Source organism: Larkinella sp. C7, assembly GCF_006149005.1.
Classification (GTDB): domain Bacteria; phylum Bacteroidota; class Bacteroidia; order Cytophagales; family Spirosomataceae; genus Larkinella.
In genome coordinates this window covers 1-57,671 of the sequence record NZ_VBSL01000020.1, presented here as the reverse complement: position 1 = coordinate 57,671, position 57,671 = coordinate 1, and the positions used below count along the sequence as shown (strand labels likewise).

Sequence of the window (57,671 nt, the reverse complement as noted above, 5' to 3'; positions counted from 1 at the left end):
CTACGAAGGCCGGGTTACGTTGAAGGAGTTATCGATGTTTTTAAAATAGTTGTTTCGCGGAGTTGAGCGGAGTAAAAAGAGTTAAGCAGAGAAATTTATAATAGACTTCGCTTAACTCTGTTCTTCTCTGCTCAACTCCGCGAAACAAGTCCCTCAATTATGCTCACAAAACGCATCATTCCCTGCCTCGACATCAAAGACGGGCGGACGGTGAAAGGAACCAATTTCGTCAACCTGCGCGACGCGGGCGACCCGGTGGAACTGGGCGCGATCTACGCCCGTGAAGGGGCCGACGAACTGGTTTTTCTGGATATTACGGCCACGGTCGATGAACGGAAAACACTGATCGAGCTGGTTCGGAAGGTGGCGCATACCGTCAACATTCCGTTTACGGTCGGGGGCGGTATTTCATCCATTGCCGACGTTTCGGCCCTGCTCAACGCCGGAGCCGACAAAATTTCGATCAACTCGTCGGCGGTTCGGAATCCGGATCTGGTCGATGAACTGGCGCAGGAGTTTGGCAGTCAGTGTATTGTGGTCGCCATTGACACCCGGTTTGTGGATGGGGAGCACATTGTGCATACGCACGGTGGTCGCCGGCCGACAGAACTGCGAACCCTGGCCTGGGCGAAGGAAATCGAAAACCGGGGTGCGGGCGAAATCCTGCTGACGTCGATGGACACTGACGGAACCAAAGCCGGTTTTGCCATTGAGCTGACGGCCCGGATTTCGGGCGCGGCCAACATTCCCGTCATTGCGTCGGGTGGAGCCGGATCGATGGCGCATTTTGTGGATGTGTTCACAACCGGCAAAGCCGATGCGGGCTTGGCCGCCAGTATTTTTCACTTCAAAGAAATCGAAATACCGGCTTTGAAACGGTTTTTGAGCCAGCAGGGAATTCCGATGCGAACGACAGCTTAAGGTTAGAATTACTAAAATTATGAACATTGACTTTTCAAAAAATACCGACGGCCTGATTCCCGCCGTCATTCAGGACGCCGAAACCGGGAAAGTACTGATGCTGGGCTACATGAACGCGGAAGCCTACGAAAAAACCGTACAGGAAAATATCGTGACGTTTTTTAGCCGCAGCAAGCAACGCCTGTGGACCAAAGGCGAAACGTCCAGTAACTTCCTGCACGTCAAAGAGATGCTGGTCGATTGTGACGGAGATACGCTGCTCATCAAAGTGCATCCCGCCGGACCCACCTGCCACACCGGTGCCGATACGTGTTTTGATGAAGTGAATCAGGGAAAAGGATTGTTTCTCAATTATTTACAGGGAATTATCCGGCATCGGAAGCAAAATCCGACGGAAAAATCATACACGGCATCGCTCTTCAAGAAAGGCGTTAATAAAATTGCCCAGAAAGTGGGCGAGGAGGCCGTGGAGCTGGTGATCGAAGCCAAAGATGATAACGTCGACCTGTTCAAAGGCGAAGCCGCCGACCTGCTGTATCACTATTTAATCCTGCTCGAACAGAAAAATATTGACCTGGACGAGGTAATTGCGGTATTACAGCAGCGACATACCCAATAATTTGGCAAACAATGGTTAAAAGTTTACGGTTTGAAGATTGGAGTTGCTTATTTTTTCATACAACTTTAGACGTCAAACTTTAATCTTTAAACGCACTATGGGTCTTATCATACGTATTCTGATCAGCGCCGTCGCTGTAATTGTGGCCAGTTATGTCATTCCTGGGGTCGGTGTCGACGGTTTCGGCACGGCTTTGATTGTCGCCATTGTACTGGGTTTGCTCAATGCCTTTTTGAAGCCCATTCTGGTTTTTCTGACCATTCCCATCACGATCATCACGCTGGGGCTGTTTTATCTGGTCATCAACGTGTTGATGGTATACCTGACAGATTATCTGGTGGGCGGTTTTCAGGTCAGTGGATTCATCGCTGCGTTGCTGTTCAGTATTCTGGTATCCGTCGTAACCTGGCTGATCGATTCGATTGTCAGCTAATCCATCATTTCTGTGCTGAAAAAGTCAGGCTTTCGGGTCTGACTTTTTTGTTGTGAGACCGACAACTCATAACTTTTCTGAACCAGACCAGTTGTTAGGATGAATCATTAGATTTGCACCCCCATGAAAAAACTACTCTCAATACTCCTTGTAATACAGGTTATTAGTATCCATCAGACCCGGGCGCAGTGCGATCCGGCCACGCCCCAGCAAACTGCCGCCTACGAAAAGGTGGTGAAAGAATTGCAGAACCAGTTCCGTAAAAATCCGCCAGCGGGCAACTGGCAGGTGTTCGACGAACGGCATTCGCTCGGCAAACTGGAATTGAGCGACGAATACGGCAAGATTTTCCGCATCTGCGGGGATCGCTACGACCTATCTTTCCTGAAGGCATCGGCCGCCGACCAGCAAAAAGCCCGGGCCGACAGCGCCAAAGCCATCGGCGACACGATTACGCAGCAACAGCGTTCCTTTGTGATGAGCACGGATTCCATTTACAAAGAATCGGACCCGAACCGGACCACCGATCTGGCCCAATCGACGGTGGATATCAACGTTGAAATGAATGCCGGGAATTACCGGGTCGAAGAGCCCATCAGCAACCGATTTGCGGCTTCCTACAAAACCATTCCCGTCGACGGCGCTCCATTGGCCCTCCAGATCATCCTGAAACCCAATGATGCGGGCATTGCCGCCCGGCCCGAAACCGTGGTGTTGCTCGGCAACTGGAAAAATAACCTTCAGAAAAACCCGCGCGGAGACAAGCTCTACCACTATTCCTACAAAAAAGGCGGTACGCTGATCGAAAATATGATCGTAACGATCAAGGCGCCCCTCGACGTGGCCAGCGAAATTGTGAAGAAAATCGACTGGCGGGCGCTCAGCAACACCCTGACCAAATAGTTGCCCGAAAAAGTAACGCGAAATCCCGTTTCACAATCGTATTTTTGTGGAATGAAAAGCATCGTCGTCTACTGCGGGTCGAACCCCGGATCGAATCCTGTCTATAAAGAAGTCGCCCGGGAATTGGGCGAGAAATTTGCGGAACGCGAAATCCGGCTCATTTACGGTGGCGGCAACATGGGCCTGATGGGCGCGGTTGCCGATGCCGTGATGACGAATGGCGGGCAGGTGACGGGCGTTATTCCCAACTTTCTGGCCGCGCTGGAAGTCGCTCACGAGACCTTGACCGAATTACACTTCGTTGAAACAATGCATGAGCGGAAGTTCAAAATGGTGCAATTTGCCAAAGGGGTGATTGCGCTGCCTGGCGGGTATGGCACGTTCGACGAACTCTTCGAAATTCTGGCCTGGCGCCAGCTCCGGCTTTACGAAGGCCCCATTGGGATTCTGAATGTCAACGGTTTTTACGATCTGCTCCTTCAACAAATGGACCGCATGGTAAGTGATGGTTTCCTGAAAGCCGAAAATCGGGAATTACTTATCGTATCGGAATCAATCGACGAGTTGCTGGCAAAAATTGAAGAATTCTGGGAACAGGCGATTTAAATATCGTAGTCGGTCGGCCCGGAGAATTGAACCAGCAGGAAAAAAGTGAAAGCTGCAATGAGTAACCAGCCTATTACCAGCCCCTTAATTAAGTAAATAAAGCCAAACACCAGGCCCGTTACACACAACACCACATTGATCAGTAACCGCAATAGTTCGCGCGGGGACGACACCGTAGGAAATGGCGTATGTTTCTTTTTTCTTCTTTTAAAGGGATTCATCTCGGTAAATATAACTAAGAATATAAAGGTGAAAAAAATAGTTAATATAAACTGGATTTAGGAAGCCATTTTTATAAATATTCGTAGCAAAAAGCAGGCCGATAAATGAATTTGGCATTTGATTTGACTTACAAATACGGTAAACTAATCCAGATTGGTTCTTCGTTCTACTTATATTAACTTCTACACCGTAGTCAATGAAATTTTGGGAACTTACGCTGACGGGGCTTTTGGGTATCACCACACCGATGGCTGTTGCGCAGCAGAATCCAGCCGCAAAGGCAGAAAGTCTGGGGAATCAGGTCAATTCGGAATACAATGAGGTCAATCCGGTCATTTCTCCCGACGGACGGACGTTATTTTTTGCCCGAATCAGCCACCCCCAAAATACGCACGGCAACAAAGGCAGTCAGGACATCTGGTATTCCGAACTGGGACAGGGCAATACCTGGGGGCCGGCCAAGCGGATGGCTCCGCCACTCAACAAGGATGAGTATAATTGCGCATACAGCATCACGCCCGACGGAAACACAATGCTCATCAAGGGGGCTTATACGAACGGCACGTATGAAACGCGCGGTTTTTCGACCAGCAAACGAACCGCCACAGGCTGGTCGGCTCCGCAAAAACTGAACATCCCCGGCTACGAGAAAATCAGTAAAGGACAGTACGATTGCGGGTATCTTTCGGCTGATGGCAAAGTGCTGGTAATGGCGTTTAGTGAAAAGAAAAACAGCAAGGAAGATGATGTTTACGTCAGTTTGCGGCAGAAAGACGGTTCCTGGAGTAAACCGATGAACCTCGGTCCCGAAATCAATACCGACGGCACCGAAACCACGCCGTTTCTGGCGGCCGACGGAGCCACTCTGTATTTCTCCAGCGACCGGCCCGGCGGTTCGGGCAGCAATGATATTTATGTAGCCAAGCGCGTCGACAAAACCTGGAAACATTGGTCGAAACCAGTCAATCTGGGCCCGGCCATCAATACCGACGGATATGATGCCTACTATTCGGTGGCGGCTTCGGGCGAATACGCCTACATGACGAGTTTCAAAAACACGCTGGGTAAAGGCGATATTGTTCGGATCAAACTCATCGATACTGCCAATCCGAACGACAAAACCGCCCCACCCGCGACCAGTCCTGATCCGGTGGCGCTGGTGAGCGGAAAAATAATTGACCAGAAAACTGGTAAACCCATTGAAGCCCGGGTGATTTACCAGACGTTGCCCGACGGACTCGAAGCGGGGGAAGCGACATCTGACCCGGTTACGGGCGAGTATAAAATCGTGTTGCCCTACGGCAAACAGTACAGCATGAGGGCCGTTGCGCCCAATTTTATTTCTGAAGGCGGCAACATCGATCTGAGAGAAACGAAAGGTTTTCAGGAAATAAAAGGCAAAGAGTTGACCCTGATTCCGATTGAAGTGGGTCGCGCCGTGCGGCTCAACAACATTTTCTTCGACGTCGGCAAAGCTGTGCTGCGCGACGAGTCGTTCCCGGAACTGGATCGGATGGTAGCAACCTTCAACGAAAATCCGAAGATGATCATCGAAGTCGGTGGGCATACCGACAACACGGGTTCCAACGAAATCAACCTGAAACTCTCCCAGGATCGCGCAGATGCCGTTCGTGAGTACTTCATTGGCAAAGGCATTGAACCCGACCGCGTCGCCAGCAAAGGTTACGGCGAAGCCAAACCCGTGGCCAGCAACGACACCGACGAGGGCCGACAAACCAACCGCCGGGTGGAGTTTGTGATCAAGAAGAAATAAGAGGCTCTTTCGCAGAGTTGAGCAGAGGGCATCAGAGTTAAGCAGAGTTTTATTAAAAATTTCTCTGCTTAACTCTGATTTTCTAGGCTCAACTCCGCGAAATAACTTTTAATTACAACTTACCCGGATACCCCGGATGCGCTTTCACTTTCCGGATTTGCCGCAGATGGCGGTCGACGTGGCCCCACTGGTAAATATAAACCTGGTGCATGTTGCGGGGTGAATTACCGGCTGCCGTGAATTCGAAATGAGCCCGCATGTCGGTTTTGGTCGTATCAGCATATCCAATTGCCTGATCGCGAAGCCGTTTGAAAAAAGTCAGGTTGTCTTTTCCCCGAATAAAACCCGTCGGTTTGGCGATGTCCGGCGCTTTGTGCGGGGTGTCTTCCATAATGAAATTAGTGTAATAGCTGTCGGGTCGGCTGATTTGGTTCAGTTCGGGCTGCGGTTTGCTGCGGGCTCCGATGCTGATTTCCCGCGCCCAGATAATTTCCCAGAGCGCCAGGTGCTCCACCACCTCGGCAATCGACCAGCGTTCGGGGGTTTCGTGAAAATGCCATTGGGCGTCGGTCAGGTTTTCCGTTTCCCGAATCAGTTCATCGCGGGTTCGTTTCAGGTTCTCCACCGTATACTTCTGGTCGGCTGCGGTCCAGAGTCGGGATTGCGCCTGCGCTGAAACCGTTGCCAGGAAAAAGAGGAATGAAATCATTTGTTTCATGGTGTGAATGTATGTTTTGGTTGACGGAGCAAAATTACGGCCCGTTGAAACGGCGATATTGTAAAATTGCGACATTGTTCGGCAGAAAAAAGACCGGCTTTGGAAAGCATTCCCCGGTCTAACCGTTCAGTCAAAACCTCCTGATTGATTGGTGGATACGATTTTAAAAGCCGTATACTTACCAGCCTTTATCCATCAAATCCTTAACCAAAAAGAGACATGGGACTTGCAGCACAGTTCGAATCCATTGTTGAGCGGCAGCTTAATGTACATGCCGCCTGGGTGCCGATTACGACACCGTATAAGCTCGGTGATTATGGCCTGATTTCAGACGGGGTATTTCAGAAATTAGGCAATATTCAGGATGATTTCGATGTCACTTTCACGGAGGGAACCGGGCCGGAAGCCACCCTGAGTTTTGTGTCGGATAACACCACCGTGGTCGATGCCAGCACCGGAGCCGCCATCAACCTGAATCCGCAGGGCGAACTTCAAGCGAATGTTACCTACAAATTTCACCAGGACAAATCTTTTCTGGTTAAAGCGCCCATCATCACGGTCTCGGTGATCGAAAACGTGAATCAGGTTGCAAAGCAGCTCAAAAAAGCCGATGACTGGCGGAACAAGTTCAAAGTTGTGTTCCAGGTTTTCGTTGCGCAAAATCCCCTCATTCTGTCGACCGTCGAAGGCGGAACGGAAGTGACGATAGGCGCGGAAGGCAGTGCGTTAAAAACTTTCAATGTCGGAAGCGCATCGGCCGGTTTTAGTATGAAAACAACGAAGGAACTGGGGCTGAACATCAGCGGTAAAACCGGCGTCATCGCGCTCGGACTATTCAAACTGAACTTCTTCAGCGGCAATACCGAATTCATGAGTGTCGGCGACGAAGGGAAGGTGGAGAACCTGAATGGGACCATTTTAACGGACGATCTCTGACCGGCGGGCAAACCGAACGTATAATCTGGCGGTGGGCAGTGGATAAATAATCGAAATGCCGATTTATTTATCCACTGCCCACTGCCAGATTTGGATGCACCCGTCTTGACGCCCTATCTTCACGTTCCCATTTAGGGGGAAACGGAAACACGCGAACGGCCTTTTTGTAGCCTGAAAACCTGCATGGTGTATGATTTTGATTGTTGATGACAGGCCGGAAAATATTTTACCTTTAAAGAAAATTCTTGAGCTGCACAGCTTTTCGGTCGATTCGGCCGAATCGGGTGAGGAAGCCCTGAAAAAAGTATTGAAAACCAACTATGCCGTTATCATTCTGGACGTTCAAATGCCCGGCATGGATGGGTTTGAAGTGGCCAACGCCATTGCCGGTTTCAGCAAAGCGAGAGATACCTCCATTATCTTTCTTTCGGCGGTCAATACCGAGAAAAAATTCATTACCAAAGGTTATACCTCCGGCGGTGTCGATTATTTAACCAAACCGGTTGATCCGGATATTCTGGTTTTAAAAGTAAAAACCCTGCATCGGCTGTATAAACAGCAGCAGGAGTTAAAAGAAACCCACACGTCTTTACAGAAGGAAATCGAAGTCCGAAAGCAGGCGCAGGAAGAAATTGCCGGGCGCATGCAGGAACTGCAATCCGTTCTGGCTTCGCTGCCGCAAATGGCGTTCACGATTGCACCGGATGGCCGGATTGAATACGTCAACGAGCACTGGTTTCAGTATTCCGTCGATTCAACGACGTTTCCGCAAACCCATGCCGACGATGACGTTTGGGAGGAGTGGGGAAATTATCTTAAAAACGGGATTGAGTTTACGCGTGAAATTCGCCTGAAAGAGTTGACAACGGGCGAGTATCGCTACCATCTGCTGCGCATCTTACCCATCAAAAAGCAGGGTGTACCGGTGCGCTGGGTTGGCACGTTTACGGATATTCACCCGCAGAAACTGGCCGCGGATCTGCTCGAGCAAAAAGTAGAAGCGCGAACGAAAGAACTGCTGATTAAAAACCTGGAACTGGAAAGAAGCAACCACGAATTGCAGCAATTTACGTGGGTCGTTTCGCATGATTTAAAAGAACCGCTCCGGAAAATACAGATTCTGAACGATCTGATTAAAGAAAAATATTTAACCGGAAATGTTGAAGCAACTTCCTACCTCGACCGCTCCATTAATTCGTCGGCGCGGATGTCTACATTGATCAATGATTTGCTGGCCTATTCCCAATTGTCGACGCCCGCCCTGTTTCAACCGACGGATCTGAACAGTTTACTGCAAGAAATCCTGGCCGATTTTGAGGACGTCATCAGCCGGAGCAAAGCTGTGATTACGGTCGATCCGCTGCCGGTACTGGATACCATTCCGGGGCGGATTCGGCAAGTTTTTCAAAATCTGATCAGCAATGCGCTGAAGTTTTCCAAAAAAGAAACCGCTCCGGTCATTCACATTCGGGCGGAATTGATCGAAGAAAAAGAAATTGATAGTAAACCGTCACCTGATGGTCGTTTTTGCCGCATTGTGGTGATTGACAATGGAATAGGGTTTGATGAAAAATTTATGGATCGCATCTTCGTGATTTTTCAGCGATTAACCGACCGGGCCAGCTACGAGGGAACCGGTATTGGCCTGGCCATTGCCAAAAAAAATATGGATAAACACAATGGCCTGATTACCGCCCGAAGCCGGGTTAATGAAGGAAGTCAGTTTATTCTGATTCTGCCCGTCCATCAGGTCAACGAATAAAAGTATTCGTCAACGATAAGCGATTTTCAAGAGCATACCTATGCCGCAAACCCTATCCAACTCCGTCATCCGACAATTAAAAATTGTCTTTTCCATCTCCATATTCTTGCTGTTGATCAGCCTGGTGGCTTCATTTTACAGCACCCAGAAGTTGATCAGCAATTCCAAACTAGTCAACCATACCAACCAGATCCTGATTGAGTCCGAGAACATTATCTCGTATATGAAGGACGCAGAAACGGGTCAGCGGGGCTACCTGCTAACCCGTGACCCTACGTTTTTAATGCCCTATAACGGCGCCTACGGAAAAGTCGAAGCTAGTCATAAAACCGTGACGGATTTAACCTTTGACAACCCGGCGCAACAAAAAAATCTGGTGGAGGTGAAAGCCTTATACGATGCAAAATTTGACCAGATGCGTCGGATTATCGAGATGACCCGCCGGGTCAGAGGATTCGCCAGTGACACCGTTGCGCGTCATACGGAAATGATTCGGGGGAAAAAAATAATGGATGATCTTCGCGCCCTCGTCAATCGGATCAAAACGGATGAAAACAGCCTGCTCAACGAGCGTCTGGAGCAGCAGCAAATTTACATTACCTATACGCCCTACTTACTCGTCGTGGCGGCTTTGGTCTCCATCCTGATTACGGCCAGTGCATATATCCGCATAAAAAGGGATCTGGATACCCGCATTGCCCAACAGATCAAGGCTGAAGAAAAATACCGGGAAACCGCCGAACGGATTTCCGTCATGGAAGACATCACCTCCGACATTGCCGAGGGGAATTATGGGGCCCGGAGTCAGGATAACCAGGACGATGAGCTGGGCCAAATTGCCAAAGCACTCAATACGATGGCCGAGTCGCTGGAAACGACGTTTACGGATTTAAAAAATAGAAACTGGCTGCAGGCCGGAACGGTTCAGTTAAATGAAGCCATTCGGGGCGAGCGCGATCTGGAAAAACTGGCGAACAACCTGATTGCCACGCTGACGAGTTACATCAACGCGCCCATTGGCACGGTTTATATTATTGATGATGATTCCAGCTTCAAACTGGCCGGAACGTTTGCGGCAACGCAGGCACCGGCTAGCGTCAGGATTGGCGAAGGGCTGATCGGCGAGGTGATCAAAAGCCGAAAACCGGTGGTTATTCACGACCTGCCTCCGCAGTATATCAGCGTCAATTCATCGCTGGGAAACACGCCCCCCGTCGCCCTGGTCATCGTTCCGCTGGTGTATGCCTACCGCTGTATCGGCGTGATCGAGATCGGACTGTTGAAAAAACCGGATCCGCTGGAGGTCGAGTTTCTGAAAGCCAATCTGGAAACCATCGCCATTGGGGTGAATGCCGCACTGGATTACGCGAAATTGCAGAACTTCCTGGAAGAAACGCAGGCCCAGTCGGAGGAGTTGCAGGCCCAGCACAATGAACTGGAAAACGTCAACGCAGAGCTGGAAGCGCAATCGTTGAAACTCCAGGCGTCGGAAGAGGAATTGCGGGTGCAGCAGGAAGAATTGCAGCAAACCAACGCCGAACTCGAAGAACGGAGTTTTCTGCTGGAAGAAAAGAATGAAGAAATCCAGCGGAAAGCTGAAGAACTGGAGCTGACGACGCGGTATAAGTCGGAGTTTCTGGCCAATATGTCGCACGAACTCCGCACACCCCTCAACTCGATTTTGCTCCTGAGCCGGTTATTAGCCGAGAACAACGAGGAAAACCTGTCGGATGATCAGATCGACTACGCCAAAGTGATTCAATCGTCCGGCAACGGTTTGCTGGGCCTGATTGACGAAATTCTGGATCTTTCCAAGATCGAAGCCGGTCAGATGAAACTCGAATACCTGGACGTATCGCTGCCCGAAATAACCGACGAACTCCAGGCGCTTTTTGCTCCGTTGGCGAAAGAAAAGGGGCTGGACTTTACCATTACCGTCGAGAAATCCGTGCCTTCGGTCATTGAAACCGATAAAATGCGGCTGGGGCAGATTCTGAAAAACCTGATTTCCAATGCGCTCAAGTTTACCTCGAAAGGTGGTGTTACACTGACTGTAAAACGATTGACGCCGACGGATTCGACGCTCAGTTTTGTGGTGAAGGACACCGGGATTGGGATTCCGCCCGAAAAACAGCAGCTAATTTTTGAAGCCTTTCAGCAAGCCGACGGGTCCACCAAGCGAAAGTACGGCGGAACCGGTTTGGGCCTGTCCATCAGCCGCGAACTGGCGAAACTGCTGGGTGGCGAAATTGTACTTGCCAGCAAAGTAAATGAGGGAAGCGAATTCACTGTAAACATTCCGGTATCAGCTAAACCGTCGGATGCGATTTCGGGAAATCCGGCTCCGTATGTAACCCGCAGCCCGGAGCCGACATCCGTCAAAGAGGTCGAACCGGCGAACAAATACCTCAGCACCACGATTCCGGAAAGCATTCCCGACGATCGCAACGCCATTACGGAGCGGGATAAAACCATTCTGATTGTGGAAGACGACACGAACTTTGCCAAATCGCTGCTCGACTACGCCCGCCGGAAAGGCTATAAAGGCATCGTGGCTGTTCGGGGGGACGAAGGGCTGAAACTGGCGGGCATCTACAAACCGCTCGGTATTTTGCTGGATATTCAGTTGCCCATCATGAGCGGCTGGCAGGTAATGGATGCGCTGAAAGCCGATCCGCAAACCCGGCACATTCCGGTGCACATCATGTCGTCGCACAAATTAAAAAACGAAAGCTTGCTGAAAGGAGCCGTCGATTTTGTGGATAAACCGGTGGCGTTTGAGCAAATGCACGAAGTATTTAAAAAGATTGAATACGTATTGAACCGGACGAGCAAAAAGGTTTTGATTATTGAAGACAATCCACGACACGCCAAGGCTCTGGCCTATTTTCTGGAGACCTTTAACATTCATTCGGAATTAAGGAGCAACGTGTCGGAAGGAGTCGACGCCCTGCAGATCGATGAAATCGACTGCGTGATTCTGGACATGGGTATTCCGGATGTAAAAGCGTACGAAACGCTGGAAGAAGCCAAGAAAAATCCGGGTCTTGAAAATCTGCCGATCATCATTTTTACCGGTAAAAGTTTGTCGCTGGCCGAGGAACTGAAAATCAAAAAATACGCCGACTCCATTATTATAAAAACCGCCCATTCGTATCAGCGCATGTTGGATGAAGTGTCGCTTTTTCTGCATCTGGTGGAAGACACGAAAAAAACCGATTCGATACACAGCGACTATAAAAAACTGGGGGCTTTGAGCCAGGTTCTGGCCAACAAAACCGTACTGATTGCCGACGATGACGTCCGGAATATCTTCTCACTCTCGAAGGCACTGGAGAACTATAAAATGAATGTCATCACGGCGCTGGACGGGAAAGAAGCGTTTCAGAAATTGCAGGAAAATCCGGCGATCGATGTCGTTTTGCTGGATATGATGATGCCCCAAATGGACGGTTACGAAACCGCTAAAAAAATCCGGGAGAACTACCAGTGGAAGAACCTGCCGGTTATTGCCGTAACGGCCAAGGCCATGACCGGCGACCGCGAAAAGTGCATTCAGGCGGGCGCATCCGATTACATCACCAAGCCGGTGGACATCGATCAACTGATGTCTTTGTTGCGGGTCTGGCTCTATGAACGTTCCTGAAGGGGGCTTTTCACGGGATGAATAGAATTCAATAAAAAGGAGATCATGGGTAAAAAAAGGGTATTGATTATTGACGACGATTCACGAAATATTTTTGCCCTGAGCGCTACGTTACGGGCGAAAGCCTTCGATTGCATTTCGAGTACGAATGCACAAGATGCCCTCGACCTTCTGAAAACCGATGAAGAGGTGGACGTGATTCTGATCGATATGATGATGCCGGAAATGGACGGTTATGAAGCCATTCCACGCATCAAAAACATCGAAAAGAGAGCCAAAACCCCCATTTTTGCGGTGACGGCGCAGGCTATGGTCGGCGACCGGGAAAAATGCCTGCGGGCCGGGGCGACGGAGTATATTTCGAAACCGGTGGATGTCGATCGGCTGTTGCAACTGCTGTCACGTGTTTAATCACTGGAGGATGATTGAGGAGGCTGACATTGATCTGGTGTTGAATGATCTGTTTGAAGTATACGGTTATGACTTCACCAACTACGCGCGGGCATCGTTGAAACGCCGGATTAGCCGGTTATTTCTGTTGGATAAATTCCCCAGCTTTGCCGAGTTTCGATACCGCCTGAAGTCCGATCCGGGTTACCTGAAACGGGTGATCGAAGGATTGACGGTAACGGTTACCGAAATGTTCCGGGACCCGCTGTTTTATAAAGCATTGCGAACGGAAATCATACCGACCCTGGCGGCCAAACCGTTCATCCGGATCTGGCATGCGGGTTGTTCGACCGGAGAAGAAGTGTTTTCGATGGCGATTGTATTGAAAGAAGCCAATTTGCTCCACAAATCCCTGCTGTATGCGACGGATTTAAACCCGCAGGTTCTTGAAAAAGCACGCCGAGGGGTTTTTCCGTTGGTTCAAATGAAACAGTACTCGGAAAATTACATCGAGTCGGGGGGGCAAAATGACTTTTCGGCGTATTATACGGCGCAATACGGGCAGGTTAAATTTGATGAATCATTAGCCGAGAAAATGATCTTTTCGACGCACAATTTAGTCTCCGACCGGTCTTTCAATGAGTTCGATCTTATTCTGTGTCGCAACGTATTGATCTACTTTGACAAACAGTTGCAGGAGCGAACCTTAAACCTGTTCGACGAAAGCATCGGAACGCTGGGTTATCTGGCGTTAGGTTCGAAAGAAACGTTGAATTTCTCATCAATTAAAGCAAAATACCGGCAGTTGAATAAAGAAAAAATATGGCGGAAAATAGGCTGACCACCTCTTTTAAAGCCGTCGTTATCGGCGGTTCGGCCGGCAGCATCGAAGTATTATTAAAATTACTGCCGGCTTTATCTTCACCCTTGCCAGTGGCCCTGATGATTGTCCTGCATCGCAAAAATTCGACAGATTCGTCGCTGGCCGATCTATTGTCCTCCAAAACGATGATTCCGCTTCACGAAGTCGAAGACAAAGATCCGGTAATTACCGGGGCTATCTACCTGGCACCGGCGGATTATCATCTTTTGATTGAAAAAGACGAAGTGTTTTCGCTCGATGATTCCGAGAAGGTAAACTATAGCCGTCCCTCGCTGGACGTGACGTTTGAATCGGCCGCCGATGTCTATGGTTCTTCGCTGGTTGGAATTCTGCTCTCAGGCGCCAACGCCGATGGAACCGCCGGTTTGAATCTCATTAAAACGAGGGGAGGGTTCCTCATTGCCCAGAAACCGGAAACCGCTCAGGCCGCTTTTATGCCCCAGCATGCCATCCTGAATGCCCCCATCGACCGGGTGTTGGACGTCGATGAAATGGCGGTTTTCATCAATTCGCTCAACCGGCCTAACTAAGCAAAAAACGGTTTTATTGTTCTTCCACATTGCCCGCTCCCAATTCCTGAAACAACGTTTGCCAATACTGTGTCACGGCCGGATTATTTTCTTTCACCGACGCATTCGGCGCAAACGGCAGAATCATCGACACTTCCGGACTGCCAATCGTGTAGCGTTTCAATTGTTCGGCATCGGCTTTGGCCCAGCTATCTGCCTGCGCATTGTCTTTGGGGGGCGTTTTGTGAAAATTCCGGCGACCGGCACTGTATACGCTCTCGACCATGTCACTGAGGTAATACACTTTGACGGTGGCACCGCTCTCGTTGGCTTTGGCAATTACGGGCAAGCTGGCCCAGATGTCGGTTTCCTTGTTCGACGACGACGCGTTCGGTGCGGCCAGTTGCTGCAAAACGCGCTGACGGATGGCGGCTTTTTCGCGGCCCAGCGACAAATCGAAGCTGGTTTGGGCGGCTTCGCGGTCGGTGGCGTTGGCACTGCTGATGTCTTCCATTTCGGAGCGGGCGGTCACCGACAAGGCGCGGGCTTTCGACGTGTTTTCGTGGATGAAATAGACGTCGAGTTTATCGCCCTTGTTGCGGATATTTTGCTCGATAATCTCGTTGACCGCGCCCTGGTATTTCTGGGAAACAAAGGCTTTGTTGGCATTCACGCTGACGGACTTGTCGAGGAAAATCAGCGTATAAAGCGGTTCGGCTTTCGCCGTGGTGGGGTCCGCTTCCTTGCTGTTGTCGGACGAGCAGGCTGCGAGTGTGAGGAGCAACAGGCAGCTAAAAAGAAAATTTTTCATAAGAGCTTAACAGTCATCCGATTTCCGGGGCCAAATCGGCGGGCCGGTGAAGGATCGGAAAATGGTTTTTTGTAAAACGTCGCCTACGGTGAGTTGTTTGCCTTTGGGGTACCTGATCCGGAATAATTTGTACTTTATCTTTCAATATTTATCTGAAACACAGCTTTTTCCGGTTGACGGCGAAAACCGTGTTTCCGAAAATCAAATGTACCAACAAACTCTGTATCTTGCTTACTCTGCTGATTCATCAACCCCATCCTTACGGTATGAACCGCCTTTTTACCCGACTGTTCACGTTCGTCGTCGTCCTCGTTTCCCTTTCCCGCCTACAGGCCCAGGTCACCAATGCACCCGCCCGCAACGAAGGCGATGGCCCTCACAAACGACTCATCATCCGGGGCGTTACGCTCATCAACAGCACCGGTGCGCCCCCAATGGGTCCGGTCGACATTGTGGTGGAGAAAAACCGTATCACCCAGATCCGGCAGGTCGGCTATCCCGGTGTTCCGATCGACGCGGCCCGACGTCCGCAGGCTGGTGCCGGTGATAAAGAACTGAATTGCGAAGGCATGTACCTGATGCCCGGTTTTGTCGATATGCACGGCCACATTGGCGGCAAGGCGCAGGGAACGCCCTCCGAATACGTTTTCAAGCTGTGGCTGGGTCACGGCATCACCACCATTCGCGACCCGTCGGCGGGCAACGGCCTCGACTGGGTGCTCGACCACCGGGGGAAAAGCGAACGCAACGAAATTACGGCCCCGCGTATCAAAGCCTATACCTCGTTTGGCCTGGGAGCCAAAGAAATCATTTCGACGCCGGAACAGGCCCGCGCCTGGGTGCGCGAGAACGCTAAAAAAGGAGCCGATGGCATCAAATTTTTTGGGGCCGAACCGGAAGTATTCAAGGCGGCTCTGGAAGAAAACAAAAAACTGGGCCTGCGCTCGGCCTGCCACCACGCCCAGCTGGAAGTGGCCCGGATGAACGCGCTGGCGACGGCCAAAGCCGGTCTGACGTCGATGGAACACTGGTATGGGTTGCCCGAAGCGCTGTTTGAAGACAAGACCATCCAGACCTATCCGGCGGATTACAATTACAACAACGAGCAAAACCGCTTCGAAGAAGCTGGCAAGCTCTGGCAGCAAGCTGCCAAACCCGGAACTGAAAAATGGAACAAGGTGATGGACGAACTGATTGCCCTCGATTTCACCATCGACCCAACGTTCAACATTTATGAAGCCAACCGCGAATTGATGCTGGCCCGTCGGGCCGAGTGGCACGACGAGTATACGCTCCCGGCTCTCTGGCGGTTTTACGGCCCCAGCCGGATTTCGCACGGTTCTTACTGGCACAACTGGGGAACGGAGCAGGAAGTAACCTGGAAACGCAACTACCAGCTCTGGATGGCGTTTATAAACGAATACAAAAACCGGGGTGGCCGCGTCACGGCAGGTTCCGATTCCGGGTTCATTTACCAGCTCTACGGTTTTGCCTACATCCGCGAACTGGAACTGTTGCGCGAAGCCGGTTTTCACCCGCTCGAAGTGATCCGGGCGGCCACGCTGAAAGGCGCCGAAGCACTCGGGATGGCCGATCAGATTGGTTCCGTGGAAGTCGGCAAGCTGGCTGATTTTGTAATTACCGAAGAAAACCCACTGGCCAACCTGAAGGTTCTGTACGGCACCGGTGCCATTCACCTGAACGACAAAAATGAAGTGACGCGGGTTGGTGGGGTGAAATACACGGTAAAGGACGGCATTGTCTACGACGCCAAGCAACTGCTGGCTGATGTGAAGAAGATCGTTGCCGACGCCAAACTGAAAGAAAACTTCGAAATCACGCAGCCCGGTGTGGCTCCAAAAGCCGGCAAACTGTCGGGCGGAAAACCGCAGGAGTGAGTCGGCAATTGGGGTCGTGTCTCCATTTGAATTTTATGTCCAGCCAGAACCAGGGCGGTCGCTTGGTATCTGGCTGGTTTTTAATTCTTAGTGGCCCGAAGATAGTTTCATCAGAACGAGTCCGGCCACAATCAACCCTGCGGCTACGATGCGCGTAACGCTCACCTGTTCATCCAGAAAGGCTATTCCAAGAATGAATGCACCAACGGCTCCAATGCCTGTCCAGATGGTATAGGCCGTTCCCAATGGTAACGTTCGCATCGCCAAGGCCAACAAACCAAAACTGGCAATCATGGCAACGATGGTAAGAATGGATGGCGTAAGGCGGGTAAAACCGTCCGACTGTTTCATGGAGTAAGCCCAAACGACCTCCAACAGCCCAGCGAAAACTAAATAAATCCAGGACATCTTTTAGACCTTTGTTTATAAACCGGGCCGTCCCGAATCCGTTTCCCACGATGGTGAGGTCGTCCTCTCTATCTTAAAAGTACCCCTTAAAAGACACCACAAAGGTAATGCTTTTTAACCAGAGTGGGGTGGGGATACTTCCCTGCAATCATCATAAAGGCGTTTGGGCGCACCCGGCATCGTTTTATTTCGCCCTGGCGAATACTTCCCGCAGTGTTCCTTTCCAGCCTTCCTGCTGGTAGGTATCGCCTTGTTTCGTCACCTTAAATTCGTTTTTCACGCCTTTCTGGCTCACATCCCAGGAGAAAAATTCATTGGTTTCGGTCAAAACCTTCCCATCATACTGGTACGTTCCGGCGCCTGCCCCATTAAACTGACCGGTTCTGGGATTATAATAGGCATACACGACCAGCGGATAACTAAAGATTTTTACCACCTGAATGCCTTTGTAGGGGCCTTCACCCAGCCGGGTTTTGCCCCAGGTGCCTTCCTGCATGAGCCAAACGCCTTCCAGCCCGTTATTTTTCAGGGATTCTTTGGGCGTGATTCGCTCGTCGATTTCACTGACTTCGTAGTTTTTATATTGCTCAGAGTTCAGGAAACCGGTTTGTTTAAACACCTTTGAATCAACCTGATAATCCATCGCCAGCACGCTACCCACGGCGGTTGAATCCCAGGAGTAGTAGGCGATTTTCTCCAGATATTTACCGTCTTTCAACTCATACGTACCTCCGCCGACGCCATCGAACGCCTTGCCTCCGCGCCGTTTGTCATCATACCAGCCCGAAAACCAGTAACCATCTTTAAAAACCTTAACCACCGTGACCGAGTCGCGGGTGCGCCATTCGGCCATTTTTCCGAATTTATACGTTGTCTGGCGGTACGCACCATTGAGTTTGCTAACCGGATCGTCGGCTATGAAAGCACTCAAAATACCCAGGAAGAACAGAAATACCAGCTTTTTCATCGTTGTACAGAAGTTGATGGAACGATTCAAAAGTAGCAGTCTGCCCGCTGCCGGTATTGTACAAGTGCGACATTCGGCGGGTTGTAAAGCAGGAATGATCAACCGGTTAATCCAGCCCCGGTCGCCGGAAATGCCGCGCTTCCGGGAAGGCGGTTTCCATTTGCCGCCGGATGCGATCCAGCAGAATCAGCATGTCCAGCACATCATCGGTTTTTTCGGGATAATTTTCCAGCAGGGTATGCCAGGCCTTCAGCGAATAGTCGATGCTGACCAGCACCAGTTTCGCTTTTCCGTTGAAATAGGCCCTCAGAACCGCATCCGGCGTCATCCCGTTGTTGATTTGTAAAGCCGAGACCACTTTGACCGGAATCAGCGTCCGGTACCATTTGAGGGTTTCCCAGGCATCTTTCAGCGTTTTCAGCAGCGCCGTTGCTTCGACCTCCGTCCGCAAGCCCAGATTCGTTTCAAAGGCTTGTTGGTGACCGGCCTGTTCGAGCAGATCTTTTTCCTGTTTTAGCCATTCGGCCGTTTGGCGCAGGTACTCGTCACACAAGGCCGTCAGCGGATTCCGAACCGATCCTTCCGTTTGAAATGTAACGGCTTTCGTTTCCTGTTCAACGGCCCGGTGTTCGGGCAAAAGCCGCTGCTGACGGGCCTTGTCAACGTAGGATTTGGTTAGTTCCAGCGTTTCCATGAGCCGTTTCACCAGCGTTTCCGCGTCCATGTTCGGCTGCTTCAGTCCGTCGGGATATTGTAACGCAAAATTCTGACACCGTTTCGTAAACGGGCAACGTTCACACCACGAATCGCAATAATTGTAAATGCCCGGTATTAGCGCCACTTCCTCTTCCATAATTAATAAATAGTTACGGTGGGTTTATAAACTTATAAAGATTGGTGTAATAGGTTATTAAGATAGATTTGTTTGTGAATATAGCTTTTAGGCGGTAAAAAGCAAATAGTTTTCTAAAAATAAAGATGATTATTCCGTTTATTTGATTTTACATAGCTAATTGTATTGATTAAAAATGTATCCTGAATGTCTTTAAAATAGTATTTTGGCTACTATTGGGTTTTATTCAACGAATTCATTCCCAGCGTTATCGCGCGGATGCGCTATTTTTGGCAATTCCACGTCCTCTTTCTATGAAATACGGTATCTTTCTTCTCTTTTTGGTTACCTGGTCGGCAGTGGCCCAAACGCCCGAAACCGCCCCCCTCGACTCGCTCACGGAGCGTTCCAAACGGTATTTGAATGCCCAGCAACCCGACTCGCTGTATGCCCTGATGGGGGAAGCTTTTCACACCCAGATTTCGGCCGCCCAGTTCACCCAGATTTCGCAGGGGTTGAAAGCGCAATTGGGCCGGTGGCAATCTGCGGAGCGAAGAAGTGTGAAAGACGGCGTTGCGCGGTACAAAGCGGTTTTCGACAACGGCCTGATCGACTTCTACATCAGCCGGGATAAAGCCGGTAAAATTTATACTTTCCTTTTCAAGCCTTATGAAGCCGATGTGGCCGACAAAACCGCGCCGGTTTTAACCAGCAATCCGTTGCGGACGGCTTTTGATAAACAGGTCGATGCGGTGGCCCAGGCGTACATCAAAAAGCAGAATACCGTCGGCCTGAGCCTTGGCATTCTGCGCAACGACAGCCTGTTTACCTACGGCTATGGCGAAACCGCCAAAGGCAACGGGCGTATTCCGGATGCCAACACGCTTTTTGAAATTGGGTCGATCAGCAAGACGTTCACAGCGACGCTTCTGGCTGATGCCGTTCAGCGCGGGCTGGTCAAATTGAACGATCCCGTCAGTAAATACCTCCCCGATTCGATTCCGGCTTTGCAGAAAGATGGGGTTCCGGTGACGCTCCAAACCTTGTCCAACCACACCTCCGGTTTGCCCCGGCTCCCGTCCAATTTGTTTTCGACGGCGACGGATGTGACCAATCCCTACAAACATTACGACCAGAAATTGCTGTATACGTATCTCAAAACTGCTGTCTTGTTGCGTCAGCCGGGCAAAGAATATGACTATTCCAATCTGGCCGTCGGGCTGCTGGGCACGATTCTGGAAACGGTGAACAAGAAATCGTATGAAGCGTTGATTCAGGAGCGGATTGCCAAACCGCTGGGCATGGCGCGTACCGTGATTACCTTGAGTGAGAACGATAAAAAAGTTTTCGCACAGGGTTATGATGGAAAAGGAAACCCGGTCTCATCCTGGGAGTTTCAGGCGCTGGTGGGGGCGGGCGGCATTCGCTCGTCGGTTAACGACTTGTTTCAATTTGTAAAAGCAGAGTTGGGAAAAGGCCCCAAAAAGATCACGGAAGCGATGAAACAAACACAGGAAACGACCTTTGTAAACGGCGCGACCACCCTCGGTTTGGGTTGGCACCGGCGAACCGAAACGCCCCGCCCCTGGTTCTGGCACCAGGGCGGAACGGGCGGTTTTGTGACGTACGTCGCCTTCAATCCGTCGCGCCAAACCGCCGTGATTCTGCTGACCAACAGCCAGATACCCATCGAAGAACTAACCGCCGGATTTCTCAACCTGGCTGAACAAAACACCAAATGAGCGTTGAAACCATTAGTATTTTAGGTTGTGGCTGGCTGGGTTTTCCACTGGCCGAGTCGTTTCTGAATGAGGGCTACATCGTGAAAGGCAGTACGACGTCCAAAGATAAACTGCCGGGTTTCTGGAAAGTGGGGATCAAACCCTACGAATTACATTTCAATCCGGAACCGGCGGGCGACGATCTGGCTGATTTTCTGGAAGCCGATGTGCTGATTATCAACATTCCACCCAAAGCCGGCAAACTGGGTGATGGGTTTCATCCGCAGCAGATTCAGGCGGTGGTTAATGCCTTGCGCCAGTCGGGAGCGAAAATACCGTATACAATCTATGTAAGTTCGACCTCCGTCTACCCGGATCTGAACCGTGAAGTGGTTGAGGAGGACGTTGTAACGCCCGATCAAGCTGCAGCTCCGGCTTTTGTCGATGCCGAGCAACTCATTTTGGGATTGGGCAACTCAACGGTTTTGCGATTTGGCGGGTTGCTGGGTTACAACCGCATTCCGGGTCGCTACGTGGCCGGGAAAAAAGACCTGACCACGGGTTCGGTTCCCGTCAATTACATTCACCGTGACGATGGAATCGGCGTTATCCGCGCGTTGGTAAATAATCCGCAGCCGGGTCAAACTTTCAGCGTCGTATCGCCCGAACACCCAACGCGCGAAGCGGTATATCGGAAAAACTGCGACGATTTTGGCTACGAAACCCCGACCTTTGCAGAACCGTCGGAACCAGAACCGTTTAAAATCATCAGCCCGGAAAAGTTGATCAAGAGAATAGGGTATTCTTTTCAATATCCTGATCCGCTGGCGTTTTATTACGCCCCTTAAAACTTCCACTTCAGCCGCACCGACGCATTCCGGCCCGGATCATCGGCGTAATACCGAAACCGGTTCAGGTAATCGCGGTACACGGTATTGAACAGATTCGACACGGTGAAGCCCACATCAACCTGGTGGTGGGCCGACACCGGGAGCGCAAAACCGGCGGTCAGGTTCCAGAGCGAATAGGCGGGGGGCGGAGGCAGGAAATCACTGTTGATTGGAACGCGGTTTTGCCGCGCTACCCACAGATTTCCGACGCCCACAAAAACATCCTGCAATTTGTTCCACTTGCCCGCATCATACCGCAGCCCGTTTTCCCAGCGGTTGGGCGGTGTCATCACAATCGGTTGATCGAGCACCAAATCCTGCACATACAGCAACGACAACTTGGAAGTTCCGCTCAGTTTAGGCAACAAAACCGCCTGAACGCTGGCGTCCAGCCCGGCATAAAGCGCGTCGGTTTGGGTATATTTAAAGGATGGAAACGCCCCCCGAATGGTCAGAATGGGTTCGGCCTGCGGTTTCAGATACATATAATTCCGAATGGTATTGTAGAAAAAACCGACCTCCGCCTGTACTTTTTTGCCGGTGTATTCCGTACTCAGATTCAGGTTGTAAGCCACCTCCGGCCGGAGTGTACGGTCGCCCAGTTCGTAAGCGGCTGCGCCGTGGTGAACCCCGTCGCTGAACAATTCGCTGACGTTCGGCGCGCGCCAGGAGGTTCCGGCGTTGAAACGGGTGGTCCACTGGTCGGACAGTGAATACGTCGCGCCCAACGTTCCCGAAAAATTCTGAAACACGAATAACGGTTTTTCCAGCACCTGTCTTTCATACCGGAACACCTGCATGTGCCGGTAATCGTAGCGCAGTCCGGCTTCGTACTCCCAGCGGTTGACTCTCAGTTTTTCGATCCAGAAAAGCCCGGCGTTGTAAGTCCGGAAGTTCGGAATCAGCGGCCGCCCGTTCATGATGTTGTACTGGTAAAAACCGCTGACGCCCAGGCTTCCCGTCAGTTTGTTGGCGATGGGCTTGTGTTCAAAAACGAGATCGCCGGTGTAGGTCGTGAGCCGGAAACGGAGTTCAGGACGGTTCAAAGCCGCCAGGGAATCGTTCCTGGGGCGGTGGAGGTCATATTCCATTCGGTCGTCGAACTGCCGGGCCAGCGTCAGGCTCAGTTCACCGCCGGAAGCCGGTTTCCAGGCAGTTCGCCATTTCAGTAAATCATGCGCAATCTGCTGATTCGGTCGGCGGATGGCGTAGCTGAAGCCGGATTTGATCAGTGGTTCGCCGTTGTTCAGAACCGTCTGTAGGTCGGTCAGGCTTCCGATGTGTGAACCGGAAAAGATACCCAGTTTGGTGAAAAACCGGCTGTAATACAGTTCAGACCGAAACCGGGTGGAGCGGTATCCCAGCGACCCGGAGAAGTTTTGCTCCGAAATGCCGGTATTATCCAGAAAGTAATTCGGGGTGCGAACGTTGCCACCCCGTTTCAGCGTCCCCTGCACCCGCCAGCCGAAGCCTTTTCCAAAACCGCCCTCGGTTTGCAACGATGCGACGCCTTGTCGCCCGTTGGTAAAACCCACCAGATTCAGTTCGCCGTGAATGGTTTTGACAGTGGGCAAAGGAGCCGGTTCGACCAGAATAACACCCCCGATGGCATCGGAACCAAACCGAACACCCGCAGCGCCCTTGATCACGGTCAGGCGATTGGCCACAAACGGATCGATTTCCGGCGCGTGTTCCGACCCCCACTGCTGCCCCTCCTGCCGGATGCCGTTGTTCAGAATCAGAACGCGGTTGCTGTGCATGCCGTGGATGACGGGCTTGGTAATCGACGAACCGGTTTGGAGGGTAGTTACGCCCGTTATGGTGCGGAGGGCTTCGCCCAGCGACTGACCGCGGGTCTGGTCGAGAGCCTTGCCTTCCAGTTGCGAGATGGTCTGGCTGGTGAGGGCGTTGGCGCGCTGTGCGGTGACGTTCACATCCTGCAAGTGAATATCGTCTTCCGTCAGCAACACATTTTGCTCCGAGGTGTGGACCAGCACAACCGATTGGGTGACTTCCTGGTAGCCCAAAATGCGGCTGACCAGCGTATAGGTTCCCTGGCACAAGGGTTCGATCCGGTAATGTCCGCTGGCATCGGTAACGGTTCCTTTTTGCAATTCTTTAATAAAAACGGCCGCCCCCGGAATAGGCTGGCGGCTTTCGCGGTCGAGTACAACACCTTTGATAAAACAATCGCAGGTATCCTGTGCGAAAGTGGGGCGTAAAATGCACACCCACAGAAACGTGAGTGTTAGGCGAAAGTATATATACTGGTTTCGATTCACTTTCAGATAGTTACAAATTCTGGCAAGTTACAAAATTACATTTTTTGCAACTGCGTTGCAATATGCAGACTGGTTATTTCCACGGTTGCTGCGTCAAATGAAATGCGGAGAAAGTGGGCAAAAACCTTGTTTGTAAGTTTTGTTTAACTATTTTTGGGAAAGATTAAACAAAGTGTGGTGCGCGATTCCACACACTGTGGTATTTTTTCTACAGGTTGTTCTTTGACATCGTTTGGCATGGTTACCCGCTTGCTCGTTTCGGTATATGTAAAATACTGTTTATCAATTAGTTAAATCAGTAGAGTGCTGGCCAATCAAAAAAAAGTAAGATTTGGTTACATTGTTGTCTACTGGATATACAGAATTGATTCAACAAAAAACGACTTATAGATCATGACAGCACTTGAATTTACCTACAACATCGGCAAAGTTTCAAAGTCGCTGAAGCCATTTGCTCTGCGTTTGACGAAGGATGTTGAAGATGCAAACGACTTATTGCAGGACACTTTATTAAAGGCTTTTACGAACCGCGATAAATATACGGATGGTACAAACCTGAAAGCGTGGTTGTATACCATCATGAAAAATACCTTCATCACTAACTACCAAAGAATGGTGCGGAAGAATACGTTCATCGACACGACGGACAATCTGCACTACATCAATTCGATGGAAAGTAGCACGGACAATACCGCGTATTCGTCTTTTGCACAGGACGACATCAACCGGGCCGTCAATGCACTGGATGATACGTACCGGACACCGTTTATGATGCATTTCCGGGGTTTTAAATACCACGAAATTGCAGCCCGTCTGGATATTCCCATTGGAACCGTTAAAAACCGCATTCACATCGCTCGTAAAGAGCTGAAAGATAAATTAAAAGTTTACGCTTATCAGGCGTAAACGAGAAAGAAGAGGATAGACAAGAGAGAAAGGACCATTCGGAAGTTAGTAAAGAAGTCTTTATTCTCTTGTCTAACTTCTTGATTCTCAAAAAGCATTTGATTGAGTAGTTTTTGGTTAAAAAAGAGGAAGGTTCCGAAAAGTTAGATGGTTTCCGTCTAACTTTTTTGGTTAGAGCGAGAGACGGATTTTTCAATCCGTCTTTTTTGCGTTTATTACCCCCGCCTGGCTATGGGTACATAGGGGCTAAACTTTTACACATGTCAAAACACGTCATTGTTATAGGAGCCGGTTTTGCCGGTTTGTCGGCGGCTACGAGTCTGGCCGATAAGGGGTTTGAAGTTACGATTCTGGAAAAAAACAGCCAGGCGGGTGGTCGTGCCCGCCTGTTTGAGCAAGACGGGTTTGTGTTCGACATGGGGCCGAGCTGGTATTGGATGCCCGACGTGTTTGAAACCTATTTTGGTCGTTTTGGTAAAAAACCGTCGGATTATTACAAGCTCGTGCGACTCGATCCGTCGTATACGGTCGTCTTTGGGGCCAATGATGCCGTCGATCTGCCCGCGGGTGTCGAAAACATTCAGGCGGTTTTTGAACAGATGGAACCGGGTGCGAGTCGGCGGTTGCTCGAATTTCTGGAGCAGGCGGCTTATAAATATGATGTCGGGATCAATCAGTTTGTCTGGAAACCGAGCCGGCGGGTGTCGGAATTCATGAGCCTGAAGTTGTTGCAGGATGTGATGCGGCTGGACGTGTTTCAATCGTTTTCGAGCCATATTCGTAAATATTTCACGAATGAGCGGCTTTTGCAGTTGATGGAGTTTCCGATTTTGTTTCTGGGCGCAACGCCGGCTAACACGCCCGCGATGTATAGCCTGATGAACTATGCCGAAATTTCGATGGGAACCTGGTATCCGATGGGTGGCATGCACGAAATCGTGAAAGCGATGGTGAAACTGGCTGAGGAGAAGGGCGTGAAGATTTTATTGAACCATCCGGTTAAACAAATTGGTGTAACAAATGGTATTGCCAACAAAGTCGAAACGTACCAGGGAACTTTTGAGGCCGATGTGGTGGTGGCCGGGGCTGATTATGAGCATGTGGACAGCAAATTGCTGACGCCCGACTACCGAAATTACGATGACCGGTACTGGAAAAGCCGGGTGATGGCCCCATCGTCGTTGCTGTTTTACCTGGGCGTTGACCGGCGGGTGCCGCGTTTGAAGCACCACAATCTGTTTTTCGATGAAGATTTCGGGCTACACGCCCACGAAATTTACGAAAAACCGCAGTGGCCCACGAAACCGCTGTTTTATGTTTCGGCCCCGTCGAAAACCGACCCGGGTGTGGCACCGGCGGGCATGGAAAATCTGTTCATCCTGATTCCGGTGGCCCCGGACCTGAACGACCCCGAAGAAACGCGGGAATATTATTACAACCTGGTGATGGATCGGCTGGAAGCGTATGTGGGTGAAACCATTCGGGATCACGTCGTTTTCAAACGCAGCTATGCCCACAGCAATTTCATCGCCGACTACAATGCCTTCCGGGGCAATGCCTACGGATTGGCGAACACGCTGAGGCAGACGGCTATTCTGAAGCCGGGATTGAAGAGTAAACGCGTTCATAACCTGTTTTACACGGGCCAATTGACCGTTCCGGGGCCGGGCGTCCCGCCCTCGCTAATTTCCGGATTGGTGGTGGCGGATGAGGTCAACAAAGAATTTGGGCAACGAGCTTGACAAAAAAATATACGAACGACTAGCTGTTCCTGCGTCTGTTTGAAGAGGTACAGCCCACCAACGAACCCTTATGATCGAGTTATTCAACCGAACCGCGTTAGAGTGCAGCAAGCTGATCACCGAACATTACAGCACCTCATTCACGTTGGGAATTAAAACCCTGGACCGTAAATTCCACTTTCCGATTTATGCCGTTTATGGTTTTGTCCGGTATGCCGACGAAATTGTGGACACGTTTTACAACTACGACCAAAAGTATTTACTGGAAAAATTCAAGAAAGATACCTACGAAGCCATTGCCGACGGCATCAGCCTGAATCCCATTCTACACTCGTTTCAGTGGGTTGTTAGGGAATATCGTATTGAACGGGAGCTGATCGATGCCTTTCTGAAAAGCATGGAAATGGATTTGTATGTTAACAAGTACACCGACAACAGCTACCAGGAATACATTTATGGTTCGGCCGAAGTGGTGGGGTTGATGTGTTTGCGGGTGTTCTGCGAAGGTGACCTGGCGATGTTCGACCGATTGAAAGAACCCGCCCGCAAGCTGGGGGCGGCTTTTCAGAAGGTCAATTTTCTGCGCGATCTGAAAGACGATTACATCGACCGGGGACGGGTCTATTTTCCGGGCGTCAATTTCAGCGAGTTTACGAAAGATGCCAAACGGCTCATTGAGAAGGACATTCAGCAGGATTTCGACGAAGCCTACGCTGGCATTCTGAACCTCCCGCGCGGGGCTCGGATGGGCGTTCACCTGGCGTATACCTACTACCAGACCCTGTTCAACAAAATCAAGCAGATACCCGCTTCCCGGATTCAGGAGGAGCGCATTCGGGTGCCGGACATGAAGAAAATCGCGCTGCTGGCCCAGACCTACGTGCGGTTTCGGTGGAGCGGGCAGTAAAAAACGGCCCGATGCAGGGCATCGAGCCGTTTTTTACTGCCCCAACTACTAGTTATTCCGGGCCAAAACCACCCGTTTTGATTTGGTTTTGATATCAAACAATTTCGTCACCCGTTTGCTGCCCGAGCGCACTTCAAAGCCATACGTCCCATCCTGCAAAGTAGAAAGGTCGAACGTCGTGATTCTCAGCGCGTGGTGGGAGTACGTGTTGGCATACAAAATTTGCCGGTCGTTACTGAGAATAAACACGCTGACAGCATCGTGAAGAAGCTGGAACGGCTGGGTAACTTCAATCCGGAACTTCAGATTACTCACTTCCCGAAACGCCAACTGCAAGACCGGATCCTCCTTTGCCGTCCGGGACAGATCTTCCAGCGTTTGGGCCTGCGCCGAATACAGGGAAAAACCGCCCGCCAAGGCCAGCATCAGCAGGGCTTTTTTTAGATTCATGTGCTTGTAAATTTTCCTTTTCATGGTTGTATTATGTTTTGATAAATGGACAAAGTGCAATTCAATAATTGGAAGATTGCTCATGTTACAGTCACAATATTTCGATAATAAATTTATAACTTATTTGTATACACTGTTTTACCGTCAAATCGGGATTGAAAAAGTTGTTTTTATAATGATCGTTTGTATCAAAATTGTTCAACAAAAAGCGGTTTTTTACAAGTAGTCCCCTGAATAGTGAAATGAGATTTTAACCGTATCTTTGCAGAGTAACGGTTTACGGTATTCGGTTTACGGTTTACGGTGGCTGACGCACGATTAGGACGCGTCAGCCACCGTAAACCGTAAACTGTAAACTGAAAACCATAAATCTTACCACAACATAGCTTCATGGTTTCTGAAACGGCTGAAAAGACGGTATCCGCTGCGGTGCTGGCCAATTACGAGCTGGTGATTGGTCTGGAAGTTCACTGCCAGCTCCTGACGGCAACGAAAATCTTTGCCGCCGATTCCAATCAGTTCGGCAGCGAACCCAATACCAACATCAGCGTCATCACGCTGGGGCATCCGGGCACCCTGCCCAAACTCAACCGCAAAGCCGTCGAACTGGCGGTTCGAATGGGGTTGGCCTGTCAGTCGGCGATAACGTCCTACAATCTTTTTGCCCGGAAAAACTACTTCTATCCCGACCTGCCGAAAGGCTACCAGCTATCGCAGGATAAAACGCCGATTTGCGTGGGGGGGGGCGTTCCGGTAAAATTCAAAGATGCCGATGGGCAGCCGGTTGAAAAGACGGTTTTTCTGCATCACATTCATTTGGAGGAAGATGCGGGAAAATCGATTCACGACGGTGACTGGCATACCGTCCTGGATTATAACCGCGCCGGGACGCCCCTGATCGAAATGGTAACTGACCCCGTGATTCGCAGTGCGGAAGAAGCGGCTGCGTACCTGACGGAAGTCCGGCGGCTCGTGCGTTATCTGGACATTTGCGACGGCAACATGGAAGAGGGCTCGCTGCGCTGCGATGTCAACGTTTCGGTGCGTTTGTGGGGTGAAGAGGAGTTCGGTACGAAAGTCGAGATCAAAAATATGAACTCCATCCGAAACGTCCAGCGGGCCATTGAGTCCGAGTTACGGCGGCAGGTGGAAACGATCGAAACCGGCGGCACCATCGTTCAGGAAACCCGCATGTTCGACGCCACGACCGGCCTGACCCACGGCATGCGGATGAAAGAAACCATGAACGATTACCGGTATTTTCCGGACCCGGATCTGAGTCCGGTTCTGGTATCGGACGAATGGCTGGCTGAAATCCGCGCCAACATGCCTGCTTTGCCGAAAGAACGGCATGATAAGTTACTGAATCACTACGGTTTGCCGGAATATGATGCGGCTCTGTTGGCCGACGTGAAAGAACTGGCAGATTATTTTGAAGCCGTCAGTCAGTTAACGACGAATTACAAGGCGGTTTCCAACTGGATTATGGGGCCGGTGAAAGCCCAGTTGTCCGAAAAATCGCTGCGGGATGGCCAGTTTCCGCTTTCAGCCGAAAAACTGGCGGAACTGATTACCTTAGTCGATTCGGGAAAAGTCAGTTTCTCGACCGCCAGCCAGCGGATTTTCCCGGCTCTGATTGAACACCCGGAGAAATCGCCGGAGCAGGTGGCGCAGGAGCAGAATTTGGTGCAAAACAGCAATACCGATACGTTGCAAGCGTTGGTAGATGAGGTGCTGGCAGCCTGGCCCGATAAAGTAAAAGAATACAAAAAGGGTAAAAAAGGGTTGCTGGGCTTGTTTGTGGGCGAGGTGATGAAAAAATCGAAAGGCAGCGCGGACCCCAAACTGACCAATGAATTGCTTCAAAAATCGTTGTCTTCTCCGTTATAACGTACAGGTAAAATGAAAAAAAATCGGATCGGATTCGTCGTTTTAGTGGGTTTAGCCCTGCCACTGGCGGCTTTTGCCCAGACTGCCGGGAAAGAATTTACCGTAAAAGGTACCGTTCAAAATGCCAAACCGGGCAGCAAAGCCTATTTGGAAACGAATGAGAAAGTGTCGAAGCGGATTGACTCCACCCAGATCGACCCCAGCGGGAGCTTTTCGCTGAAAGGCAACGAAACGAACGGCGGGAGTTTTTACAAGCTGAACCTGGCCAATGAGCAATTCACGAGCTTGCTGGTGGAAGGAGGAGAAAACCTGACCGTGACGGCCGATTTGAAAGACAAAGACAAGCTTCGGGTAAAAGGCTCGGTCAACATGGAGTTTTATCCCAAAATTGTGGCCATCGACGCCATGATGCTGAAAAAATCCAAAGAGTGGCAGAAGCAGGCGGCTGCGGCTGCTGAAAAAAATGACCTCAAAAAAGGCGAAGCGATTGACCGGGAAGTGATGGCAACCAACAAGCAGGTCATCGACACCATCAAAGCGCTGATTCCGCAAATGGGAATCTCCAGTGTGGCCATGATTGCGCTCAAATACCTGGATCCGAAAGAGCATTTCCCCCTCTATGAAGCCCTGGCAGACCAGATGCAGAAAGCCAATCTGACCGGCAAACAGGCCAAGGCTTTCATCAACTTCGTAACGATGGCCAAAAGCGAAATGGCCACTCAGGCCACGCAGGTCGCCGTGGTGGAAGGAGCGATGGCACCGGACATCACCCTGGAAGATACAAAGGGTCAGGTAGTAAGTCTGTCCTCGTTGCGCGGGAAGTATGTGCTCATCGATTTCTGGGCGTCCTGGTGCGGCCCCTGTCGTCAGGAAAACCCGAATGTGGTTCGGATGTACAATAAATACAAGGAGAAGGGCTTTGAGATTTACAGCATTTCGCTCGACGACAACAAAAATGCCTGGCTGAAAGCCATTGAAGCCGACGGTATGGTCTGGACCAACGTTCTGGGCAAGAAAAATGGCAGTTCGGCGGTGGCTCAGCAGTATTCGGTTCAGGTCATTCCCACCACCTATCTGCTGGATAAAGAAGGAAAAATCATCGCCAAAAACCTGCGGGGCGAAGCATTGGTGCAAAAGCTGGGAAGTATTCTGGACAAATAATGACGGTTTTCGGTTTAGAGTTTTCGCCGGGCCGACGTTTCGGTGGCCCGGCGAAAACTCTAAACCGAAAACCGTAAACTCATTAATCTATGAAGATTGCGATTGTCGGTTGCGGCAACATGGGCATGGCTTTTGCCAAGTCTTTTTTGCAGTATGATCTGGTAAAAAAAGAAGATTTGCTGCTCGTCGAAAAAAGCGCAGAACGTTCCGAAGCCTTGAAAGCGGAGAAGGCCGGCGTGGTGGTCGATACCATCAGCTCCCGGGTTTCAGAGGTCGATCTGATTATTTTGTCCGTTAAGCCTCAGGATTTCAATAGTTTGCAGGAAGCACTTCGGGAAACCATCCGGTCCCGGCAGGTTGTGCTGTCGATTATGGCGGGCATTCCGATTGCGACCATTCAGGAGAAACTGAACCACCGGCTGGTGATTCGCGCCATGCCCAACACGCCCGCGATGCTGGGCATGGGTATTACCGGTTTTACGGCGGCCAAAGAAGTGGATCTGAGCAATCTGCGGAAAGTCGAAAACCTGATCAATGCCACGGGCCGGTCCATTTTCCTGGAAGATGAAGCCTTGCTGGACGCCGTTACGGCCCTGAGTGGCAGCGGCCCGGCGTATTTTTACTACCTCGTAAAATCCATGATTGAAGCCGGGAAGCAAATGGGCTTCGATGATTCGGTGGCTTCGCTATTGGTAAAACAAACGATGCTTGGCGCTTTCCATTTAATTAATACCGCAGACAAATCCCTGGACGAGTTGATCAAAGCCGTTGCCTCTAAAGGCGGCACAACGGAAGCCGCTCTGAAACGGTTTGAAGAAGGCGGTTTGTCGGATACGCTGATCGCGGGCATCAAAGCCGCCCAGTTCCGGGCCACGGAATTGAGCAAACCCTGACAGCGGCCAGCGGCCCTGTCAGCGGTTGAATCAGACTAACTTTAACCGCTGACAGGGCCGCTGGCCGCTGTCAGGGTTAAATCCCGGTATACGTATACGGCGTAATCGCCCGTAATTCCACTTTTACATTTTCCGCCACATTCAGTCCGTCGATAAACCGGGCGATGGTGTCCGCCGTGATTTTCTCATTCGTGCGGGTTAAGTCCTTCAGGGCTTCATACGGTTTGGGATAGCCCTCGCGCCGGAGAATGGTTTGGATGCCTTCGGCCACTACGGCCCAGTTCTCTTCCAGATCGGCGTGAATGGCGGCTTCGTTCAGTTGCAGTTTTCCCAACCCTTTCAACAACGATTTCAAGGCAATCAGCGAATGGGCGAACGGAACGCCGAGATTCCGCAAAACCGTCGAGTCCGTCAGGTCGCGTTGCAGGCGGGAAATCGGCAATTTGGCCGAGAGGTGTTCAAAAACCGCATTGGCAATCCCCAGATTTCCTTCCGAATTTTCAAAATCGATCGGATTGACTTTGTGCGGCATCGCCGACGAGCCTACTTCCCCCGCTTTGATCTGCTGTTTGAAGTAATTCATCGAAATGTACGCCCACATATCGCGATTCAGATCGATCAGAATCGTATTTAGTCGCTTGAAGGCGTCGAGCGTAGCCGCCAGCATGTCGTAATGCTCGATTTGGGTCGTGTGCTGACTGCGCTCCAGCCCCAGTTTTTCCACAAAATCGTCGCCGAACGATTTCCAGTCGATGTCCGGGTAGGCGACACAGTGCGCATTGAAATTGCCGGTGGCTCCCCCGAATTTGGCGGATACCGGAATGGCCGACAGCATGAAAAGCTGCTTCTCAATCCGCTCACAAAAAACCAGCAGTTCTTTGCCCAGCCGGGTCGGTGAGGCCGGTTGACCGTGGGTGCGGGCCAGCATCGGAATGCCTTTCCACTTCTGGGCCAGTTCCTGCAACTTCATGAAAACTTCCCGGTATTGCGGCTCGATTTCAGTTGCCAGCGCATCGCTCAGGAGGAGGGGCGTGGCGGTGTTGTTGATATCCTGCGACGTAAGGCCAAAGTGAATAAACTCCAGGTGGTCGGAAATATTCAGATTGGCGAGCTTTTCCTTGATGAAATACTCGACGGCTTTGACGTCGTGGTTGGTTTCGCGTTCAATTTCCTTTACCCGCAGCGCATCCGCTTCCGAAAAGTTCTCGTACAACGCCCGTAATTTTGGAAAAACCGCATGATCGATGTCCTTCAACTGGGGCAGGGGCAGTTCGCAGAGTTCAATAAAGTATTCGATCTCAATCCGAATGCGGTAGCGAATGAGCCCCCATTCAGAAAAATAAGGAGCCAGCGATTCAATTTGACGGCGGTAACGGCCATCGAGGGGTGATACTGCGGTAAGCGCGGAAAGTTGCATAGGTAAAAAAGAAAACGCAAAGTTAACGGAAGCCCCTTCAGATTACGCAATAATTGTATAATTACTGTATAAATTGAATAGTCAGGAAGTGCATATTTCAATATAAAATTCCTGTATATTGGCGGCTTTATGACAGAACGAATATTTTATTGACTTAATAAGGCTTTTTGCCTTACCCCTAAACCCATCCTTATTTGTATGCAGCTTTCTCCCTTCCTTGGTGAATTGGTTGGAACCATGATCTTAATTTTGTTGGGCGACGGTGTGGTTGCCAATGTCGTACTGAAGAAAACCAAGGGCGAATCATCCGGCTGGATTGTCATCACCACCGGTTGGGCTTTTGCCGTCACGATGGGCGTGTTTGTTGCCAAGGCATTCGGCAGCATCGACGGGCACCTGAATCCGGCCGTTACCGTGGCTTTCGCCGTGGCCACCGGTGATTTCAGCAAAATGGCGACGTATATCCCGGCGCAACTCATCGGCGCGTTTTTAGGTGCGGTGCTGGTTTGGCTTCAGTATTTACCCCATTGGGCGGCCACGCCCGATCCCGGAGCCAAGCTGGCGGTTTTTTCCACCGATCCGGCCATCCGCCATCCTTTGGGGAATGTCATCAGTGAAACCATCGGCACGCTGGCGCTCATCATTGGCATTGCCGGGATTTCCGCCAAAGCCCTCGGCACCATCGCCATTGGTTTAGGTCCGTATTTAGTGGGCGTACTGGTCTGGAGCATTGGCCTTTCGCTGGGCGGCACCACGGGTTACGCCATCAATCCCGCCCGCGACCTGGGACCCCGTATCGCGCACACCCTCTTGCCCATTCCGGGAAAAGGCTCGTCGGACTGGGGGTATGCCTGGGTGCCCATTGTGGGGCCGATTGTGGGAGCTATTCTGGGCGGTTTGCTGATTCGGTGGTACGCGTTATAAGTCAGGCTCTGATGTGCTGCAGCAATTTATCAATGGCCGAATAAACCGTTGTCAACTCCTCATCGGTAATGCAATAGGGCGGCAGAATGTACAGCACATTCCCCAAGGGCCGCATCAAAACGCCCTGTTCGAGCAGAAAATGATAGGCCACATCGCGGATATTGCTGAAATACGAGCTGGTTTGCCCTTCGTTATCCAGATCGAACGCCAGGATCGTTCCCTGTTGCCGAACGTTTTTGACCCCCGGTTTTTGGCTGAGTTGTGCCGCAAAAACCGCATGTCGCTGGCTGATTCGCTGAATGGATGCCTGGGTTTCGTCGGAAAGCAGGAGGTCGAGGCTGGCGAGGGCCGCCGTACAGGCCAGCGGATTGGCCGTAAACGAGTGGCCGTGGAAAAGCGTTTTGTGCTTGTCTTCGGACTTGAAGGCGTCGTAAATTGCGTTCGTACAGGTCGTTACGCCCAGTGCCATCGTCCCGCCGGTCAGTCCTTTCGACAAACTCATGAGGTCGGGTTGGTGGCTGAGGTGATGCGAAGCAAATAATTTCCCCGTTCGGCTAAAACCGGTCATCACTTCATCGGCAATAATGAGCGCGCCGTGGCTGCGGGCCATTCCGATGAGTTGACCCAGAATTTCTGGTTTGTACATTACCATACCGCCTGCGCCCTGAATCAGTGGTTCGAAGATAAAAGCCGCCACATCGTCGCTCAGCAACGCTTGTAATTGATCCAAAGCCGCCTGCTCCTGTCCCGGAACGGGCGTAGGAATGTATTCAACATCGAATAAAAACGGTACATAGGGAGCGGTAAAGGCACTTCGCCCGCTGACGGCCATCGCGCCGAAGGTGTCGCCGTGGTACGCGTCTTGGAGCGCAATGACCTTCCGACGCGGTTTTCCCACGTTGTGCCAGTATTGAAACGCCATTTTGAGCGCCACTTCCACCGCCGTCGAGCCATTGTCGGAAAAAAAAACCTTTTTCTGGTTCTTTGGTAAAATGGGTAACAACCGCTCGGCCAGTTCAACGGCCGGTTGGTGCGTAAAACCGGCAAAGATGACGTGTTCGAGTGTGTGAAGCTGTTTCGCTACTTTCTCCGCAATGTAGGGATGACTGTGTCCGTGCGTGTTGACCCACCAGGACGAAACCGCATCGATGTACGTCGTTCCGTCTTCCGCAAACAACAGCGTGCCTTGGCCGCGAACAATGGGAATCGGCAACGGAGCGGTTTGCATTTGCGTAAACGGATGCCAGATGACGGCCTTGTCGCGTTCGGCTAAATCCTTTAAACCTGTCAGGTCTTCAAGACCTTGCAGATTCCTATCTTCATTCGTATAGACCTCCATCGTATTCTTTCAATTTTTTCTGCAAGGCAATCGCATACCGACTGACAAACCCATTCGTAACCTCCGTTTCCCACTCAAGCCGCCCAAAACTTGTCAAGCCTGTGTAGTTCAAAATAAAATCTTCTGTTGCCGGGGTTTCGGGGCCGTTAAAAACGATTCCTAAAATGGGAATCTGCCGGTTTTGCAACGCTTCCACCGACAGGAGGGTATGATTGATGCTGCCCAGGTAATGTTTTGAAACCAGCAAAACCGGCAGATTCAATTGTTTCACCAGATCGATTATCAAATCCTGGTCATTCAGCGGCACCATCAAACCGCCCGCCAGTTCAACGACCAGATGATTGGTGGTTTGAGGTAATTCAAAGGCTGCCAACGAAATGTCAATTCCGTCAATAGCCGCAGCCGCGTGGGGTGACAGGGGTTCCCGCAGCCGGTAGGTTTCCGGATGAAACTGGCTAACAGGATTCGAAATCAGCCGCCGGACGGTTTCGCGATCCGAATCTTCGAGCGCGCCGGATTGTACCGGTTTCCAGTAATCAGCCTGCAACGCTTCCACGACAATGGCCGACACCACGGTTTTGCCGATTTCAGTGCCAATACCGGCCACGATCAGTTGTAAAGGGTTACGCATTCAAAGCTTTTTGTTAACAGGTTTGAGATAGGAACACGGATTGAACGGATGGGACAGATTGGCGCGGATTTTTATCCGTTTTTTATCTGTTTCATCCGTTCAATCCGTGTTCCTATTCACCAAAATATTTTAACGTTTGCACCAACGAATCGATTTCTGACTCCGAATTAAACGCATGGAGGCAAATCCGCAGCCGTTCGCGCCCCGCCGGAACCGTTGGACTCACGATGGGCCGGATGTCAAAACCGGCTTGCTGGAGATGCGCAGCCACGGCCCGGCACGCGTCATTGCCCGGCACGATCAACCCTAAAATCGGGCTTTCGACCGAAGTCCACTCCGTGTGGGGCAGCCGCTCCCGAATTTGCTGCTGAAAATAGGTTCGCAAGACCTGCAATCGGTCAATCAGCGGCTGATTTTGCGGCAAAAAACGGTAAACGCTCTGAATCGCCAGCAAACTGTGTGGGGGCAAAGCCGTCGAATACACAAACGAGCGGGCAAAATTAATCAGAAAATCGCGTAATGCCGTCGATCCAACCACAGCCGCTCCATGAACGCCCAGCGCTTTGCCAAAGGTGTGAACCCGGGCAAAGACCCGGTTTTGCAAACCGTGTGCCTGCACCAACCCAGTCCCTTTTGCACCAAAAACCCCCGTTGCATGGGCCTCATCTACAATCAAAGCGGCTTCGTAGCGTTCGCACAGGTCAACGATGTCGGTTAAAGGAGCCAGATCACCGTCCATGGAATACACCGATTCAATGGCGACGTAAACCGTGCCGGTGGCCCGTTTCAGGCGGTTTTCAAGATCTTCCAGGTCGTTATGACGGAATTTAAAGCGATTGGCAACACTCAGTCGGGCACCGTCGATCATGCTGGCGTGAATCAACTCATCCGTCAGCAGGGTGTCGCCCCGTTGGGGTAAACTGGCCAGCAGGCCAATGTTGGCGTCGTAACCGGAATTGAAAACCAGCGCGGCTTCGGCGTCGTGAAAGGCGGCAATTTCGGTTTCCAGCTCTTCGGCCAGGGCCGAATTTCCCGCCAGTAAGCGCGAACCGGTGGCCCCGTTCAGCCAGGTCGGGTGGCTCGTAACAGCCCGGGCAATGGTGTCGCGCAAGCTCTCCGACCGCGCCAGTCCGAGGTAATCGTTGGAGCAAAAATCAAGTAAGTTTTCGGGCTTTTTCAAACGCCGGAGCAGCCCGGCTTCCCGACGTTTTTCCAGCAATTCCAGCACCGCAGTATCCGCTCTTATCACCTTATTCTCAGATTATTCACAAAGGTAATCAGGAAGCTGGTGATGAAAAACAATGTGGACAAATGGGATGAAATCAAGACTTATCCACACGGGAATGTGGATAAGTCGCTCTGTTTTAGCTTTTTTGTAGAAAAGGGGTATTGGATGGAGTCCGACTACCTGATTGTCAGAGACTTATGTTTGAGTGTACAAATAGCGGTTTTGCTTCAAAACAAATCCTCCGGGGCGCCTTGCGCGGGTCTTGCTCAGCCTTCTTTTTGACCACTTTCTACCGTCAGTAAGCTGGCCGAAAGCTCGTCCAGATAGAGCGAACAAGCGGGGTGGGAGCGTAGAATACTGGCCGGAAAAAGCGGACTGATGGGTTGTTCCAGCGTGTCTTTGGTCGCCTGGGCTTTTCGCGCATCCGGAACCGAGCAGATAATGTGCCGCGATTTCATGATTTGCCGAACCGACATGCTAATGGCCTGAGCAGGAACGTCTTCCAGCGACGGAAACCAGCCTTCGTTGAACTGCTGACGCCGACAGGCCGTATCCAGATCGACGATCAGATACGGTTCTTCCGTCTCGAAATCAGCCGGGGGGTCGTTGAAGGCCAGATGCCCGTTTTCGCCAATCCCAACCAGGGCGACGTCGATGGGATGCAAGCGGATCAAGTTCCCCAAATGCCGGATTTCTTCCTGAGGGTCGATTTCACCGTCGATCAGATAGCTGGCTTTTAAGGGCGAAACCTTGGCCAGAAACCGTTCCTGCAGGTATTTGCGAAAACTGGCCGGGTGGGAAATCGGCAGATCGATGTACTCATCCAGGTGGAACATCACCACGCGGCTCCAGTCAATGTCTTCCCGAATCAATTGGGCGAGCGTTGCGAACTGGCTGGTTCCGGTTCCCAGGATGATGTTTGCCTGCCCCCGGTCGGCAATGGCCTGACGGATGAGGTCAGCGGTTTCCTTTCCCGCAAGGGTGCCAAGCTCTTCGCTGGTTTTTGAAATCAGAATGTTCATGAATACGATGAAATACGGTTTTTGGGTTCGGGTTTAAGAAAAGTCGGTTTGAATGGCGTAATCACCTCCGGTCTACAGACCTTTGATGCCGGTGGTGCCGCCCGTAGTCAGGCTGATGTCGACCGGTTTATTGGTTTTCCAGGAACCGCCGGTGAAATCCGGCACGTCGATGGAGTTGGATCGATGGGCGACCGACCATTCACTGAGCGGACCAATGCTGCTCCAGAGCGCGGCATCGTAGACATCCTGATCGAGCGGTAAGCCGTTGCGCAGGCAGTCGATGAGTCGCCAGTCCATCAGAAAATCCATGCCGCCGTGGCCACCGACCTGTTTGGCCAGCTCGCCCACGCGTTTGACGATTTCCGGCTGGTATTTCTTTTCCAATTCCTGATAGGCAGTTTCCGACAACCACTCGTGGCCCGTCGAGATCCGGCCCGGCAGAGGATATTTTTGGGCGGTGGCTTTCGTTCCGCTGACGAGGTGAAGCCGGGAATAGGGTCGGGGGGAACTGACGTCGTGCTGCAGCATGATGGTCCGGCCTTTTTTGGTCCGAATGGTGGTCGTATTCATGTTACCCCGAAATGATTTGCCCTGAAATGGCTTAAAATCAGCATCCTGTGCCGACAACTCGTTGATTTTTTTGCTGATCATAAAATCCTGACTGGACATTGCCACCAGATAATCCATCTGATCACCCCGGTTAATGTCGAGCACCTGCGCAATGGGGCCTAAACCGTGGGTCGGATACAGATTGCCGTTGCGCTGGTTTTCTTTCAGCCGCCAAAGGTCATAGCGTTTGCTTTTATCGAAGAAGGAGTCGAAAATGTCGTGAATGTAAGCCCCTTCCACGTGAACCAGTTCCCCGAAAAAGCCCTGCCGCGCCATGTTCAGCGTAAGGAGTTCGAAGAAATCATAGCAGCAGTTTTCCAGCATCATGCAATGCCGCTTGGTTCGTTCGGAGGTCTCCACCAGTTTCCAACAGTCGTCGACCGTCGTAGCAATGGGAATTTCACAGGCCACGTGTTTGCCCTGCTCCATGGCATACAACGCCATCGGCGTGTGCAGATTCCAGGGGGTGCAGATGTAAATCAGGTCAATGTCCTTCCGGTCGCAAAGGGATTTCCAGCTATCGGCTTTCCCACTGTAATAGGTGGGGCGGTGAGCGGTTTTTTCCAGCGACTTCCGGGCCTGCTCGACGCGTTCCGGACGAATGTCACACACCGCCTGAACGACCACGTTCTCCAAATGGACAATGCGCTGCAAGGCTCCGGCGCCCCGGTTGCCAACGCCAATGTAACCGATCCGAACCGTATCGATTTTGGGAGCGCTGTAGCCGCACATGTTAAACGTCTGTTTGGGCGGGCGCGGAGCCTGGGTTACGGTCGGCAAACCGTAGCTGAATGGGGCCGTGGTGAGTCCGGCACCGGCCAATCCGGTCAGTTTTAAAAAATCCCGGCGTTTCTTGTTCATGGGTATCAGGGTCTAGCGGAATCAGTCAGGAATCGAAGTAAGTAGAATTCGTTGGCGGAATCAATTAATTTGCCGGATAAAGTAGCGAGAACGTTACCGAAAACCACTGATGCGACGCCATTACATTACCATCAAGGACATTGCCCGGGAATTAGCCATTTCGGTATCGACGGTTTCGCGCGCTTTGCGGGACGCGTACGATGTCAATCCGAAAACGCGGGAAAAGGTCCTGGCGAAGGCGATGGAACTGAATTACAAACCCAACTTCAACGCGATTGGGCTGGTGCAAAGCCAGTCGCACCACATTGGTGTGTTGATGCCCGCCATCACCAATTATTATTTTTCGACGGTGTTTACCGGGATCGAGCAGGTGGCCAACGCCAACGGCTATAGCCTGATTGTGTTTATTACCAACGATTCGGCGGAACGCGAGCAGGCGATTCTTCAGGATCTTTCCCTGAGCAGTCTGGACGGTTTGCTGGTGTCGGTATCGTCGCAGGCCGATTCATATGCGCATTTTGAAGAATTGATCCGGAATGGAATTCCGGTGGTGTTTTTTGACCGGGTTGCCGATGCGGTTTTGACGTCCAAAGTGATGCAGGACGATTACCACGGGGCCTACGAAGCCACGCAGCATCTGATCGATCAGGGCTATCGGCGGATTGCGCATCTTGCCGGTCCCGCTGGATTGACGTTTACCCTAAAACGCCGGAAAGGCTATGAAGACGCGTTGACGAACAACGGGTTACCGGTTCGGTCCGCCTGGGTTATTCACTCCGGTTTCTCGCAGGAATGCGGTTTTGAGGATGTGGCCCGGTTATGGACTTTAGCTGAAAAACCGGATGCCTTATTTGCGGTCAACGACCGGAAAGCGATTGGCGCCATGCTGGCGTTGAAAGAGCGCAAGGTTCAGATTGGGAAAGAGGTGGGGGTTATTGGATTCACCAACGATCCGATGTCGCAAATCATCTCCCCAACCCTGACCACCGTGGCCGAACCCGCTTTCGAAATCGGCAAACTCAGTTGTGAGTTGCTAATGAAACACATGACCCGGAAAAACTTCGAAGCTCAGGAGGTGATCTTACCAGCCCGGCTGATCGTCCGGGAATCGACCCGGCGCTGAAACGTCGTTCAGGAAACCTGCAAAACCAGCTTTCCGAATTGCTTGCCCGCTTCCATTTTCCGAAGCGCCTGTTCGGCATCCGCCAAGAGAAACACCTCATCCAGCACGGGAACCAACTGATTGTCTTCGACAAACCGGGTCATGGCGGCAAATTCGGAGTCGGTGCCCATTGTCGTGCCGTAGATGTTCAGTTGTTTGAAGAAAACTTTGGAGGGCGGCACATCCGTGATGTTGCCGGTTGTGCCGCCGTAAAACACAATCCGTCCGCCCGGCGCGGCCACATCGACCAGTTTGGCGAACCCCGGCCCGGCGGCACTGTCGACGATGACGTCGAAATAACCGCCTTTGCCGCCCCCGGTTTTGGCCATCAGCGTTTTTGCCCACTCTGCATCGCGGTAAATCACTCCGCCGGTAGCACCCAAATCCAGTGCCCGTTGCAGCTTTTCCTCCGAACCGGACGTTACCCAAACTTCCGCACCAAGAGCCACGGCGAATTGCAGGGCGGTTAAAGCCACTCCTCCGCCGATGCCGGTCACGAGAACCCGCTCCGGGTGACTGGGTTGCAGGGTAGCGCGGGTCATCAAAGCGCGCCAGGCGGTCAGACCCGCCAGGGGGAGGGCGGCTGCCTGTTCGAAGGTGAGATGAGCCGGTTTCCGGTGCAGGTAGTGGGCTTCAATTTTCAGGTACTCAGCGTAGGTCCCGTTGTCGGGCATGCCCAGAATTCGGAAATCCGGGCCGTAAAAATGAGGATTCGACCCCCAGTTCAGGGCGGGATTGATGATGACTTCCTGCGATTGCCAGGCTGGATCGACACCCTGGCCGGTTTCAATGACAATCCCGGCCCCGTCGGAACCCAGAACAACCGGCAATTGCATTTTGGGGTACAAACCGTGTTGAATAAACACGTCCCGGTGATTGATGGCCGCGGCTTTGATCTGGACGATCACTTCGCCGGGGCCGGCAACGGGCGTTTCAATGTCAACGTATTGCGCCGGTTGGTGAAGCGTAGTTTGAATGATGGCTTTCATAGAGATGAATTCAAAATCGCATTCCGGACACTGCCATAGGTTGCCAGCAATTCCTCGGCGCGTTCCCGCGTCACCCCGGTTTCACTCATCACCATGTTGGCGGCCCGGATTTTCAGTTTATGATTCGTCAGTTGCATGTCGACCATTTTATTGCCTTTCACCCGGCCCAACTGAATCATCACCGAGGTCGAAATCATGTTGAGCACCAGTTTCTGCGCTGTTCCCGATTTCATGCGCGTGCTGCCCGTCACAAATTCCGGTCCGACAACCACTTCGACCGGGAATTCGGCGGCTTGGGCGACGGCTGATCCGGGATTGCAAACCACGCAACCCGTCAGAATCCCGGCTTCACGGGCCTGCTGTAAACCGCCGATCACGTAAGGCGTCCGACCCGATGCGGCAATGCCGATGAGGGTGTCGAGCGAGTCGATGTGGTAAGGTGCCAGATCTTTCCAGGCCTGTTCGGCATCGTCTTCGGCGTTTTCGACGGCACTGCGAATGGCACGGTCGCCACCGGCAATCAGACCGACGACGAGATCGGGCGAAACCCCGTAGGTGGGTGGACACTCCGACGCGTCGACAATGCCCAGTCGGCCGCTCGTTCCGGCCCCAATATAGAACAACCGCCCGCCTTCTTTCATCCGTTTGACGATCTGTGTCACGAGGGCTTCGATTTGCGGAATGGCTTTCTCAACCGCCAAAGGAACGGTTTTATCTTCAGCGTTGATGTTGGTCAACAACGTCTGCACAGACATTTGCTCCAGGTGATCGTAGTGGGATGCGTTTTCGGTAATCATTGTATAGTTCTATTTTATGTCTATCAAAAGTACAATCAATTCTATAGTATCTACGCATAGTGAAAAAAAATGCTAAAAAATCCGTCAAAAAGTCTTGCGTATTTCATTTCATTTTTTTTCCTTTGACTCAAATTACGCTTTCAGCGAATTTTCGCTAATTGAAATTATGACTACTATAGCCCCCGACAAAACCCAGTTGAACCGGTACAGTGCCACCCTGACGCAGGAAGTCAGTAACCCGGCTGCGCAGGCCATGCTTTACGGCATCGGCCTGACGGAAGATGACATGAAAAAACCCCAGATCGGCATTGCCAGCGCCGGTTACGATGGCAATCCGTGCAACATTCATTTGAATGGTCTGGCGGCTTATGTGAAAAAAGGCGTCAACGAAAGTGGCTTAGTCGGTTTGGTATTCAATACGATTGGTGTTTCCGACGGCATGACCAACGGAAACGATGGCATGTCCTACTCACTGCCTTCCCGCGATCTGATTGCCGATTCAATTGAAACGGTGGTTCATGCCCAATGGTATGACGGGGTGATTGCGGTGGTCGGTTGCGACAAAAATATGCCCGGTGCGCTGATGGCCGTCGGTCGGATCAACCGCCCCGCCATTCTGGTCTACGGCGGCACGATTCGGTCGGGCAGTTACAAAGGTCAAAAGCTGGACATTGTGTCGGCGTTTGAAGCCTACGGAAAAAAAGTTGCCAACAACATCAGCGAAGAAGATTACAAAGGCGTTATCCAGAACTCGATTCCCGGCGCAGGAGCCTGCGGAGGCATGTATACCGCCAATACGATGGCGTCGTCGATGGAAGCACTGGGTTTGAGTCTGCCCAATAGTTCATCCTATCCGGCGACGCACGAAGGCAAGCAGGAAGAGTGCCGCAAAATCGGAGCGGCCATGATGAACCTGCTGGAAAAGAACATTACACCCCGCGAAATCATGACCAAAAAGGCGTTTGAAAACGCGATGACGGTGGTGATGGCGCTCGGCGGTTCGACCAATGCGGTTTTGCATTATATCGCGATTGCCAAATCCGTCGGGGTTTCGCTGACGCTGAAAGATATTCAGGACATCAGCGACCGGACGCCGTATCTGGGCGATCTGAAACCGAGTGGTAAATACTACATGGAGGATGTACTGGCAATCGGCGGAGTTCCGGCGGTGATGAAGTACCTCTACAACGCAGGGTATCTCCACGGGGACTGCATGACGGTGACGGGTAAAACCATCGCTGAAAATCTGGCAGACGCCCCGGATCTGAACTTCGAAACCCAGCAAATCATTCGGCCTTTCTCCAATCCGATCAAGAAAACCGGTCACATCCAGATTCTGTACGGCAACCTGGCCACGCAGGGCGCCGTTGCCAAAATTACCGGCAAAGAAGGCGAACGGTTTGAAGGCATCGCCAAAGTGTGTGATCGGGAAGAGCAGTTGCTGGAGTTTATCCAGAAACGGGAAATTGAAGAAGGTCACGTGGTGGTCATTCGCTACGAAGGCCCGAAAGGTGGTCCCGGTATGCCCGAAATGTTGAAACCAACGTCGGCCATTATGGGTCTGGGCCTGGGCGATAAAGTGGCTTTGATTACCGACGGACGGTTTTCGGGCGGAACCCACGGTTTTGTGGTGGGTCACATTACGCCCGAAGCGCAGGACGGCGGTAACATTGCACTGGTGCAGGATGGTGACAAAATCACGATCGACGCCGTCAATAATGTCATTCACATGCACGTTTCGGACGAAGAACTGGCCGAGCGCCGGGCCAACTGGACCGTTCCGCCGATGGAAGCAGCCGCTTCGCACGGCGTGCTGCGGAAATACGTGAAGCTGGTCAGTTCGGCGAGTGAAGGGTGTGTGACGGATGAATAACAACGAATAGAAATCAACAAATAGTCGTGCTAACCGACTGAATATAAACAGACAATACGATGAATACGACGGTCATTGAATTAACGGCAGAAAAACCGCAACCGGCTGTTCCGTCTGCTAAATTGCTAAAACCCCTGACGGGTGCCGAAGCACTCATGCAGGCGTTGGTGGAAGAGGGTGTAGAAACCATCTTCGGCTATCCCGGTGGGGCCATCATGCCGGTGTACGATGCGCTGTACGATTATCAGGACCGGTTGAACCACATTCTGGTGCGTCACGAACAGGGGGCCGCCCATGCCGCCGAAGGCTACGCCCGGGTGACGGGCCGGGCCGGTGTTTGTCTGGTGACTTCGGGGCCGGGCGCGACCAACCTGGTAACCGGGATTGCCGATGCACTGATCGATTCGACGCCGATGGTTTGTCTGGTGGGTCAGGTGGCGATGAAACTGTTAGGGACCGACGCGTTTCAGGAAACCGATGTCATTGGCGTTACCATGCCGATTACGAAGTGGAATTACCAGATCACCAGCGCCGACGAAATTCCGGAGATTATTGCCAAAGCCTTTTACCTCGCCCAGTCGGGCCGTCCGGGGCCGGTGGTGATCGATATTACGAAGAATGCGCAGGTGGAACTGATGACCAAGGCTTTCCACTACAAAAAGTGTGAGCGAGTAAGCACTTATCGCCCGCGTTTGATACCGAAACAGGACCAGGTCGAAAAAGCCGCCGAACTGATCAATAAGGCCAAAAAACCGTATATGCTCGTTGGGCACGGGGTGCTGATTTCCAAAGCCGAAAAAGAACTGCTCGCTTTTGTTGAAAAAACCGGCATTCCGGTAGCTACAACCTTGCTGGGTCAGTCGGCGCTTTCGGACGATCATCCCTTGTATACCGGCTGGCTGGGCATGCACGGCAACTACGGTTCCAACGTGATGACCAACCAGTGCGATCTGCTGATTGGCATTGGCATGCGGTTCGATGATCGCGTAACGGGCAATGCCGAATTGTTTGCCCGGCAGGCCAAAGTGGTTCATATTGAGATCGATCCGGCGGAAATCGACAAAGTGATCAAGGCCGATGCGCCGGTGATTGGTGACGTGAAGGAGGTGCTGAACCGCCTGATGCCACTGGTGAACGAAAATGACCATACGGCCTGGCGCAATGAGTTTCGGAAGTATGACGACATTGAAGAGGAGAAGGTTACGCAGCCCGCACTGGCTCCGACGACCGAAAAAATAAAGATGGCGGAAGCCATTAACCTGCTGTCGAAAAAGACGAATGGCGAAGCCGTGATGGTGGCCGACGTGGGTCAGCACCAGATGATGACGTCTGCTTACTACGAATTCAAAAAACCGCACAGTCTGGTTACCTCCGGCGGTTTGGGAACGATGGGATTTGCGCTTCCGGCGGCTTTTGGCGCTAAGGTGGGCGATCCGAGCCGCGAGGTGATTGCCATTATCGGCGACGGCTGTTTCCAGATGACGCTTCAGGAATTGGGTACGATTGCGCAGAATAAACTTCCGGTGAAGATTATTATCCTGAATAACAATTATTTAGGAATGGTTCGTCAGTGGCAGCAGTTGTTTTTCGAACGCCGGTATTCATTCGTGGAATTGCAGAACCCGGACTTCATCACAATTGCGAAAGGCTTCGGCATTGTGGGGCATACGTGCGCCAAACGGGAAGATTTGTCGGCATCGCTCGATACGCTGCTGGCCTCCGAAACACCATATCTGCTGGAAATCATTGTTGAACAGGAGGAAAACGTATTCCCGATGGTTCCCGCCGGGACGAGTGTTGCGGATATTCGGCTGGAATGAGGTTTTAAAGTTTAAATGAAAAATGAATACATACACCATTTGCATATTCACCGAAAACACGATTGGTCTGCTCAACCGGATTACCATCATTTTTACCCGTCGGCGGATTAACATCGAAAGTCTAACGGTTTCGGAAACGGAACGGATGGGCGTTTCGCGCTTTACCATCGTTATCAAGCACGATTCGCGGGAAGCGGTTGAAAAATTAGTGCGCCAGATTCGGAAAATCATCGAAGTAATGGCGGTTTTCGGATACCTGAACGACGAAATCGTGTCGAACGAAATCGCTCTTTTCAAGATTGCCACGCCACTGGGGTCCAAACCACTCGACATCGAATACATCAACAAGAATTTCAATGCCTGGGTGGTGTATTGGCAACTGGATTACGTCGTGATTGAGAAAACCGGCTCGGAAAAGCAGATTTTTGAATTTTTCAGTTACATCAAGCCCCACGGTATTCTGGAGTTCGTGCGGTCGGGCCGGGTGGCGGTTGGTAAAACTGAGAAGGGACTGGTCGAGTATTTGCCTGAGTATGAGTGGGAATATTATTTGTAGAAATGCGATATTTGCGGCCGAATTAACGCACGTTCATGCAGCAGCAACCACCCTCTTTAGCGGCACCAATTTATCAGCTTGAGCAACGGCTTTCTGTTTTTTTCGATAACCGGTTTTGGAAACTACGACTGGTAAGCCTGGCTCTTTTGATTTCAATTGGTAGTCTGTTGTTGCTGAACAGCATCTTTATCGACCGTGGTTTTCGGTATTTATACGAGGAAATTCGGCGTCCGGGGCTGCTGGATGGGTTTTTCTGGGACGACATCATCCGGCAAAGCGGGCATCTGTTCGAGCCCAATACGTATGAACCGGGAACGCACGAAGCGAATCAGACCTTTCGGCTGACCATTCCGCTGCTGGTGCATTTTTTCCGGCTGGGTGTTGCCAAGCTGTATCTGTTGCAGGTGGTGCTGGGGTTGGTTTTTCTGTGGGCGGTAACCGGAATCGTTTATAAAATTTTGCAGGATAAAGTCCTGACGTTTTATTTCCTGACGGGCTTCACGGCTATTTATGCCGGGATCGCGTTTTTTATCAACTATTTTGGCCACGGCGACGGGTATGTGTTCTGTTTCATGGCCTTGGCCGTGTATTTCCGGAATCCGCTGCTGGTCATTTTGTTCACGCAGCTAGCGTTCTGGTGCGACGAACGGGCGTTGATCAACTCGTCGTACATCGGTTTGTGGTATGCCTTGCCGATTCTGAAAACCGTGGTTCAAACCCGGAAGTTTGACATTCGGCAGGTTCCGGCGCCACTGGTGGCGCTGGTGGTAAGTGTGGTCATCTACGGCAGTATTCGCAAATGGCTGGAACTGACCTACGGCATGAAAATCGGCCATGATGCGTCCTGGTCGGCCCGCACGCTGGCCTGGAGCATGAGTTACGTGGGCGACAAAATGGCGCGGGGGCTGGAAGGCATGTGGCTCGTTTTGCTGGTGGCGTTCTGGGCGTTGGCCGTTCGGCGGCAGTGGCTGGAACTGGTGTTGCTCGGAGGAGCCTGGCTACTGACGATGGTCGTAGCGGTTTTGGTGGCCGACGGAACGCGGTCGCTGTCGTTTGGCTTCATGGCGTTCTTTTTCGCGCTGGCCATTCTGGACCGGTATCTGACGCGCAGTCAGTTGCGGGTGGTGTTGCTGAGCAGTGCCGTAATTTCGCTGATGTATTCAATTAGTTTTCCATAAAGCAGTAATCAATTTTAATTTAAAATAAACCAGTCAAGCAATGGCAAAAATTAACTTCGGCGGAGTTGAAGAAGAAGTCGTAACCCGCGAAGAATTTCCTCTTGAAAAAGCCAGAGAATTCCTCAAAGACGAAGTCATCGCCGTCATCGGTTACGGTGTTCAGGGTCCGGGTCAGTCGCTGAACATGCGCGACAATGGTTTCAATGTAATCGTTGGCCAACGGAAAGGTAAAACCTACGACAAAGCCGTTCGTGATGGCTGGGTGCCGGGCGAAACCTTGTTTGAAATCGAAGAAGCCCTCGAAAAAGGGACTATTATCTGCTTTTTGCTATCGGATGCCGCTCAGATTGAGCTTTGGCCGACTGTTAAAAAATACCTGACTGCCGGCAAAGCCCTGTATTTCTCACACGGTTTCGGCGTCACCTACAAAGACCAAACCGGTATTGTTCCTCCCGATGATGTCGATGTATTCCTGGTGGCACCGAAAGGCTCCGGAACGTCGCTGCGCCGGATGTTCGTTGAAGGCAAAGGCTTGAACTCCAGTTTCGCCATTTACCAGGATGCCAGCGGCAAAGCCCGCCAACGGGCCATCGCCATGGGCATTGGCGTGGGTTCCGGTTACCTGTTCGAAACGAATTTCTATAAAGAAGTAACGTCTGATTTAACCGGCGAACGCGGGACACTGATGGGCGCTATTCAGGGGATTTTTGCCGCTCAGTACGACGTATTGCGCGCCAATGGCCACTCACCATCCGAAGCGTTCAATGAAACGGTGGAAGAACTGACGCAGTCGCTGATGCCACTCGTTGCCGAAAACGGTATGGACTGGATGTATGCCAACTGCTCGACCACAGCCCAACGCGGTGCGCTCGACTGGTGGAAACCGTTCCGGGATGCTACCAAGCCGGTTTTTGAACAACTGTACAATTCCGTGAAAGCGGGTGAGCAGGCGAACATCTCGATCACCCGCAACTCGCAGTCTGATTACCGCGAAAAGCTGGAAGAAGAACTGAAAGAATTGCGCGAGTCGGAAATGTGGCGTGCTGGTACGGCCGTTCGCAGTCTGCGTCCGGAGAGAAACTAAATTTAAGGATTTTGGGGCCGGGCTATTTTCTTGCGGTTGAAATGCAGGGGAAGTATTCTCCCTTTGTTGCGTACCTTTACGACCTGGTTTCAAACCGCAAAAAGGCGGCCCGACCCAAACTCTTAAATTACCGGAAAACCGGTCTTAACTTATGGTAACGTGGTAGAAGCGGAGAAAACAATCACCTTTCCGGACGTAGACAACATCTATCTGGCGGCTGAGCGGTTGCGGGGTGTCATCGCACACACGCCTTTGCAGGAAAATCTGAATCTGTCCGATAAATACGGGGCTACCATTTTCCTGAAACGGGAAGATTTGCAGGTCGTACGGTCTTATAAGATTCGGGGAGCGTACAACAAAATGGCCAGTCTGCCCGCCGATGCCCTGGCAAAAGGCGTGGTTTGCGCCAGTGCCGGTAATCACGCGCAGGGGCTGGCGTATGCCTGTCGCAAGATGGCCGTCAAGGGGATTATTTTCATGCCGACCACCACGCCCAATCAGAAAGTCAAACAGGTCAAGCTGTTTGGAAAAGAGTTTGTAGAGGTGGTGTTGATTGGTGACACCTACGACGATGCCTACCATGCAGCGATGGAATACGTCGATACGCACGAGAGCATTTTCGTGCATCCATTCGACGATCTGCAGGTCATGGAAGGGCAGGGAACCGTTGGTCTGGAGATTTTCAAGGATTCCAATTTCAAAATCGACTACCTGCTGATGGCTATTGGCGGGGGCGGACTGGCGTCCGGCGTATCAACGGTTTTTCGGCAATTGAGTCCGAGAACGAAACTGATTGGCGTCGAGCCGCTGGGAGCGCCCTCCATGAAAGTATCGATTGACGCCGGGCATATCGTCGCCCTGGACGAAATTGACAAATTTGTCGATGGAGCAGCCGTCAAACGTCCTGGTAACACGACCTTTGAAATATGCCGTCAAAACCTCGATCAGGTTATTCTGATACCGGAAGGCAAAGTTTGCACCACGATTTTGCAACTTTACAACGAAGATGCCATTGTGGCCGAACCCGCCGGAGCGTTGACGATTGCCGCGCTGGATTTCCTGAAGGATGAAATTAGGGGTAAAAACGTCGTTTGCCTGATTAGTGGAGGAAATAACGACATTACCCGGACGGAAGAAATCAAGGAACGTTCGCTGCTGTACGAGGGACTGAAGCATTATTTCATCATCCGGTTTCCGCAACGGGCCGGGGCGATGCGCGAATTCCTGAGTAATGTGCTGGGTGAAACCGACGACATTACGTTGTTTGAATATTCCAAGAAAACCAACCGCGAACGGGGGCCGGCACTGGTCGGTATCGAGCTAAAACACAAAGCGGATTTTGCGGCCTTGCTGGAACGCATGCGCGAAGCCAAAATCCAGTTTGAGTATTTGAACGACAAGCCGGATTTGTTTGAGTTTTTGATTTGAGTAGTATGGACGCAGTACAGAATAAAGAACAGGTTTTTGCTTTGATTCAGTCTCATAAGGCTGCAATCAGGCAATTTGGGGCTGCTAGACTCGGCTTGTTCGGATCGTTCGTACGTAATCAACAGCGGGAAGATAGTGACATTGATTTCGTAGTTGAATTTCTGGAAGGACGAAAGAAATACAAAAACTATGTTCATCTGGCCTACTACCTAGAAAAATTGCTGAACCGCTACGTACAGTTAGTTACTTGGGAAACAATGGCTCCTTTTGTTAAAAAAGAAGTTAGAAATGAGATTGAATATGCCCTCAACGATTGAATTTATCCGGCATATTCAGCAGGAATTACAATATATAATTGACGAAACTTCAGGTATAAATTTTGAAGATTTCGTTACCGATGTTCGTTTAAACAAAGCCATTGTAAGAAGTCTTGAAATTATTGGCGAAGCCAGCAAACGAGTTCCTGACGAAATACGATACCGCTAGAATGAACTTGATTGGAAAGGTTTTGCAGGATTACGTGACGTGTTAATATATCAATATTGGGGAATCGACTACCAATTGGTTTGGGATGCTGCTACAGATGATGTCCCGGTTGCCAAAGTATAGATTGATCTAATTATTGAGCTTGAAAAGGACTTACTATAGCTATGAATCAGCCCACAACACTGTTTGATAAAATTTGGGACGCCCACGTCGTCAAGGCAATGAACGACGGACCGGATGCAGTTTTTATCGATCGACATTTTATTCACGAAGTCACCAGCCCGCAGGCTTTCGATGGGTTGCGGAAGCGCGGCATCGGGGTTTTCAACATTGCGCGGACGACGGCTACGGCAGACCACAACGTACCGACGAAAGACCAGCATCTACCCATCAAAGAAGCCCTTTCGCGCCATCAGGTGGAAACGTTGCGGAAAAATTGTACCGATTTTGGCATAGAATTATACGATCTGGGACACCCGTTTCAGGGCATCGTTCATATCATCGGTCCCGAATTGGGCTTGACCCTGCCGGGCATGACCATCGTCTGTGGCGACAGCCACACCAGCACCCACGGTGCGTTGGGCAATGTGGCGTTCGGGATCGGAACGAGCGAAGTCGAGCAGGTTCTGGCCACGCAGTGTATTCTGCAATACAAGCCGAAGCGGATGCGGATCAACATCAACGGGCAATTGGGTAAAGGCGTAACGTCGAAAGACATCATCCTGTACGTCATTGCGCAAATATCGGCCAGCGGGGCCACCGGTTATTTCGTTGAATACGCGGGGGATACGATTCGCGGTTTGTCGATGGAAGCCCGGATGACGATTTGCAACATGAGCATCGAAATGGGGGCGCGCGGTGGACTGATTGCTCCCGACGAAACGACGTTCGAATACATTCGCGGCCGGCGGTTTGCGCCCCAGGGCGAAGCGTTCGACCAGGCCGTTGAACGCTGGCGGGAATTGAAAACCGACGACGGTGCGGAATTTGATATGGAGTTGAACTACAGAGCCGAAGACATCGGCCCGATGATTACTTACGGAACCAACCCCGGAATGGGCATTGCCGTGGATAGTCACGTTCCGAATCTGAGCGAAATACCGCAGAGCGAGCTGGCATCCTATACGAAATCACTGGCGTATATGGGCCTGGAACCGGGTATGGAACTGATCGGAAAACCGGTCGATTACGTCTTCATCGGTTCTTGTACCAACGCCCGGATCGAAGATTTGCGGACGGTGGCTGAGTTTGTGAAAGGCAAGACCAAAGCCGAGGGTGTCGAAGTCTGGATTGTGCCGGGTTCGGTGCAGGTGTCGAACCAGGCCAAAGCCGAAGGGTTGGATCGGGTATTTATCGACGCCGGTTTTGAACTTCGCGAACCGGGTTGTTCGGCCTGTCTGGGGATGAACGAAGACAAAGTTCCGGCGGGCAAATACTGCATTTCGACCTCCAATCGTAACTTTGAAGGCCGGCAGGGGCAAGGCGCGCGGACATTTTTGGCCAGCCCGATCATGGCGGCTGCCGCAGCGGTGACCGGGAAAGTGACGGATGTGAGAGAACTGGTGTAACACAATGCAAAGCCAAACGCTTTTTCAAACGATTCAGACGTATCTGTTGGGCAAGAATGTCCGCAAAGCATCCGTCTTTGGATCCTATGCCCGTGGCGAAGAGACCGGCGAAAGTGATGTCGATCTTTTGATTGAAGCTGAAGGAATAACGTTGTTTGATATTTTGCGATTTGAAGAAGAGCTATCTAACCTGACGCATAAACCAATCGATATTGTTGAATATAAGGCTATTAAACCTTCTATTCGCGATCAGGTATTGGCAAGAAAGGTCGATTTGATATGAATCGGGATGATACACTTGCAGGACATAATTGAAAGTATCAATATTATTTTTGACTATGTGAGGGCAGTAACGGAACTCGATTTTAATCAAAGTACATTGATACAGGATGCTGTTTACCGGCGTTTTGAAATAATTGGAGAAGCAACCATTCGTTTGTCGGACCCATTAAAGGCTAAGTATCCAGAGGTTGAATGGAAATTGATGCGGGCTATGCGGAACAAGTTGGCCCACGAACACTTTGGGATATCAGCTTCAACAGTTTACAATACGGTTAAAGCTTTTTGCCAGCCTTGTTGGAAAAGTTAACAGAAATTCAGAATGAGCAAAGAAACCATGCATAAACTCGTCTCGACGGCGGCTCCCCTGCCGATTGAGAACATCGATACGGATCAGATCATCCCGGCGCGGTTCCTGAAAGCCACCACGCGCGAAGGCTTTGGCGATAACCTGTTCCGCGACTGGCGGTATACGACCGACAATACGCCCAAAGCCGATTTCGTGCTGAACAATCCAATCTACGCCGGTGCTAAAATCCTCGTTGCGGGTAAAAACTTCGGCATGGGTTCCAGCCGCGAACATGCCGCCTGGGCAATTCATGACTATGGTTTTAAAGTAGTCATCTCCAGCTTTTTCGCCGATATTTTCCGAAATAATGCGCTGAATAATTTCGTGTTGCCCGCTCAGGTTTCGGATGAATTTCTGGCCGAAATTTTCAAAGCCATCGAAGCCGATTCGCAAACGCAAATTACCGTTGATCTGGTGAACCAGGAGATCGTGCTGGAAAACGGTTTGAAAGAATCATTTGCCATCAATGCCTATAAGAAACAGTGTTTGATGAACGGCTACGACGACATCGATTACCTGTTGAGTTTGAGTTCAGAAGTTAAAAAATTCGATCTGGCGCACACAAATTTTTGATTGAGTGAAAAAACACATTGTAGTCATCGCCGGCGACGGCATTGGTCAGGAAGTAACCACCGTTGGGAAACAGGTTCTGGATCGCATTGCGGAGAAGTTCGGCCACGAATTCACGTACGACGAAGCGCTGATTGGCCACGCAGCCATTGAAGCCACGGGCAATCCGCTTCCCGAAGAAACCATCACCAAGTCGAAGCAGTCGGACGCCATTTTGTTTGGTGCGGTCGGCCACCCGAAATACGACAATGATCCGTCGGCGAAAGTCCGGCCCGAACAGGGCTTGCTGGGCATCCGGAAAGCACTTGGTTTGTATGCCAACCTGCGGCCCATCAAGCTATTTGATGAACTGTTGCAGGCATCGAGCATCAAACCGGAGTTTCTGCAAGGGGCTGATATTCTGTTTTTTCGGGAACTGACGGGCGATGTGTATTTCGGCGAAAAAGGACGGAAAGACGACGGAGACACCGCATATGACCTGATGATCTACAGCCGTTACGAAGTGGAACGCATTGCTGTTAAAGCGTTTGATGCCGCCATGACGCGCCGGAAAAAACTCTGCTCGGTCGATAAAGCCAACGTCCTGGAATCGTCCCGACTGTGGCGCGAAGTGGTGCAGGAAGTGGCCAAACGGTATCCGGAAGTCGAAGTGGAACACCAGTTTATCGATGCCGCTGCGATGTTGCTCATCAAAGACCCGCGCCGGTTCGATGTGGTCGTAACGGGCAACCTGTTCGGGGATATTCTGACGGATGAAGCGTCGCAGATCGCCGGTTCCATGGGGATGCTGGCGTCGGCTTCTATCGGTGACACGACGGGTTTGTATGAACCCATCCACGGTTCGGCCCACGACATTACGGGCAAAGGCCTTGCCAATCCGCTGGCGTCGGTGTTGTCGGCGGCTCTGATGCTGGAGATTTCGTTTGGTATGAAAGCCGAAGCCGAAGCCGTTGTCGATGCCGTCGATCAGGTATTGAAAGCCGGTTTCCGGACCCGCGACATTGCGGATTCCAACACGCCAGCCGACCTGATTTTAGGTACGGAAGCCATGGGAAAGCAATTACTTTCCAAACTTTGATTCAGCGAGAACACTCTATCCCAATTTACTCTTATTAACCATGAGCCAACGGATTTATATTTTCGACACCACCCTGCGCGACGGCGAGCAAGTGCCGGGTAGCCAATTATCTACCGAAGAAAAAATCGTGGTGGCGAAAGAACTGGAGCGTCTCGGCGTCGATATTATTGAAGCGGGATTTCCGGTTTCGAGCCCGGGCGATTTTCGGTCCATTGTTGAAATCTCGAAAGCGGTTACCGAACCGGTCATCTGCGCACTTTCACGGGCCAAAAAAGAAGATATCGATGCCGCCGGCGAAGCACTGAAGTATGCCAAACGCAAGCGGATTCACACCGGTATCGGTTCGTCAGATATTCACATCCGGAATAAATTCAACAGCACACGCGATCAGATTGTGGAGCAGGCCATTGCGGCTGTCAAACACGCCCGGACGTATGTGGAAGATGTGGAGTTCTACGCCGAAGACGCCGGTCGGGCTGACCTTGCGTTCCTGGCCCGACTCACCGAAGCCGTCATCAACGCCGGAGCGACGGTGGTGAACATCCCGGATACGACCGGTTATTGTCTGCCGGATGAATACGGAAATAAGATCAAGTATATATACGAACACGTTTCGAACGTGCACAAAGCCATTATTTCCATCCATTGCCACAACGACCTCGGTCTGGCCACGGCTAACACGCTGGCCGGTATTCAACAGGGCGCGCGCCAGGTGGAAGTAACCATCAACGGCATCGGCGAACGCGCCGGAAACACCTCGCTGGAGGAAGTTGTAATGGCGTTGCAGGTGCACAAAGAGCTGGGTTTTGAGACCAATATCAACGCCAAGCGGTTGTTCCCGGTGAGCCAGCTCGTATCGGAAATGATGAATATGCCAGTACAGGCCAACAAAGCCATTGTAGGCCGTAACGCCTTCGCCCACTCGTCGGGCATTCATCAGGACGGTTTTCTGAAACACTCCGAAAACTACGAAATCATGAATCCGCACGATGTCGGCGTTCCCGAATCGTCGATCGTGCTGACGGCCCGCAGCGGTCGCCACGCCCTGAAACACCGGCTGGAATTGCTGGGTTTCCGGTATGACAAACCGACTTTGGACACCATCTACACGCGTTTCCTCGACATGGCCGATGTCCGCAAAGAGGTGAACGATAAGGATTTGATGGAACTGGTTCGCTAATAAGAAATTACATTGATTAGAAAGGACAGGCAGGAAGCTTGTCCTTTTTTATTTTCTTTACCGTATGAACTATACCGAACTACAAGTAACGCTTTCTGCCGATTATACCGACATTCTCATGGCCGAACTGGGCGCATTGGGCTTCGAATCCTTCGTTGAAACCGATGAAGGACTAAGCGCCTACATTTCCGAATCCGATTTTGATGAAACTGCGGTCCAGTCGGTTATCGATAAATACGCCAATCAAACCGCAATAGCCTATCAGATCAATTCGTTAGAAAAGAAGAACTGGAACGAAGAGTGGGAACGGAATTACCAGCCCATCGACGTGCAGGATCGGATTCGCGTTCGGGCGTCTTTTCACGAACCGGATGCCGGTTTTCAGTACGACATTGTCATCAATCCGAAAATGTCGTTTGGAACCGGCCACCACGAGACGACGGCCATGATGCTCGAACACCAGTTGAGCGTCGATGCGGCCGGACAAACCGTGCTGGACGTTGGCTCCGGCACCGGCATTCTGGCGATTCTGGCGGCTTTGCAGGGGGCCGAACGGGTGATCGCGTTTGACATTGAAGAGTGGGCCATTGAAAACGCCCGCGAAAATGCCGAACTGAACGGTTGCTCGCAAATCGACGTTTTTCAGGGTACAATTCATGACGTCAATCCGGCGGAACGGTTCGATCTCGTGCTGGCCAATATCAACCGGAATGTGCTGTTGGAGGATATACCGGTGTATGTCCGGCTGATGAAACCGGAGAGTACGTTGCTGGTGAGCGGTTTTTACGAACAGGACGCACGGGATATCGAGGAAAAAGGGTTGGCCGAAGGGCTGACGAAAATCGGACAATTGTCCCAAAATAAGTGGGTTTCACTACGATTTATCAAAAGTACCCACGGACCGGCGGTCGATCCCGTTTAGGTTCCGGGTGCCGTACGGGAATGATGAGACAGGTATACAGCATTTTATCGATATTTCTCCTGCTGGCAACGGCGGCAACGGCGCAAACATTTAAACTGTCGGACAACCCCGAGCAGTTTCTGACGGATTTACAGAAATTGATGAATGCGGGGGGAGCCTATTCCCAAAAGGCCGAAAAAAATCTCGAAACGCTATTCACCGAAAACCGGCTGTCGGCTCCGCAGAAAGAGCGCGTAATCGC

55 protein-coding genes and 1 pseudogene (1 of these 56 running past the window's edge) are annotated in these 57,671 nt (G+C 51.3%); 40 read left to right on the top strand and 16 right to left on the bottom strand.

What is annotated here, in order from left to right:
- The 6 genes from hisA to FH871_RS28685 form a co-directional block, all read left to right on the top strand.
- Positions 1-49, top strand: the end of a protein-coding gene (gene hisA, locus FH871_RS28710; RefSeq protein WP_138994864.1) for a 1-(5-phosphoribosyl)-5-[(5-phosphoribosylamino)methylideneamino]imidazole-4-carboxamide isomerase. The gene continues 671 nt to the left of window position 1, outside the view; the window shows 49 of its 720 coding nt (coding positions 672-720); the start codon falls outside the window, past its left edge; the stop codon is at positions 47-49.
- 110 nt (positions 50-159) lie between these two features.
- Positions 160-921 (top strand): imidazole glycerol phosphate synthase subunit HisF, encoded by a 762-nt coding sequence (hisF, locus tag FH871_RS28705; RefSeq protein ID WP_138994863.1) that lies wholly within the window; start codon positions 160-162, stop codon positions 919-921.
- Between the two features lie 19 nt (positions 922-940).
- Entirely contained in the window at positions 941-1,540 is a 600-nt protein-coding gene (gene hisIE / locus FH871_RS28700; RefSeq protein WP_138994862.1) for a bifunctional phosphoribosyl-AMP cyclohydrolase/phosphoribosyl-ATP diphosphatase HisIE, read from the top strand.
- Positions 1,541-1,637: 97 nt separating this feature from the next.
- On the top strand, positions 1,638-1,973 hold the full coding sequence (locus FH871_RS28695) for a phage holin family protein (RefSeq protein WP_114407755.1): 336 nt from the start codon (positions 1,638-1,640) through the stop codon (positions 1,971-1,973).
- A gap of 123 nt (positions 1,974-2,096) precedes the next feature.
- Complete coding sequence (locus FH871_RS28690; protein WP_138994861.1) at positions 2,097-2,876, top strand: hypothetical protein; 780 nt, start codon at positions 2,097-2,099, stop codon at positions 2,874-2,876.
- 51 nt (positions 2,877-2,927) lie between these two features.
- Complete coding sequence (locus FH871_RS28685; RefSeq protein ID WP_138994860.1) at positions 2,928-3,482, top strand: TIGR00730 family Rossman fold protein; 555 nt, start codon at positions 2,928-2,930, stop codon at positions 3,480-3,482.
- On the opposite strand, the gene FH871_RS28680 is transcribed toward FH871_RS28685, so the two are convergent.
- A complete protein-coding gene (locus FH871_RS28680; protein ID WP_138994859.1) occupies positions 3,479-3,703 on the bottom strand; it encodes a hypothetical protein in 225 nt (74 codons plus the stop codon). The two genes, FH871_RS28685 and FH871_RS28680, sit on opposite strands and share 4 nt — an antisense overlap.
- A gap of 248 nt (positions 3,704-3,951) precedes the next feature.
- Between FH871_RS28680 and FH871_RS28675 the strand changes: the two genes are divergently transcribed.
- Positions 3,952-5,478 carry an OmpA family protein gene (locus tag FH871_RS28675; protein ID WP_229317683.1) on the top strand — a complete coding sequence of 509 codons (1,527 nt, stop codon included), beginning with the start codon at positions 3,952-3,954 and terminating at the stop codon, positions 5,476-5,478.
- Positions 5,479-5,590: 112 nt separating this feature from the next.
- Here the strand turns inward: FH871_RS28675 and FH871_RS28670 are convergent, their stop codons facing one another.
- Positions 5,591-6,196 (bottom strand): DinB family protein, encoded by a 606-nt coding sequence (locus FH871_RS28670; RefSeq protein ID WP_138994857.1) that lies wholly within the window; start codon positions 6,194-6,196, stop codon positions 5,591-5,593.
- A gap of 219 nt (positions 6,197-6,415) precedes the next feature.
- Here FH871_RS28670 and FH871_RS28665 point away from each other — a divergent pair, with 219 nt between their 5' ends.
- The 6 genes from FH871_RS28665 to FH871_RS28640 all read left to right on the top strand — a co-directional run bounded on the left by FH871_RS28665 (position 6,416) and on the right by FH871_RS28640 (position 14,343).
- A complete protein-coding gene (locus FH871_RS28665; RefSeq protein ID WP_138994856.1) occupies positions 6,416-7,132 on the top strand; it encodes a hypothetical protein in 717 nt (238 codons plus the stop codon).
- Between the two features lie 190 nt (positions 7,133-7,322).
- Positions 7,323-8,894, top strand: coding sequence for a response regulator (locus tag FH871_RS28660; RefSeq protein WP_138994855.1), 1,572 nt, complete (start codon positions 7,323-7,325; stop codon positions 8,892-8,894).
- A gap of 40 nt (positions 8,895-8,934) precedes the next feature.
- Positions 8,935-12,540, top strand: a complete 3,606-nt coding sequence (locus FH871_RS28655) for a response regulator (protein WP_138994854.1) — start codon at positions 8,935-8,937, stop codon at positions 12,538-12,540.
- 45 nt (positions 12,541-12,585) lie between these two features.
- Entirely contained in the window at positions 12,586-12,951 is a 366-nt protein-coding gene (locus FH871_RS28650) for a response regulator (protein ID WP_138994853.1), read from the top strand.
- Positions 12,952-12,961: 10 nt separating this feature from the next.
- The gene (locus tag FH871_RS28645) at positions 12,962-13,771 is read left to right on the top strand and encodes a protein-glutamate O-methyltransferase CheR (RefSeq protein WP_138994852.1); all 810 of its coding nucleotides are present in this window, start codon (positions 12,962-12,964) and stop codon (positions 13,769-13,771) included.
- Positions 13,753-14,343 carry a chemotaxis protein CheB gene (locus FH871_RS28640; protein WP_138994851.1) on the top strand — a complete coding sequence of 197 codons (591 nt, stop codon included), beginning with the start codon at positions 13,753-13,755 and terminating at the stop codon, positions 14,341-14,343. The genes FH871_RS28645 and FH871_RS28640 overlap by 19 nt, the downstream gene beginning before the upstream one ends.
- 13 nt (positions 14,344-14,356) lie before the next feature.
- On the opposite strand, the gene FH871_RS28635 is transcribed toward FH871_RS28640, so the two are convergent.
- Positions 14,357-15,133, bottom strand: a complete 777-nt coding sequence (locus FH871_RS28635; protein ID WP_138994850.1) for a hypothetical protein — start codon at positions 15,131-15,133, stop codon at positions 14,357-14,359.
- A 266-nt stretch (positions 15,134-15,399) separates the two neighbouring features.
- Here FH871_RS28635 and FH871_RS28630 point away from each other — a divergent pair, with 266 nt between their 5' ends.
- Positions 15,400-17,031 carry an amidohydrolase family protein gene (locus FH871_RS28630; RefSeq protein WP_138994849.1) on the top strand — a complete coding sequence of 544 codons (1,632 nt, stop codon included), beginning with the start codon at positions 15,400-15,402 and terminating at the stop codon, positions 17,029-17,031.
- 87 nt (positions 17,032-17,118) lie between these two features.
- Here FH871_RS28630 and sugE read toward each other — a convergent pair whose 3' ends face one another.
- The 3 genes from sugE to FH871_RS28615 all read right to left on the bottom strand — a co-directional run bounded on the left by sugE (position 17,119) and on the right by FH871_RS28615 (position 19,259).
- Positions 17,119-17,439: a quaternary ammonium compound efflux SMR transporter SugE gene (sugE, locus tag FH871_RS28625; protein ID WP_138994848.1), complete on the bottom strand. Its 321-nt coding sequence runs from the start codon at positions 17,437-17,439 to the stop codon at positions 17,119-17,121.
- A gap of 184 nt (positions 17,440-17,623) precedes the next feature.
- The gene (locus FH871_RS28620; protein ID WP_138994847.1) at positions 17,624-18,406 is read right to left on the bottom strand and encodes a hypothetical protein; all 783 of its coding nucleotides are present in this window, start codon (positions 18,404-18,406) and stop codon (positions 17,624-17,626) included.
- Between the two features lie 106 nt (positions 18,407-18,512).
- Positions 18,513-19,259: a hypothetical protein gene (locus FH871_RS28615; protein WP_138994846.1), complete on the bottom strand. Its 747-nt coding sequence runs from the start codon at positions 19,257-19,259 to the stop codon at positions 18,513-18,515.
- A 293-nt stretch (positions 19,260-19,552) separates the two neighbouring features.
- Between FH871_RS28615 and FH871_RS28610 the strand changes: the two genes are divergently transcribed.
- Positions 19,553-20,980, top strand: coding sequence for a serine hydrolase (locus FH871_RS28610; RefSeq protein ID WP_138994845.1), 1,428 nt, complete (start codon positions 19,553-19,555; stop codon positions 20,978-20,980).
- Positions 20,977-21,807: an SDR family NAD(P)-dependent oxidoreductase gene (locus tag FH871_RS28605; RefSeq protein WP_138994844.1), complete on the top strand. Its 831-nt coding sequence runs from the start codon at positions 20,977-20,979 to the stop codon at positions 21,805-21,807. Before FH871_RS28610 ends, FH871_RS28605 begins: the two co-directional genes overlap by 4 nt.
- Here FH871_RS28605 and FH871_RS28600 read toward each other — a convergent pair.
- Positions 21,804-24,080, bottom strand: coding sequence for a TonB-dependent receptor (locus tag FH871_RS28600; RefSeq protein ID WP_229317676.1), 2,277 nt, complete (start codon positions 24,078-24,080; stop codon positions 21,804-21,806). The genes FH871_RS28605 and FH871_RS28600 overlap by 4 nt on opposite strands.
- A gap of 444 nt (positions 24,081-24,524) precedes the next feature.
- Here FH871_RS28600 and FH871_RS28595 point away from each other — a divergent pair, with 444 nt between their 5' ends.
- The 3 genes from FH871_RS28595 (at position 24,525) to FH871_RS28585 (ending at position 27,686) form a co-directional block, all read left to right on the top strand.
- Positions 24,525-25,037 (top strand): RNA polymerase sigma factor, encoded by a 513-nt coding sequence (locus tag FH871_RS28595; RefSeq protein WP_114407740.1) that lies wholly within the window; start codon positions 24,525-24,527, stop codon positions 25,035-25,037.
- 260 nt (positions 25,038-25,297) lie between these two features.
- Positions 25,298-26,779 (top strand): NAD(P)/FAD-dependent oxidoreductase, encoded by a 1,482-nt coding sequence (locus FH871_RS28590; protein ID WP_138994843.1) that lies wholly within the window; start codon positions 25,298-25,300, stop codon positions 26,777-26,779.
- A 70-nt stretch (positions 26,780-26,849) separates the two neighbouring features.
- Entirely contained in the window at positions 26,850-27,686 is an 837-nt protein-coding gene (locus FH871_RS28585; protein WP_138994842.1) for a phytoene/squalene synthase family protein, read from the top strand.
- Positions 27,687-27,734: 48 nt separating this feature from the next.
- On the opposite strand, the gene FH871_RS28580 is transcribed toward FH871_RS28585, so the two are convergent.
- Entirely contained in the window at positions 27,735-28,160 is a 426-nt protein-coding gene (locus FH871_RS28580) for a hypothetical protein (protein ID WP_138994841.1), read from the bottom strand.
- A gap of 366 nt (positions 28,161-28,526) precedes the next feature.
- Here FH871_RS28580 and gatB point away from each other — a divergent pair, with 366 nt between their 5' ends.
- From gatB to proC, 3 genes are all read left to right on the top strand, one after another.
- The gene (gene gatB, locus FH871_RS28575) at positions 28,527-30,026 is read left to right on the top strand and encodes an Asp-tRNA(Asn)/Glu-tRNA(Gln) amidotransferase subunit GatB (protein WP_138994840.1); all 1,500 of its coding nucleotides are present in this window, start codon (positions 28,527-28,529) and stop codon (positions 30,024-30,026) included.
- Between the two features lie 12 nt (positions 30,027-30,038).
- Entirely contained in the window at positions 30,039-31,187 is a 1,149-nt protein-coding gene (locus FH871_RS28570; protein ID WP_138994839.1) for a TlpA disulfide reductase family protein, read from the top strand.
- 89 nt (positions 31,188-31,276) lie between these two features.
- The gene (gene proC / locus FH871_RS28565) at positions 31,277-32,080 is read left to right on the top strand and encodes a pyrroline-5-carboxylate reductase (protein ID WP_138994838.1); all 804 of its coding nucleotides are present in this window, start codon (positions 31,277-31,279) and stop codon (positions 32,078-32,080) included.
- 76 nt (positions 32,081-32,156) lie between these two features.
- Here the strand turns inward: proC and purB are convergent, their stop codons facing one another.
- Entirely contained in the window at positions 32,157-33,497 is a 1,341-nt protein-coding gene (gene purB, locus FH871_RS28560) for an adenylosuccinate lyase (RefSeq protein ID WP_138994837.1), read from the bottom strand.
- 198 nt (positions 33,498-33,695) lie between these two features.
- Between purB and FH871_RS28555 the strand changes: the two genes are divergently transcribed.
- Positions 33,696-34,421 (top strand): MIP/aquaporin family protein, encoded by a 726-nt coding sequence (locus FH871_RS28555; RefSeq protein WP_138994836.1) that lies wholly within the window; start codon positions 33,696-33,698, stop codon positions 34,419-34,421.
- A 1-nt stretch (position 34,422) separates the two neighbouring features.
- Here the strand turns inward: FH871_RS28555 and bioA are convergent, their stop codons facing one another.
- The 5 genes from bioA to FH871_RS28530 form a co-directional block, all read right to left on the bottom strand.
- The gene (gene bioA, locus FH871_RS28550) at positions 34,423-35,760 is read right to left on the bottom strand and encodes an adenosylmethionine--8-amino-7-oxononanoate transaminase (RefSeq protein WP_138994835.1); all 1,338 of its coding nucleotides are present in this window, start codon (positions 35,758-35,760) and stop codon (positions 34,423-34,425) included.
- A complete protein-coding gene (gene bioD / locus FH871_RS28545; protein WP_138994834.1) occupies positions 35,741-36,391 on the bottom strand; it encodes a dethiobiotin synthase in 651 nt (216 codons plus the stop codon). The genes bioA and bioD overlap by 20 nt, the downstream gene beginning before the upstream one ends.
- Before the next feature lie 112 nt (positions 36,392-36,503).
- Positions 36,504-37,640 (bottom strand): 8-amino-7-oxononanoate synthase, encoded by a 1,137-nt coding sequence (locus FH871_RS28540; protein ID WP_138994833.1) that lies wholly within the window; start codon positions 37,638-37,640, stop codon positions 36,504-36,506.
- Positions 37,641-37,885: 245 nt separating this feature from the next.
- Positions 37,886-38,641 (bottom strand): glucosamine-6-phosphate deaminase, encoded by a 756-nt coding sequence (locus tag FH871_RS28535; protein ID WP_138994832.1) that lies wholly within the window; start codon positions 38,639-38,641, stop codon positions 37,886-37,888.
- 72 nt (positions 38,642-38,713) lie between these two features.
- Positions 38,714-40,111: a Gfo/Idh/MocA family protein gene (locus FH871_RS28530; RefSeq protein WP_138994831.1), complete on the bottom strand. Its 1,398-nt coding sequence runs from the start codon at positions 40,109-40,111 to the stop codon at positions 38,714-38,716.
- Between the two features lie 109 nt (positions 40,112-40,220).
- Between FH871_RS28530 and FH871_RS28525 the strand changes: the two genes are divergently transcribed.
- On the top strand, positions 40,221-41,234 hold the full coding sequence (locus FH871_RS28525) for a LacI family DNA-binding transcriptional regulator (RefSeq protein ID WP_138994830.1): 1,014 nt from the start codon (positions 40,221-40,223) through the stop codon (positions 41,232-41,234).
- Positions 41,235-41,242: 8 nt separating this feature from the next.
- Here the strand turns inward: FH871_RS28525 and FH871_RS28520 are convergent, their stop codons facing one another.
- The gene (locus FH871_RS28520; RefSeq protein ID WP_138994829.1) at positions 41,243-42,262 is read right to left on the bottom strand and encodes a zinc-binding dehydrogenase; all 1,020 of its coding nucleotides are present in this window, start codon (positions 42,260-42,262) and stop codon (positions 41,243-41,245) included.
- Positions 42,259-43,059, bottom strand: a complete 801-nt coding sequence (gene murQ / locus FH871_RS28515; RefSeq protein ID WP_138994828.1) for an N-acetylmuramic acid 6-phosphate etherase — start codon at positions 43,057-43,059, stop codon at positions 42,259-42,261. Before murQ ends, FH871_RS28520 begins: the two co-directional genes overlap by 4 nt.
- Positions 43,060-43,225: 166 nt before the next feature.
- Between murQ and ilvD the strand changes: the two genes are divergently transcribed.
- The 16 genes and pseudogenes from ilvD to FH871_RS28430 form a co-directional block, all read left to right on the top strand.
- Complete coding sequence (gene ilvD / locus FH871_RS28510) at positions 43,226-44,932, top strand: dihydroxy-acid dehydratase (RefSeq protein ID WP_138994827.1); 1,707 nt, start codon at positions 43,226-43,228, stop codon at positions 44,930-44,932.
- 59 nt (positions 44,933-44,991) lie between these two features.
- Positions 44,992-46,752 carry a biosynthetic-type acetolactate synthase large subunit gene (gene ilvB / locus FH871_RS28505; protein WP_138994826.1) on the top strand — a complete coding sequence of 587 codons (1,761 nt, stop codon included), beginning with the start codon at positions 44,992-44,994 and terminating at the stop codon, positions 46,750-46,752.
- 22 nt (positions 46,753-46,774) lie between these two features.
- Positions 46,775-47,308 carry an acetolactate synthase small subunit gene (ilvN, locus tag FH871_RS28500; protein ID WP_114407724.1) on the top strand — a complete coding sequence of 178 codons (534 nt, stop codon included), beginning with the start codon at positions 46,775-46,777 and terminating at the stop codon, positions 47,306-47,308.
- A gap of 35 nt (positions 47,309-47,343) precedes the next feature.
- Positions 47,344-48,486 carry a hypothetical protein gene (locus tag FH871_RS28495; RefSeq protein WP_138994825.1) on the top strand — a complete coding sequence of 381 codons (1,143 nt, stop codon included), beginning with the start codon at positions 47,344-47,346 and terminating at the stop codon, positions 48,484-48,486.
- Positions 48,487-48,526: 40 nt separating this feature from the next.
- Positions 48,527-49,570 (top strand): ketol-acid reductoisomerase, encoded by a 1,044-nt coding sequence (ilvC, locus tag FH871_RS28490; protein WP_138994824.1) that lies wholly within the window; start codon positions 48,527-48,529, stop codon positions 49,568-49,570.
- Between the two features lie 159 nt (positions 49,571-49,729).
- Positions 49,730-50,998: a threonine ammonia-lyase IlvA gene (gene ilvA, locus FH871_RS28485; RefSeq protein WP_138994823.1), complete on the top strand. Its 1,269-nt coding sequence runs from the start codon at positions 49,730-49,732 to the stop codon at positions 50,996-50,998.
- A gap of 5 nt (positions 50,999-51,003) precedes the next feature.
- Positions 51,004-51,315 (top strand): nucleotidyltransferase family protein, encoded by a 312-nt coding sequence (locus FH871_RS28480; RefSeq protein ID WP_138994822.1) that lies wholly within the window; start codon positions 51,004-51,006, stop codon positions 51,313-51,315.
- Positions 51,287-51,607: pseudogene (locus tag FH871_RS34225) on the top strand (DUF86 domain-containing protein). Before FH871_RS28480 ends, FH871_RS34225 begins: the two are co-directional and overlap by 29 nt.
- 41 nt (positions 51,608-51,648) lie before the next feature.
- Complete coding sequence (leuC, locus tag FH871_RS28465) at positions 51,649-53,052, top strand: 3-isopropylmalate dehydratase large subunit (protein WP_138994820.1); 1,404 nt, start codon at positions 51,649-51,651, stop codon at positions 53,050-53,052.
- A 4-nt stretch (positions 53,053-53,056) separates the two neighbouring features.
- Entirely contained in the window at positions 53,057-53,335 is a 279-nt protein-coding gene (locus FH871_RS28460; RefSeq protein ID WP_138994819.1) for a nucleotidyltransferase family protein, read from the top strand.
- A 15-nt stretch (positions 53,336-53,350) separates the two neighbouring features.
- Positions 53,351-53,641, top strand: a complete 291-nt coding sequence (locus tag FH871_RS28455; RefSeq protein ID WP_171062988.1) for a DUF86 domain-containing protein — start codon at positions 53,351-53,353, stop codon at positions 53,639-53,641.
- A gap of 12 nt (positions 53,642-53,653) precedes the next feature.
- A complete protein-coding gene (leuD, locus tag FH871_RS28450; protein ID WP_138994817.1) occupies positions 53,654-54,253 on the top strand; it encodes a 3-isopropylmalate dehydratase small subunit in 600 nt (199 codons plus the stop codon).
- A 4-nt stretch (positions 54,254-54,257) separates the two neighbouring features.
- On the top strand, positions 54,258-55,328 hold the full coding sequence (gene leuB / locus FH871_RS28445) for a 3-isopropylmalate dehydrogenase (protein WP_138994816.1): 1,071 nt from the start codon (positions 54,258-54,260) through the stop codon (positions 55,326-55,328).
- A 40-nt stretch (positions 55,329-55,368) separates the two neighbouring features.
- Positions 55,369-56,508 carry a 2-isopropylmalate synthase gene (locus FH871_RS28440; protein ID WP_138994815.1) on the top strand — a complete coding sequence of 380 codons (1,140 nt, stop codon included), beginning with the start codon at positions 55,369-55,371 and terminating at the stop codon, positions 56,506-56,508.
- A gap of 64 nt (positions 56,509-56,572) precedes the next feature.
- Positions 56,573-57,430 carry a 50S ribosomal protein L11 methyltransferase gene (prmA, locus tag FH871_RS28435; RefSeq protein WP_138994814.1) on the top strand — a complete coding sequence of 286 codons (858 nt, stop codon included), beginning with the start codon at positions 56,573-56,575 and terminating at the stop codon, positions 57,428-57,430.
- Positions 57,431-57,450: 20 nt separating this feature from the next.
- A partial coding sequence (locus FH871_RS28430) for a hypothetical protein (RefSeq protein WP_138994813.1) occupies positions 57,451-57,671 on the top strand: 221 nt, incomplete at its 3' end.

Excerpts from the sequence above, each read along its gene's own strand:
- gatB (WP_138994840.1), top strand. The coding sequence starts at position 28,527 with ATGGTTTCTGAAACGGCTGAAAAGACGGTATCCGCTGCGGTGCTGGCC.
- FH871_RS28460 (WP_138994819.1), top strand. The coding sequence starts at position 53,057 with ATGCAAAGCCAAACGCTTTTTCAAACGATTCAGACGTATCTGTTGGGC.
- bioA (WP_138994835.1), bottom strand. The coding sequence starts at position 35,760 with ATGGAGGTCTATACGAATGAAGATAGGAATCTGCAAGGTCTTGAAGAC.
- murQ (WP_138994828.1), bottom strand. The coding sequence starts at position 43,059 with ATGATTACCGAAAACGCATCCCACTACGATCACCTGGAGCAAATGTCT.
- FH871_RS28480 (WP_138994822.1), top strand. The coding sequence starts at position 51,004 with ATGGACGCAGTACAGAATAAAGAACAGGTTTTTGCTTTGATTCAGTCT.
- ilvD (WP_138994827.1), top strand. The coding sequence starts at position 43,226 with ATGACTACTATAGCCCCCGACAAAACCCAGTTGAACCGGTACAGTGCC.
- proC (WP_138994838.1), top strand. The coding sequence starts at position 31,277 with ATGAAGATTGCGATTGTCGGTTGCGGCAACATGGGCATGGCTTTTGCC.
- FH871_RS28495 (WP_138994825.1), top strand. The coding sequence starts at position 47,344 with ATGCAGCAGCAACCACCCTCTTTAGCGGCACCAATTTATCAGCTTGAG.
- leuD (WP_138994817.1), top strand. The coding sequence starts at position 53,654 with ATGAGCAAAGAAACCATGCATAAACTCGTCTCGACGGCGGCTCCCCTG.
- FH871_RS28605 (WP_138994844.1), top strand. The coding sequence starts at position 20,977 with ATGAGCGTTGAAACCATTAGTATTTTAGGTTGTGGCTGGCTGGGTTTT.
- FH871_RS28615 (WP_138994846.1), bottom strand. The coding sequence starts at position 19,259 with ATGGAAGAGGAAGTGGCGCTAATACCGGGCATTTACAATTATTGCGAT.
- prmA (WP_138994814.1), top strand. The coding sequence starts at position 56,573 with ATGAACTATACCGAACTACAAGTAACGCTTTCTGCCGATTATACCGAC.
- FH871_RS28685 (WP_138994860.1), top strand. The coding sequence starts at position 2,928 with ATGAAAAGCATCGTCGTCTACTGCGGGTCGAACCCCGGATCGAATCCT.
- FH871_RS28635 (WP_138994850.1), bottom strand. The coding sequence starts at position 15,133 with ATGAAAAATTTTCTTTTTAGCTGCCTGTTGCTCCTCACACTCGCAGCC.
- FH871_RS28520 (WP_138994829.1), bottom strand. The coding sequence starts at position 42,262 with ATGAAAGCCATCATTCAAACTACGCTTCACCAACCGGCGCAATACGTT.
- sugE (WP_138994848.1), bottom strand. The coding sequence starts at position 17,439 with ATGTCCTGGATTTATTTAGTTTTCGCTGGGCTGTTGGAGGTCGTTTGG.
- FH871_RS28630 (WP_138994849.1), top strand. The coding sequence starts at position 15,400 with ATGAACCGCCTTTTTACCCGACTGTTCACGTTCGTCGTCGTCCTCGTT.
- FH871_RS28620 (WP_138994847.1), bottom strand. The coding sequence starts at position 18,406 with ATGAAAAAGCTGGTATTTCTGTTCTTCCTGGGTATTTTGAGTGCTTTC.
- FH871_RS28655 (WP_138994854.1), top strand. The coding sequence starts at position 8,935 with ATGCCGCAAACCCTATCCAACTCCGTCATCCGACAATTAAAAATTGTC.
- FH871_RS28595 (WP_114407740.1), top strand. The coding sequence starts at position 24,525 with ATGACAGCACTTGAATTTACCTACAACATCGGCAAAGTTTCAAAGTCG.
- purB (WP_138994837.1), bottom strand. The coding sequence starts at position 33,497 with ATGCAACTTTCCGCGCTTACCGCAGTATCACCCCTCGATGGCCGTTAC.
- FH871_RS28660 (WP_138994855.1), top strand. The coding sequence starts at position 7,323 with ATGATTTTGATTGTTGATGACAGGCCGGAAAATATTTTACCTTTAAAG.
- FH871_RS28580 (WP_138994841.1), bottom strand. The coding sequence starts at position 28,160 with ATGAAAAGGAAAATTTACAAGCACATGAATCTAAAAAAAGCCCTGCTG.
- FH871_RS28645 (WP_138994852.1), top strand. The coding sequence starts at position 12,962 with ATGATTGAGGAGGCTGACATTGATCTGGTGTTGAATGATCTGTTTGAA.
- bioD (WP_138994834.1), bottom strand. The coding sequence starts at position 36,391 with ATGCGTAACCCTTTACAACTGATCGTGGCCGGTATTGGCACTGAAATC.
- FH871_RS28640 (WP_138994851.1), top strand. The coding sequence starts at position 13,753 with ATGGCGGAAAATAGGCTGACCACCTCTTTTAAAGCCGTCGTTATCGGC.
- FH871_RS28585 (WP_138994842.1), top strand. The coding sequence starts at position 26,850 with ATGATCGAGTTATTCAACCGAACCGCGTTAGAGTGCAGCAAGCTGATC.
- FH871_RS28680 (WP_138994859.1), bottom strand. The coding sequence starts at position 3,703 with ATGAATCCCTTTAAAAGAAGAAAAAAGAAACATACGCCATTTCCTACG.
- FH871_RS28535 (WP_138994832.1), bottom strand. The coding sequence starts at position 38,641 with ATGAACATTCTGATTTCAAAAACCAGCGAAGAGCTTGGCACCCTTGCG.
- hisF (WP_138994863.1), top strand. The coding sequence starts at position 160 with ATGCTCACAAAACGCATCATTCCCTGCCTCGACATCAAAGACGGGCGG.
- FH871_RS28590 (WP_138994843.1), top strand. The coding sequence starts at position 25,298 with ATGTCAAAACACGTCATTGTTATAGGAGCCGGTTTTGCCGGTTTGTCG.
- FH871_RS28440 (WP_138994815.1), top strand. The coding sequence starts at position 55,369 with ATGAGCCAACGGATTTATATTTTCGACACCACCCTGCGCGACGGCGAG.
- ilvB (WP_138994826.1), top strand. The coding sequence starts at position 44,992 with ATGAATACGACGGTCATTGAATTAACGGCAGAAAAACCGCAACCGGCT.
- FH871_RS28675 (WP_229317683.1), top strand. The coding sequence starts at position 3,952 with ATGGCTGTTGCGCAGCAGAATCCAGCCGCAAAGGCAGAAAGTCTGGGG.
- FH871_RS28570 (WP_138994839.1), top strand. The coding sequence starts at position 30,039 with ATGAAAAAAAATCGGATCGGATTCGTCGTTTTAGTGGGTTTAGCCCTG.
- ilvN (WP_114407724.1), top strand. The coding sequence starts at position 46,775 with ATGAATACATACACCATTTGCATATTCACCGAAAACACGATTGGTCTG.
- FH871_RS28530 (WP_138994831.1), bottom strand. The coding sequence starts at position 40,111 with ATGAACAAGAAACGCCGGGATTTTTTAAAACTGACCGGATTGGCCGGT.
- ilvC (WP_138994824.1), top strand. The coding sequence starts at position 48,527 with ATGGCAAAAATTAACTTCGGCGGAGTTGAAGAAGAAGTCGTAACCCGC.
- FH871_RS28555 (WP_138994836.1), top strand. The coding sequence starts at position 33,696 with ATGCAGCTTTCTCCCTTCCTTGGTGAATTGGTTGGAACCATGATCTTA.
- FH871_RS28695 (WP_114407755.1), top strand. The coding sequence starts at position 1,638 with ATGGGTCTTATCATACGTATTCTGATCAGCGCCGTCGCTGTAATTGTG.
- leuC (WP_138994820.1), top strand. The coding sequence starts at position 51,649 with ATGAATCAGCCCACAACACTGTTTGATAAAATTTGGGACGCCCACGTC.
- FH871_RS28690 (WP_138994861.1), top strand. The coding sequence starts at position 2,097 with ATGAAAAAACTACTCTCAATACTCCTTGTAATACAGGTTATTAGTATC.
- FH871_RS28525 (WP_138994830.1), top strand. The coding sequence starts at position 40,221 with ATGCGACGCCATTACATTACCATCAAGGACATTGCCCGGGAATTAGCC.
- FH871_RS28670 (WP_138994857.1), bottom strand. The coding sequence starts at position 6,196 with ATGAAACAAATGATTTCATTCCTCTTTTTCCTGGCAACGGTTTCAGCG.
- FH871_RS28610 (WP_138994845.1), top strand. The coding sequence starts at position 19,553 with ATGAAATACGGTATCTTTCTTCTCTTTTTGGTTACCTGGTCGGCAGTG.
- FH871_RS28650 (WP_138994853.1), top strand. The coding sequence starts at position 12,586 with ATGGGTAAAAAAAGGGTATTGATTATTGACGACGATTCACGAAATATT.
- hisIE (WP_138994862.1), top strand. The coding sequence starts at position 941 with ATGAACATTGACTTTTCAAAAAATACCGACGGCCTGATTCCCGCCGTC.
- FH871_RS28665 (WP_138994856.1), top strand. The coding sequence starts at position 6,416 with ATGGGACTTGCAGCACAGTTCGAATCCATTGTTGAGCGGCAGCTTAAT.